Annotated in this window: 49 protein-coding genes (1 of these 49 running past the window's edge); 14 read left to right on the forward strand and 35 right to left on the reverse strand. The window is 61.1% G+C overall.

All coding sequences use genetic code 11. From position 1 onward, the window contains the following. Positions 1-130: 130 nt before the first annotated feature. Both holA and LN996_RS08655 read right to left on the reverse strand, forming a co-directional pair. On the reverse strand, positions 131-1,147 hold the full coding sequence (holA, locus tag LN996_RS08650) for a DNA polymerase III subunit delta (RefSeq protein ID WP_231339991.1): 1,017 nt from the start codon (positions 1,145-1,147) through the stop codon (positions 131-133). Beyond that, on the reverse strand, positions 1,066-1,950 hold the full coding sequence (locus tag LN996_RS08655; protein ID WP_231339992.1) for a ComEC/Rec2 family competence protein: 885 nt from the start codon (positions 1,948-1,950) through the stop codon (positions 1,066-1,068). The genes holA and LN996_RS08655 overlap by 82 nt, the downstream gene beginning before the upstream one ends. Before the next feature lie 138 nt (positions 1,951-2,088). Between LN996_RS08655 and LN996_RS08660 the strand changes: the two genes are divergently transcribed. Further along, the gene (locus LN996_RS08660; protein WP_256491495.1) at positions 2,089-3,063 is read left to right on the forward strand and encodes an NAD(P)-dependent oxidoreductase; all 975 of its coding nucleotides are present in this window, start codon (positions 2,089-2,091) and stop codon (positions 3,061-3,063) included. A gap of 183 nt (positions 3,064-3,246) precedes the next feature. Beyond that, on the forward strand, positions 3,247-3,873 hold the full coding sequence (locus tag LN996_RS08665; RefSeq protein WP_231339993.1) for a ScbR family autoregulator-binding transcription factor: 627 nt from the start codon (positions 3,247-3,249) through the stop codon (positions 3,871-3,873). A gap of 58 nt (positions 3,874-3,931) precedes the next feature. Here the strand turns inward: LN996_RS08665 and LN996_RS08670 are convergent, their stop codons facing one another. The 3 genes from LN996_RS08670 to LN996_RS08680 form a co-directional block, all read right to left on the reverse strand. Continuing rightward, entirely contained in the window at positions 3,932-4,891 is a 960-nt protein-coding gene (locus LN996_RS08670) for an AfsA-related hotdog domain-containing protein (RefSeq protein ID WP_308102708.1), read from the reverse strand. Positions 4,892-5,033: 142 nt separating this feature from the next. Next, complete coding sequence (locus tag LN996_RS08675; RefSeq protein ID WP_231339994.1) at positions 5,034-6,071, reverse strand: hypothetical protein; 1,038 nt, start codon at positions 6,069-6,071, stop codon at positions 5,034-5,036. A gap of 13 nt (positions 6,072-6,084) precedes the next feature. Further along, positions 6,085-7,386: a DUF1116 domain-containing protein gene (locus tag LN996_RS08680; RefSeq protein WP_231339995.1), complete on the reverse strand. Its 1,302-nt coding sequence runs from the start codon at positions 7,384-7,386 to the stop codon at positions 6,085-6,087. A gap of 233 nt (positions 7,387-7,619) precedes the next feature. Here LN996_RS08680 and sbnA point away from each other — a divergent pair, with 233 nt between their 5' ends. The 7 genes from sbnA (at position 7,620) to LN996_RS08715 (ending at position 16,526) form a co-directional block, all read left to right on the forward strand. Continuing rightward, positions 7,620-8,648 carry a 2,3-diaminopropionate biosynthesis protein SbnA gene (gene sbnA, locus LN996_RS08685; RefSeq protein WP_231339996.1) on the forward strand — a complete coding sequence of 343 codons (1,029 nt, stop codon included), beginning with the start codon at positions 7,620-7,622 and terminating at the stop codon, positions 8,646-8,648. A 90-nt stretch (positions 8,649-8,738) separates the two neighbouring features. Next, positions 8,739-9,959, forward strand: a complete 1,221-nt coding sequence (locus LN996_RS08690; protein ID WP_231339997.1) for a hypothetical protein — start codon at positions 8,739-8,741, stop codon at positions 9,957-9,959. Further along, complete coding sequence (gene asnB, locus LN996_RS08695; protein ID WP_231339998.1) at positions 9,959-11,740, forward strand: asparagine synthase (glutamine-hydrolyzing); 1,782 nt, start codon at positions 9,959-9,961, stop codon at positions 11,738-11,740. The genes LN996_RS08690 and asnB overlap by 1 nt, the downstream gene beginning before the upstream one ends. A 12-nt stretch (positions 11,741-11,752) precedes the next feature. Beyond that, positions 11,753-12,742, forward strand: a complete 990-nt coding sequence (locus LN996_RS08700) for an aspartyl/asparaginyl beta-hydroxylase domain-containing protein (protein WP_231339999.1) — start codon at positions 11,753-11,755, stop codon at positions 12,740-12,742. 176 nt (positions 12,743-12,918) lie between these two features. After that, positions 12,919-14,079 carry an acetyl-CoA carboxylase biotin carboxylase subunit family protein gene (locus LN996_RS08705; RefSeq protein ID WP_231340000.1) on the forward strand — a complete coding sequence of 387 codons (1,161 nt, stop codon included), beginning with the start codon at positions 12,919-12,921 and terminating at the stop codon, positions 14,077-14,079. A gap of 80 nt (positions 14,080-14,159) precedes the next feature. Further along, complete coding sequence (locus tag LN996_RS08710) at positions 14,160-15,227, forward strand: peptidogalycan biosysnthesis protein (protein ID WP_231340001.1); 1,068 nt, start codon at positions 14,160-14,162, stop codon at positions 15,225-15,227. 120 nt (positions 15,228-15,347) lie between these two features. Then, entirely contained in the window at positions 15,348-16,526 is a 1,179-nt protein-coding gene (locus tag LN996_RS08715; protein ID WP_231340002.1) for an MFS transporter, read from the forward strand. Positions 16,527-16,777: 251 nt separating this feature from the next. Here LN996_RS08715 and LN996_RS08720 read toward each other — a convergent pair whose 3' ends face one another. From LN996_RS08720 to LN996_RS08750, 7 genes are all read right to left on the reverse strand, one after another. Next, complete coding sequence (locus LN996_RS08720; protein WP_231340003.1) at positions 16,778-18,646, reverse strand: ComEC/Rec2 family competence protein; 1,869 nt, start codon at positions 18,644-18,646, stop codon at positions 16,778-16,780. Further along, positions 18,639-19,463 carry a helix-hairpin-helix domain-containing protein gene (locus LN996_RS08725; protein ID WP_231340004.1) on the reverse strand — a complete coding sequence of 275 codons (825 nt, stop codon included), beginning with the start codon at positions 19,461-19,463 and terminating at the stop codon, positions 18,639-18,641. The genes LN996_RS08720 and LN996_RS08725 overlap by 8 nt, the downstream gene beginning before the upstream one ends. Before the next feature lie 73 nt (positions 19,464-19,536). After that, positions 19,537-20,520 (reverse strand): DegV family protein, encoded by a 984-nt coding sequence (locus LN996_RS08730; protein ID WP_231340005.1) that lies wholly within the window; start codon positions 20,518-20,520, stop codon positions 19,537-19,539. Positions 20,521-20,579: 59 nt separating this feature from the next. After that, a complete protein-coding gene (gene leuS / locus LN996_RS08735) occupies positions 20,580-23,108 on the reverse strand; it encodes a leucine--tRNA ligase (RefSeq protein ID WP_231340006.1) in 2,529 nt (842 codons plus the stop codon). Between the two features lie 291 nt (positions 23,109-23,399). Further along, entirely contained in the window at positions 23,400-24,914 is a 1,515-nt protein-coding gene (glpK, locus tag LN996_RS08740) for a glycerol kinase GlpK (protein WP_231340007.1), read from the reverse strand. Between the two features lie 70 nt (positions 24,915-24,984). Continuing rightward, positions 24,985-25,737 carry an MIP/aquaporin family protein gene (locus tag LN996_RS08745; protein ID WP_231340008.1) on the reverse strand — a complete coding sequence of 251 codons (753 nt, stop codon included), beginning with the start codon at positions 25,735-25,737 and terminating at the stop codon, positions 24,985-24,987. A gap of 171 nt (positions 25,738-25,908) precedes the next feature. Then, the gene (locus LN996_RS08750) at positions 25,909-27,693 is read right to left on the reverse strand and encodes a glycerol-3-phosphate dehydrogenase/oxidase (RefSeq protein WP_231340009.1); all 1,785 of its coding nucleotides are present in this window, start codon (positions 27,691-27,693) and stop codon (positions 25,909-25,911) included. A gap of 122 nt (positions 27,694-27,815) precedes the next feature. On the opposite strand from LN996_RS08750, the gene LN996_RS08755 reads away from it, so the two are divergent. From LN996_RS08755 to LN996_RS08770, 4 genes are read left to right on the forward strand one after another with little or no spacing between them, the layout of a single operon-like run. Continuing rightward, positions 27,816-28,778 (forward strand): sugar-binding transcriptional regulator, encoded by a 963-nt coding sequence (locus LN996_RS08755; RefSeq protein ID WP_231340010.1) that lies wholly within the window; start codon positions 27,816-27,818, stop codon positions 28,776-28,778. A gap of 34 nt (positions 28,779-28,812) precedes the next feature. After that, positions 28,813-29,694, forward strand: coding sequence for an aldo/keto reductase (locus LN996_RS08760; protein ID WP_231340011.1), 882 nt, complete (start codon positions 28,813-28,815; stop codon positions 29,692-29,694). A 9-nt stretch (positions 29,695-29,703) separates the two neighbouring features. Next, positions 29,704-30,648 carry an alpha/beta fold hydrolase gene (locus LN996_RS08765; protein ID WP_231340012.1) on the forward strand — a complete coding sequence of 315 codons (945 nt, stop codon included), beginning with the start codon at positions 29,704-29,706 and terminating at the stop codon, positions 30,646-30,648. Then, positions 30,645-31,727 (forward strand): glycosyltransferase family 1 protein, encoded by a 1,083-nt coding sequence (locus tag LN996_RS08770; RefSeq protein WP_231340013.1) that lies wholly within the window; start codon positions 30,645-30,647, stop codon positions 31,725-31,727. Before LN996_RS08765 ends, LN996_RS08770 begins: the two co-directional genes overlap by 4 nt. Positions 31,728-31,735: 8 nt before the next feature. Here the strand turns inward: LN996_RS08770 and LN996_RS08775 are convergent, their stop codons facing one another. The 13 genes from LN996_RS08775 to pyrR form a co-directional block, all read right to left on the reverse strand. After that, on the reverse strand, positions 31,736-33,835 hold the full coding sequence (locus LN996_RS08775; protein WP_231340014.1) for a primosomal protein N': 2,100 nt from the start codon (positions 33,833-33,835) through the stop codon (positions 31,736-31,738). 252 nt (positions 33,836-34,087) lie between these two features. Beyond that, complete coding sequence (gene metK / locus LN996_RS08780) at positions 34,088-35,317, reverse strand: methionine adenosyltransferase (RefSeq protein ID WP_231340015.1); 1,230 nt, start codon at positions 35,315-35,317, stop codon at positions 34,088-34,090. 75 nt (positions 35,318-35,392) lie between these two features. Further along, a complete protein-coding gene (gene coaBC, locus LN996_RS08785) occupies positions 35,393-36,643 on the reverse strand; it encodes a bifunctional phosphopantothenoylcysteine decarboxylase/phosphopantothenate--cysteine ligase CoaBC (protein WP_231340016.1) in 1,251 nt (416 codons plus the stop codon). A 27-nt stretch (positions 36,644-36,670) separates the two neighbouring features. After that, the gene (gene rpoZ, locus LN996_RS08790; RefSeq protein ID WP_017197559.1) at positions 36,671-36,931 is read right to left on the reverse strand and encodes a DNA-directed RNA polymerase subunit omega; all 261 of its coding nucleotides are present in this window, start codon (positions 36,929-36,931) and stop codon (positions 36,671-36,673) included. A 39-nt stretch (positions 36,932-36,970) separates the two neighbouring features. Then, positions 36,971-37,543 (reverse strand): guanylate kinase, encoded by a 573-nt coding sequence (gmk, locus tag LN996_RS08795; protein WP_159699256.1) that lies wholly within the window; start codon positions 37,541-37,543, stop codon positions 36,971-36,973. A 21-nt stretch (positions 37,544-37,564) separates the two neighbouring features. After that, on the reverse strand, positions 37,565-37,891 hold the full coding sequence (mihF, locus tag LN996_RS08800; RefSeq protein WP_231340017.1) for an integration host factor, actinobacterial type: 327 nt from the start codon (positions 37,889-37,891) through the stop codon (positions 37,565-37,567). A gap of 97 nt (positions 37,892-37,988) precedes the next feature. Beyond that, positions 37,989-38,864 carry an orotidine-5'-phosphate decarboxylase gene (gene pyrF / locus LN996_RS08805; protein WP_231340018.1) on the reverse strand — a complete coding sequence of 292 codons (876 nt, stop codon included), beginning with the start codon at positions 38,862-38,864 and terminating at the stop codon, positions 37,989-37,991. Next, a complete protein-coding gene (gene carB, locus LN996_RS08810) occupies positions 38,857-42,165 on the reverse strand; it encodes a carbamoyl-phosphate synthase large subunit (RefSeq protein WP_231340019.1) in 3,309 nt (1,102 codons plus the stop codon). The genes pyrF and carB overlap by 8 nt, the downstream gene beginning before the upstream one ends. After that, positions 42,165-43,406, reverse strand: coding sequence for a glutamine-hydrolyzing carbamoyl-phosphate synthase small subunit (gene carA, locus LN996_RS08815; protein WP_231340020.1), 1,242 nt, complete (start codon positions 43,404-43,406; stop codon positions 42,165-42,167). The genes carB and carA overlap by 1 nt, the downstream gene beginning before the upstream one ends. After that, positions 43,387-43,908 (reverse strand): hypothetical protein, encoded by a 522-nt coding sequence (locus LN996_RS08820; protein WP_231340021.1) that lies wholly within the window; start codon positions 43,906-43,908, stop codon positions 43,387-43,389. The genes carA and LN996_RS08820 overlap by 20 nt, the downstream gene beginning before the upstream one ends. Next, entirely contained in the window at positions 43,908-45,233 is a 1,326-nt protein-coding gene (locus tag LN996_RS08825; RefSeq protein ID WP_231340022.1) for a dihydroorotase, read from the reverse strand. Before LN996_RS08825 ends, LN996_RS08820 begins: the two co-directional genes overlap by 1 nt. After that, positions 45,233-46,240: an aspartate carbamoyltransferase catalytic subunit gene (locus tag LN996_RS08830; protein ID WP_231340023.1), complete on the reverse strand. Its 1,008-nt coding sequence runs from the start codon at positions 46,238-46,240 to the stop codon at positions 45,233-45,235. The genes LN996_RS08825 and LN996_RS08830 overlap by 1 nt, the downstream gene beginning before the upstream one ends. After that, positions 46,237-46,821, reverse strand: a complete 585-nt coding sequence (gene pyrR, locus LN996_RS08835; RefSeq protein ID WP_231340024.1) for a bifunctional pyr operon transcriptional regulator/uracil phosphoribosyltransferase PyrR — start codon at positions 46,819-46,821, stop codon at positions 46,237-46,239. Before pyrR ends, LN996_RS08830 begins: the two co-directional genes overlap by 4 nt. 110 nt (positions 46,822-46,931) lie before the next feature. On the opposite strand from pyrR, the gene LN996_RS08840 reads away from it, so the two are divergent. Then, a complete protein-coding gene (locus tag LN996_RS08840; protein WP_231340025.1) occupies positions 46,932-48,224 on the forward strand; it encodes a PrsW family intramembrane metalloprotease in 1,293 nt (430 codons plus the stop codon). 70 nt (positions 48,225-48,294) lie between these two features. Here LN996_RS08840 and nusB read toward each other — a convergent pair whose 3' ends face one another. The 10 genes from nusB to alaS all read right to left on the reverse strand — a co-directional run. Continuing rightward, positions 48,295-48,705, reverse strand: coding sequence for a transcription antitermination factor NusB (gene nusB, locus LN996_RS08845; RefSeq protein ID WP_011774956.1), 411 nt, complete (start codon positions 48,703-48,705; stop codon positions 48,295-48,297). After that, the gene (efp, locus tag LN996_RS08850; RefSeq protein WP_159699223.1) at positions 48,705-49,268 is read right to left on the reverse strand and encodes an elongation factor P; all 564 of its coding nucleotides are present in this window, start codon (positions 49,266-49,268) and stop codon (positions 48,705-48,707) included. Before efp ends, nusB begins: the two co-directional genes overlap by 1 nt. A 156-nt stretch (positions 49,269-49,424) precedes the next feature. Continuing rightward, on the reverse strand, positions 49,425-49,946 hold the full coding sequence (locus LN996_RS08855; RefSeq protein ID WP_231340026.1) for a lipopolysaccharide assembly protein LapB: 522 nt from the start codon (positions 49,944-49,946) through the stop codon (positions 49,425-49,427). Further along, positions 49,943-51,034 carry a 3-dehydroquinate synthase gene (aroB, locus tag LN996_RS08860; RefSeq protein WP_231340027.1) on the reverse strand — a complete coding sequence of 364 codons (1,092 nt, stop codon included), beginning with the start codon at positions 51,032-51,034 and terminating at the stop codon, positions 49,943-49,945. The genes LN996_RS08855 and aroB overlap by 4 nt, the downstream gene beginning before the upstream one ends. Next, a complete protein-coding gene (locus LN996_RS08865; protein ID WP_308102709.1) occupies positions 51,031-51,597 on the reverse strand; it encodes a shikimate kinase in 567 nt (188 codons plus the stop codon). Before LN996_RS08865 ends, aroB begins: the two co-directional genes overlap by 4 nt. After that, positions 51,597-52,796: a chorismate synthase gene (aroC, locus tag LN996_RS08870; protein WP_231340029.1), complete on the reverse strand. Its 1,200-nt coding sequence runs from the start codon at positions 52,794-52,796 to the stop codon at positions 51,597-51,599. The genes LN996_RS08865 and aroC overlap by 1 nt, the downstream gene beginning before the upstream one ends. A 26-nt stretch (positions 52,797-52,822) precedes the next feature. Beyond that, positions 52,823-53,677 carry a shikimate dehydrogenase gene (locus LN996_RS08875; protein WP_231340030.1) on the reverse strand — a complete coding sequence of 285 codons (855 nt, stop codon included), beginning with the start codon at positions 53,675-53,677 and terminating at the stop codon, positions 52,823-52,825. Then, positions 53,674-55,362 (reverse strand): endolytic transglycosylase MltG, encoded by a 1,689-nt coding sequence (gene mltG / locus LN996_RS08880; RefSeq protein WP_231340031.1) that lies wholly within the window; start codon positions 55,360-55,362, stop codon positions 53,674-53,676. The genes LN996_RS08875 and mltG overlap by 4 nt, the downstream gene beginning before the upstream one ends. After that, the gene (gene ruvX, locus LN996_RS08885; RefSeq protein ID WP_231340032.1) at positions 55,359-55,949 is read right to left on the reverse strand and encodes a Holliday junction resolvase RuvX; all 591 of its coding nucleotides are present in this window, start codon (positions 55,947-55,949) and stop codon (positions 55,359-55,361) included. Before ruvX ends, mltG begins: the two co-directional genes overlap by 4 nt. A 2-nt stretch (positions 55,950-55,951) precedes the next feature. Beyond that, positions 55,952-57,671, reverse strand: the 3' portion of a protein-coding gene (gene alaS / locus LN996_RS08890; protein ID WP_231340033.1) for an alanine--tRNA ligase. Its footprint extends 959 nt past the window's final position; 1,720 of the gene's 2,679 nt are visible here — the last part of the coding sequence; its start codon lies beyond the right edge, outside the window; it ends in the stop codon at positions 55,952-55,954.

Raw genomic sequence — 57,671 nt, forward strand, 5'->3', positions numbered from 1 at the left:
CCCGCCCCACCCCCCCAGCACCCCCCCCATCTTTTAGTTTATGACGTTGCGCAGTTTCCATACCACCCCCGCCCCCCCGTGGGGCGCCCCCGCCTTTGGGTTTAACCGGCGATGCCGCCGCGCGCTGGCTTCAGCGTCGACTGGCTGACATGGCAATCACAGTCACCGCATGCTCCACGGCGTAAACGGGGTCACGCGACTCACCCTTCACCTGGGCATCCGCTTCCGCGATGACCTGGATGGAACGGATCAGGCCTTCGGGCGTCCAGCGGCGGACGTCACGCTGCGCCTGCTCTACAAGCCACGGCTGCATTCCCAGGTTCTTGGCGATGGTCGCCGGAGAACCGTTGGCTCCGGCAACTTTGGCCAGGGTGCGCAGCTTGGCCGCCAGCGCCGCAACCAGGGGAACAGGATCGACGCCGGTGGCCAGTGCGTGCCTCAGGGTGGACAGCGCCACTGGCCCATTGCCGGCCATTGCAGCATCGGCCACCTTGAATGCCGTAGCTTCCACTCGGCCACCGTAATAGCGTTCCACCGTCTCCGCCGTCACGGCGGTAGTGGCGTCGGCAATCAGTTGGTTGCACGCTGCTGCAAGTTCGGAAAGGTTCGCGCCCACGGCGTTCACTAGTGCCTGGACAGCTTCGCCCTCAATGCGGCGACCTCCGGCCCTGAATTCGGAGACGACAAACGCGGTCTTGTCTGAGTCCTTCTTCATCGGCTGGCAGTCGATCACTGGCCATCCCGCGGACTTCACGGCGTCGAGCAGCTTCTTGCCACGGACTCCCCCGGCATGACGCAGGACAAGGACAACGTCCTGGTCCGGATGCTGGAGGTAGGCCAATCCGTCGGCCAGGAAAGCATCATTCATTGCCTCGAGGCCCTCGACCTCGATGAGCTTGCCCTCGCCAAAAAGCGACGGCGTGACGGTCATGGCTAGGTAACCGGACTCGTAGGAGCTTGCGTTCAGTCGGCTGAGCTCGACATCCGGAGTAGTGGCCCGCACCTGGGTGCGGATGCCATCCATTGCGCGGATCCCAAGGTATTCTTCCGGGCCCATGATGAGGACTACGGCGGCGGGCGCCGCTTCCCGCCAGCTGACGGTGTTTGCCGCGGCACTCTTGGCCCGGGTGTTTTGGGCAGCAGCCACAGATGGTTCCTTCCGGATGTTACTTTGCAGGCTTCAAGTCTGCCATGCTTGCGCCTTGCACCGCGCTCCAGGAGCACCGTCACAACACCGTGCAGGCCCATGACGTGCCGCTTCACAGCCGCAGGATGCAGCGCCGCCCAGACGACCAGCACAGTCACGACCGATGAGAGCACCATAGCCATCATTCCGATCGGCCCCTCAGCCCAGGGCAAAGCAGCTCCAGGCAAACCGGCAAAGAACCGTGCCAGCCCCGCAACCATCCCCGCGCAGGTCCCCGCAACGGCGATCGGCACCACCGCCAGCCAGGGCAGGACCGTGGCCAGCGGCGCAGCGATCGTCCCAAAAATAGTCACCGGCGCCACCAAAGGACCCGCCGCCACGTTGGCGATCAGGGCATACGGCGTGAACTGAGGCTGAAGTGCCACAATCACCGGCCCGCACAACAACTGCGCCGACAAAGGCACCGCAATTCCGGCAGCCAACCACCGTGGTACCCACAACGGAATCCACGACGCAATACGGGTGGCAAGCAGCACAATCCCGAGCGTAGCCAGAACCGACAAGAGAAACCCCACGTTGGCTGCCATGGCCGGGTCCAGCAACAGCAGAATCGTCGTGGCGAGGCAGAGGAAAGTCAAGGACCGGCCCCGTAATCCGCCCGTAAGGGCAGCCAAGCCCACAGCTCCCATGACCGCAGCCCGCAAGACACTCGGGTCCGGCCCAACCATCACGACGAACGACAACAGACCGCACGCAGCGAACGCCCCGGCGGCCGGGCGTACCAGCCGGAAGCAACGCGCCAACAGCCAAGGGCCGGGGTGACGGACAGTGAGTGCCGCCCACCCCGGAACCTAAAAACGGGCACTCGACGTCTTCCCTCGCATTGTCAGCCGCCAGAGCGCCTCAATGAGTGGCAGACTACAATAGGACCCTAGACCAAAATGTGTCATGAGGCCTTATCAAACGAGGAATCTTTGACTAATAGATTTGCCAAACATCGCATCAAAGTATTAGTAATCGGCTCCACGGGATTTATCGGAAGCCGCGTGATGACGGAACTTGATTCGTGCGATAACGTGGAAGTTTCCATAATGACCAGAAGACGGTATAGCGTCCCCAATCACCCAAGAATAAAAGTCTTGCTTGGTGACGTAACCGACCTCACCTCCTTAAACCTCGCTATCAGAGACTTCGAGGTTGTAGTCAATGCTGCCTCGTACGTCGGAGATGATCCCCTTAGAGCACAACAAGTGAATCACCTCGGTGCTGAAAATGTCGCCCATGCATGGAAATCCTCCGGCGCACGAAAACTGATCCACATCAGCACGACCGCCGTGTATGGCACGGGACCTCACCGATCTCACCCGGCCAACCCTACGGTCTATAAACCCGACTCGGTCGTCAGCCAGACCCGGGCGGCAGGGGAAGCATCCATTCTCAACCTCGGCGGAATAGTCATCCGACCAAATCTCATTTATGGGCCGGGGGACCAATGGTTTATCCCAGGAATTATCCGGCTCTTCAGGACGCTTGGCACCCAAATTGACAATGGGGCCGCCAAAATTTCCGTGGTTGACGTTGCAGACTTGGGGCGTCTCGTTTCTGCTTTGGCGACTTCCCCCGCACCCCTAGATGGCGCCTTCCATGCAGCTAACCCGACCCCCACAACACTCGCACGTCTCGCATATACGATCAGGCGCGAGGTCAGCCCGTTACAGATAGAGGGGACTACAACTCTCGACGAGGCCGTTCGCATTCTCGAGCCGGCCGGCTTCCGCCCCCACCAAGTCAAAATGGTAGGCATGGACCATCACTATGAATCGCAGAATCTCTGGGATCTAGCCGAATTAGGCAAGACCTCACCGACGATTTCGCGCGAAGCGGTAGACTGGTATCGTTTAGTTGCGAAGATTTGAAACAACATTCCAGATCCGAGGCATAGTTTGCAGCGCCCCCACACATCCCCACCCCCCAGAATGGAGTCCGAGGGCGGAGCGCCCACCGGCGGCTTCACGGAACCGTCAGCTTGCCAGGCAACGCAGCTCCCAGCTAAGCCGGACATTGATATAATAGATGAATCACCCCAGATTGAAGGATTAGTGTTGAATCAGAGCCGTGCCGTTGAAACGCGAAGGAATATTCTCTACGCGGCAGCGCGTGTTTTCGAGCGCAAGGGATATTCGGCAGCCACAATTGCCGAAATACTGGCTGAGGCCGACGTAACGAAGGGTGCATTGTATTTCCACTTTGAGTCGAAGGAAGCCCTCGCAAACGTAATTGTGGAGGAACAGTCAAACTGGATCGACGAGAACACCGACCCCCGCATCTCGCCTATACAGAGAAGCATCGATCTCAGCTACCGGTTTATTGAAGCTCTCCAAAATGATCCCCTCGTACGGGCTAGTATTCGACTCACCCTGGAACGAAATACTTTCGGCACGGACAATCCATCACCGTACGTAAGCTGGGTCTCTCTCCTCGCAGACATGCTGGAAAACGCAGCTGCACAAGGCCTGCTACTACCGCATGTCAGCCCACAAGATGCCGCGCACCTGCTTGCATCAGCAGTCACCGGAACACAGTTGACATCGGAAGCGATCACACACAGATCGGACCTTAAATACCGAATAGAACAGATGTGGGTAATTCTGCTGCCGGCATTGGTCCCTTCCAGTCTGCTACCGGCGCTGAACTCAACAGCACCGGCCGAAACCTCTGCCGCCTAGAATCAACCACTCAGCAACTGACAAGGCGAAATCTGCCGGGAGGGGTTAATATAGCCCGTTACGGTAGAGAGGCTTGCCCGGAATGGGTGCTGGATATGGCTACAATGGCGAGAGTCCTTCCCAATTGCTTGAAAATGAATGAGCACTCATCGCCGCTTGGGCCATCAGGAACGTCCGTCGCGATCTGAACGGGCTCGTGCAGTTCCCCGTAATTGAAGAATCGCGCACTGATGACGTTGAACGAAGGATCTCCTCCTCTATTCAGTGCGAATGCCTGCCTGGCAGCGTCGATGACCAGCATTCCTGGAATATGGTCCGCAGGGTGATCAAACAGCCATTTATGTGATGTGTTGATAAGCAGATCACCACCGCCCTCATTCAGAAGGACGTCCTCTTCACAAGTCCGCCCCACATGGGAGGCCTCTGCTCTGAGCCCGGGCGAACGGAACTCCTTGGGCTCGGCGCCGTTGCGCACCCGATGGTACGAGTGTTGTTCCAAGACGATCAATTTCCCCCGCCCTGTCCCAATAATGGCTTTATCGAGCCGGAATGTAACCCTGATGCCCAGTCCAATGAGGCGAGTGCCGCTGAAGTCAGGAGTGAGTTCCAGCCAGAGATCCGGCGTTCCAGTCATGCGACAAGAGTCAAGGCTGATCCCGATGTGCTGTAACGAAAAGGCCGATTCCAGCGGCACGCCATACATGGAATGCGCAACGATGATGACGGCCTGGCGGAAAGTCTCTAACGCCAGCATAGGATCACTCATGCCTTGAGATGCAAGACAGTGATACTCCTGCTCCGCTGCCCATGAGGCCGTCAGCTCTGCAGTGTTCTCACACGTGCTTCGCCACCGGGCTATGAAGTTGGCGGCCGCACTGACTTTATGCACAAGGCGATCCTCAGCCGGACGCCATTCAGCGAAAGCTTGACCGGGCAAGTATGCCTCCGCAGCGAGCAGAGCCCCCCCTCCATTGATGTGACTTTGCGTCATCAAATCCCCCCCTAAGAAACCATCCATGCGGTTTTTTAGAGATTAGTCCAATTGGAGGTGAAACTCACAACGCGCAGGTTCCTCCGGCATGTTCCGTAACAAGTAACGAACTTTTGACATGTACGACTAAGGTTGGCGGCCGCTTGATCACGACAGACCAGTCATCGGGTTATGCATCTCCGAGGTCGAGCTCATTTCCGAGGTCTTCGGCGACCGCCCTCCTGTATATGGACTCCGCCGTGGCCACGTCCAGGGCCCCCAGCCCGAAAGGTGAGCAAACGATGGGCCTTTCGGTAGCCTGCACCTGAGCATCCCGGCGAAGCAGTGACGGAATTTCAAGAACGGAAAGTTCGTTGGGGCCGTATGCGTCGACGGCCAAGTTCAGGGATGTTCGCTCCCTACAAGCGTGCTCGAAATCATCTACAACGTTCACGGCATCGCGAAGTACTGCCGGTGTCAGGTCGCGCAATGATAGGTGCAGAATGATCTGCCCGGGCCGAAATCGATGATCCAGGTAAGGCTCACCGGCGGTTGTGGCCAGCAGAACAACATTCTGGACCAATGCGTCCTCCACGGATCCTACGATCGCATCGACTCCCTCAAGGAGTAAGCGGTCTACTGTCGCTTGAGCTCGCAGCGGATCTACGTCAGAGACAACAACGCGACCAAGGCCAAGAACATGTCGAATGTAGTCAGTCGTCGTCGATGCTATGAGTCCAGAACCGACAATGCCTACGTTCGGCCGCTGGGTTCCGCCAACAACTTGTAATGTGAGTGCTGCTGACGCCGCGGTACGGGCGGCATTCACGGGGGCAGCACTCAAGACGGCCTTGAGATATCCCGAATCCATCGAATTCAGTAGGATCGTTGCGCCAGCGCGCTGAAGCCCTCGACCTGTGTTTGCCGGAACGCTGGACACCCATTTCATTCCCGCAACATCGAACAATTCGTCCTTGACTCTGGACAACAGAGCGATAATTCGATCCCCGGGCCTATCGGGAAATTTCAGAAACGTCGACTGCGGCGTTGAGCTGCTTCCCACGCCATGGGCTAAATAGGCTCTTCTCACAGCATCGAGAACCAAGTCCTTATCCTGAAGGACATAAGAGACAACACGAGCGTCAAGAAAATGAATTTTTGTCACAGAAAGCAACCTTCGATAGTTTTTGGAAGATGAAAATCTATTGGGGACGTCGTTCTTCGGCAACGCGCCCGTCTCCTCACCTCGAATAATCAGGGACCGCGGCGGAGGAAGAACGCAGGTAGTCACGAGCTTCTATGAACGGCGCCAAGGGCGGAGTGAAGTACATAGTTCCAGCAATCCCACCCCTTCGAAGGGTCGCGCCAATGTGAACCGGCGGGACCAGACCCGAAGCCGCGATCGAATCCACGTCAAATCCGAATGGAACACCGCGTTGTCTTAACGCCGGGATCCTAAGGTTTGGATGCTCTGTCCACGCTATGTCGTACATGGATTCCGTAAGCCGACTCATGTCCTGCGGCGTTCCTACCGAACCCGGACTCATACACGGAGCAGCGGCAGCCGAAACTGCACCAAGACCTAGCGTCTCCATCAGCAGGCTGTCGCCTCCGCTGTACCCCAGGAGCTCGCGTTCGCTCCTGCCTACGAGCCGGATGGGGACATCCGAGATCGGCGGAAGCGCGGTACGGAACCAGCGGCCGGGAGCACCAGCGACTCTGATCGCAAATTCCTTCTCATTCATGGACATCGCCGTGAGAATTGAGCTTCCAGGTACATCGGCAGCAGCCTCGCTGACTACTTTTGCAGCGGCCATGGCAACATGCAGGAAATGGAAGTCGGCTGACACCAGATAGCCCAGAAGAGAATGAACAGCAGCATTGTCCCAGGAACCACGAACCTTGATGATGCGCTCCTGGATGGCCGCCCTAAAAATGTAGCCGGCGGCGTTCTGCCGCCCATGCATTTCATCGCCCATGGACAAGGCTTCGACCATCATTGGCATCAGCGCGATGGGTGCCATACGCACGTAATGCCCCAATGCGGGTCCGATGACATCGCGAACGAGTTTGAGGTTGCTGTCTACGCATGCGTTCCAGGAACCAAATGTTAGTGACTCCGCGTGACCGCCCTCGTTCAGACGGCACATTGCAATTCTTCCGGACGTTCGATCACGAACAACCAAAACCGGCATGGACGCGCTGCAAACACCTGTCAACGACCCGACAGTGCCGTGATCCTGGCTCGAGGCAAGTTTTATTCGACCCGATCTGATGCCGGCGTCCGCTTCATAAGGATTTGAGGCGAGGCCTTCGAAGATGGAAGCACCGATAATGGCTCCTCGTTGGCATCCGTCATAGTCCTCCCAATCCATGATTGGTCCGGAGACAAGGACCATATTCGCCGACATATCGGGCACTGTGTCGATCGCGCTCACGACGTCAACCAGCTCCGGTTCGACACTTGCCATGGCTGAGGTAGCAATCGTGTTGGGACTGAGCTTGGTTGAAAGGCGTGGCCCCATGGACGTTGTAGCAGTCAAGAGAGCTCCTAGTAGAGGCTTCAATCTGGGAGCTGAAGGTCTGGAAGCTGGCTTCCCAGCGAGAACCGCGCTTTCCAGCGTCAGCAGCTAGTCCAACTTTACATACAAACCGACCATGTGGTTTTCTTTTCTTGGCAGCACACTCCGCTCGCGTCGAACAGATGCGAGTTGGGTGCCATCAGGCCGAGAACAGCGACCCCCATCTATCGGGCCGCCAACCGGAGGACGAAATTTTGATCTACAACAGCGCTCACGAAATTGCCCTGGACGACTGCTTTCTTCGCATGGATACTCTTGTTCCCGGCTCGGAGTTGTTCCTGAAAGTTGAGGGCCTGAACGCCGCAGGCTCCATCAAGTTGAAACCAGCGTTGGCTATGGTTGAGGCCGCAGAGAGGCGTGGTGAGCTGCAACCCTACTCTCAGATTGTCGAGTCCTCTTCGGGAAACCTGGGCATCGCACTTGCCATGGTTGCAGCCAGCAAAGGTTATGGCTTCCTATGCGTGGTCGATCCCAACGCCTCCCGACAGAGCATCGGAACGATGCGCGCCTACGGCGCCACAGTCGTAGAGGTCGCCACCAGAGATGCAAACGGCGGTTATCTCGGAGCCCGTGTCGAAAAGGTCAACTCCCTTCTACAGGAGGATCCAAGTCGTATTTGGCTGAACCAATACTCAAATCCTGCAAATCCCGCAGCACACGCTTCCACCACTGCCACACAGATTCTGAGTGCTATTGGCCGCGTCGACTATCTCTACGTCGGCACGGGAACGGCTGGAACTCTTATGGGTTGCGTAAAGCACTTTCGTCAGTACTCGCCAAAAACCGTGATCGTTGCAGTGGATTCAATGGGCTCTGTGACTTTTGGCGAGCAGGCTGGCCCACGCCATATTCCAGGACTCGGCGCAAGTCGGCCCAGCTCGCTCTACCGCGAGGGGGCCCCGGACAGAACTTCGCTCGTTGCCGAACGTGACGCCGTGTCGATGTGCCAAACGATGGCCAAGCAGCATGGAGTTCTATTGGGCGGGTCGACAGGATCAGTTTTGGCAGCAGTCGAGATGGACAGCCACAGCATCCCAGCCGGCTCCAAGGTCGTAACCCTCTCTCCCGACTTGGGCGAGAAGTACATCAACACCATTTACAACGACGACTGGGTCGATATGAAATACGGCCTACTTGGCTCCTCGGAAGCCATCGCCGGAGAACCTAAGAGCTATGGCAAGGGCAAAGTCGACCCCACCATTCATCCACTGCAAGTCGTGTAGGGACTTCTGCATAGCATCCAAACGTGAAGCACCACTTCTCTAGCTCTTCCAAAGACCAAAAGTGTACGCAAAGGCGGAATCAAAGTTCTCATGACTTCACATAATCCCAGCACTGTTCTAGCACCGCCAGAAGCAGAGCTGATCAATCTTGTAGTTGAACGGATATCCAAGCAGTTTCCCTGGTATGCAGAACTCGCCAAGACTGACGCCCCTTCACTTTCCACCCTGCCGTTGATCAATCAAGCCATTCTTGAAAAGCATTATTACCTGGAGACACAGGTCCCGAACGGAACGGATACATACTTCACGTCAGGAACCTCCGGCGGAACTCGGAAGCGGATCCTGTACGGGGAAGACGATGACAACGCCTACGTCGCTCAGCGGCGCCAACTCTTCGATCGCTTCCTTACCGGGGTACCCCGCGGGTCAAACGCTGTCGCTGATCTGGGTACCGGTCATGCAGCGGCATCTGCCAGGAGAATCTTCGAGGAGATGGGCCTTCAGTCCTTTGACATAGACTTCCAGCGGCCGATCAGTGAACACATCAGCCTGCTGAATGAGTGGCAACCTGACGTACTCTTCACGATGCCGATGATCCTTGACCAATTGATGCAGCAGTCAGCCGCGCTGCAAATAAGCCCACGCAAAATCATCGTGGTGGGAGATCTCGCTACAGCGGCGTGGCGTCAAAGAGTGGCCTCGCATTTTGGGATTCAGTTCAATGACGTTCTCGATCTCTTCGGGTCAATCGAAATCGGTGCGATTGCGTATTCAGACGCAACGACTGGCCGCTACAAATTCCATTCGCACATTATCCCAGAGTTAGTGAACTACGAGGAGGTGACACGAGGCCATGCGCGAGGCAGCCGCAGCGGCTCTGGAATCCTTGTGTTGACTTCAATTAGCCGACGTTATTTCCCGGCGATTCGTTATGTGACGGGCGACTCAATCACCGACTTGCGCAAGGAGACTTCGGGCGAATGGACCTTTGAACGTATCGAAGGCAGGCAGGTCGGAGATTTCAAGCATGGCGAACGTATCAGCAGTCATGACCTTTGCGAGGCCATGGCCACCGTATTCCCCGCTCAGCCTTTTGAAGTACTCGACGGAAATGCAATGACTATCCGCGTTGTGGGTAGCGTTTCGGATAACCAAAGGAAGGAATTCCGTCGCTACGTGCATCATGCCTCCCCTGATATCGCCGTCATGACAGATGCAGGACTCGTAGGTGAAATACTCATCCAATCCGTTAACTCATCGGATGCATTGGTCAGTGGCGCCAAGCGTCGTTTTAACGTTCGCAGCTCCTGATGTGCGGCATTGCAGGAACAGTTACCTTTGACGGGTCAAGGGTAAGCGACCGTTTCACCGAAACGGCGTGCGAGGTGATGAAACACCGCGGACCGGACGAAGTTGGATACTTCAATGCCCCGGATGCAGCTCTCGGAATGTGCCGCCTATCAATCATCGGTTTGCATGGTGGTAGCCAACCTCTGTTCAGCCGCGATCGTTCAGTGGTGTGTGTCGTCAACGGTGAGATCTACAACCACATGCAGCTGAGAGCCGAGCTGGAGCGCTCGGGCTACGACGTCGATGGCACAAGTGACGTGGCCGTGATTCCCGCCCTGTACCAAAGGTACGGCGATTCTTTCGTCACGCATCTCCATGGGATGTTCGCTATAGCGCTCCTGGACATAAATCTACAACGAGTCATTCTGGCAACAGACAGAACCGGCAAAAAGCCTTTGCTGCATGCAACCTCAGCTTCCGGACAGCTCGTTTTCGCGTCCGAGATGCAAGCCTTGCTGACACATCCAGGCATAGGACGTTCCACATGTCCCACAGCGATTGATGCCTACCTGAGCTATAGAGTCGTCCCGGCGCCCGCGACGATATACCAGGATGTCAAAAAGGTACCGCCGGCCACCTTGATATCGCTGGAATCATCAGGCACGCGCACTTGGCAGTACTGGGATTTTCCATTTACAGCTGAGCTTCAGGACGAACCCGAAGAAGAACTTGTAGCCACGATCGATGCCCTGCTGCATCAAGCTGTTCAGGATCGTCTGGAGTCAGAAGTTCCATTGGGTGCCATGCTCTCCGGCGGCCTCGATTCCAGTTTGGTTGTTGCCTTGGCTGCGAAAAAGTCGTCAGAACCTCTGCACACCTTCTCCGTGGGCTTCGATCACCCAGACTTCGACGAGTCGGTATTTGCAAAGGAAGTCTCCGACTACTGCTCCACAATTCACCACAACGTGCAGTTGAACGCATCACACGCAGCCGCAAGCATCGACCGGATCCTTCGTCACATGGGTGAACCCTATGCCTTCCCGTCCGCCATCGCTTCCGATGCCATGTACGCCTTGGCTAGGAAGACGGTCGAAGTAGTCCTCACCGGAGACGGTTCTGACGAAGTATTCTGCGGATACAGGCGCTATAAGTCACTCCTTTCACTCCCCCACGGGAACTTGGCGGATGACTATGAAGGCATACTGGTCGACGGTCTCAGCCAGGCGAACAAAGCACTTCTGTATTCAGATTCAATCAAGAATGCGCTTGGCAACTTCCCTGAAAACCATCTGTCTCACCGGTTCGAGCTGACCGACAGAAAGAGTCCACGACTAGATCGAGCGATGCATGTCGATGCCCGGTTCTGGCTGCCAGATGCCCAACTGGTGAAGATTGATCGCATGTCCATGGCAAACTCCATAGAGCCGCGGAGTCCTTTTCTGGATCATCGACTGATTGATTATGTTGCTCGCATTCCAGCAGCACGCAAGATGGTTGATCTAAATGAAAAGGCTCTGCTCAAATCCATGGCGGTCAACTACCTCCCATCAAGTATCGTCAACCGACGAAAACAGGAGCTGGCTGTCCCTCTTGAGGGTTGGCTGACCACATCACTTCGACCTGCAATTCAGTCAACGCTGCTGTCCGAGGAATCTCTTTCACGGGACTATTTCGATGCAGATGCTTTGCGCATCTTCGTAACCGACTTCAGGCCCGAAAACGCATACGCCCTTTGGACACTTTTCATGCTTGAAAGATGGCATCTACTCCAAACCGGAACTCCCGACCCGATATCCGTCTGAAAGGACTGCTAAATGAAAACTCAACCCATTGGTGAATTCTCGACGCCTGCTGAAGCTGCCCGCTTGAAAGGTAAGTACGACCACGAGCGCATGCAATCAGAGCTTCGCACAGCTACCCGTGAATCCTGGAGCAAGCAACGTTCATATAACGAACACGGCGTTGGAGCCGAAACCGAAGCCGACTGGCGTTGCCTGGCGTTGAGAAGCCCAGGCGGGGACCCCAGCCGGACCGATCCCGGTGGACCCGGCCCGGAACTTTTTTCCGACACAAAATGGATGTCAGAGTTGCCCTACCTGCGGGAGGTTCTCAACAGCATTCCCGCGCCGATGCATGCCGTCCGTCTCATGGCACTTGGTCCCGGAACCGTGGGAATGACCCACGATGATCCGAAGTACAGCCCAAAGTACGGCGTCCTGAGACTGCATATACCAGTAGTCACCAACCCCGACGCACGGACCATTCTCGACGGAAAACCTCACCACTGGGAACCTGGCGAGTTCTGGTTCGGAGATTTCAGCCGGCTGCACCACGTAGAGAATCTTGGTCCCGAACACCGCACGCATCTGGTGATGGATACCCTTGCAGTGCCAGGCACGGCGTCACTCTTTCCAGAAGAATGGAGCGAATACTTTGCCAGCGGTGATGTCCTTTTCAACAGGCAGCCTTCTCCCTTGCGTGAAGACGAAATGCGCAAGTTCGAATGCGACCTCAAGATTCCCTTTGGTTTCACTCTCTGGGAAGAATATTGGCCCTTGGAAGGCCATGCCGACGATGAACAGGCCAGCATCCGACTGGATGCCTCCGGCCTCGCTCTATCACCAACGGATGGCCAACCGATCGTATTGGTGCATGTTGGGGATGGGGAATTCAGGTTCTCCGGCTGGAGTGAAGAACGCACGATTCAATTGTTCCCGGGAGGTCCCAACCCGACAGCCGTTCTACGGCTTCGGGCTGGCCGCGACGTAATCGAGCGCGTCATTCCGATTCGCCCCACGCCATGACCGCTCAGTCGTCACCTCCGAGGGATCCAGTCGTCCTGGTCGTCACAGACCTTGTCGTCTTCCGGCGCCACACTGCGCTGATCGGCGAGATTCGACGCCAAGGATGCGAACCGGCATTCATCTTTGGTCCAGAGACGGATCCTCAGGAATTGGCAGCATGGAGAAACTCCCCGGGTATGCCGCTTGCTGGACTCGATTTGATCTTCCATGTCACTGATACCGACCTCGTATCCCTCATCCATCCGGTTCGTGAAATTCAGCGCAAGTTTCAGATTGCCGGGCTCATTTGTTGTGGCGAGGTGTTTGTTGAAGCGGCCGGGGTCCTGAGCGAGTCGCTCTGTCTCCCCGGCCCCGGCAGCCATGCTGCACGTGTAGCGCGGAACAAGGCACTACAGCGCCTCAGTGTTCCTTCGCTGTCACCCACATGGCATCTTATCGGTACGGACAGGGACACAACCTCAGCTTCTGGCATCGCATTCCCGGCCATACTCAAGCCCACAGGCCGGATGTCCAGTTCAGGTGTCTATGAGGTGAGCTCCCAGGAACAGCTGAGGGATCTCATCGAGTCATATCGACCCGATGAAGAACTCTTGCTCGAATCCCGAGTGAGAGGGCAGGAGTACTCAATCGAATCAGTTGTCGTTGCCGGAGTGATTCGTTGGGTCGGCGTGACTGCAAAAGATACGAACGAGTCAAGCACCAGCTATTTCACCGAAGTTGGTCACACCTCCCCCGCGCATGAACTTGACAGTAGAGATATCGAGACTCTTCTGGCAGCCAATGAACTGCTGCTGGAGCAGATAAAGCTGTGCACAGGCATAAGCCACGCTGAATTTCGAATGACGCCGTCAGGACCCGTTCTCATGGAGGTCGCGGCCCGTCCTCCGGGAGATGCAATCTCAAAGCTATGGCTCTTGGCAACAGGCATATCCTTTGAGGCGACAATGGTGGCCCTGGCCCTGGGGCTGGAGCCAGAGACGCGGCATAGCGTGCGTCGAGCTCGACAAGTGTTCCTGGATCAGCCGACCGGTGTCCTGCAATCAGTAACGTGTGAGGCTGACGTCCCGGTTACGTGGATTCACGAAAGCCACATATGGCCGGAATTTGAACCCGCCGCACCTGATGCGCCGGCCAGATTATGCGCTGTCATCGTAGGCAAACGACCGGGCGATCGCGTTGGTCCCGTGCGGGACTCATCAGAACGTTGCGTATCAATTGTCGTTGATTGCGCATTGGACGAAGACATTGCGGCCATTACGGAAAATCTTGCCAGCTACGTGCAGACCACCTATACGGATACATCGGATGTCAGGAAGCTGACAGAGGTGCCGTCTTGATCAACAGTGAAGCCTATTTTAGCAGCCCAGTAGGTTCGGTCGGATCTCAGAGATGGGCCGAACTCGCCGGAACGAGCTTCATGAGTAGCGAGGAATGGCTGACATACTGCGCCTTGGAAGCGGAGTTCAGTGGTGCAATCCATACCACCGGCCCCAACGGGTTGGGGGCCGTAGCTGTCACTGCGGTCGACCACTGCAGCAACAGCCTCTATCGCTGGGATCGTATTCTGGCTGAACGGGGCTTGGCCTCCCCACCACCATGTGGTCTTCATATCGGACCGGCCAGAGGCTATCAAGGCGACTTCCTCTGCGAAGATACGGATGTCATTCCCGATCTAGTAGCACTCGGCCAAGAAGCTTGCCAGGAAGCTGTACCCCGGAAACTCAATCGGAAAGCACCTGTTCCTTTCGTGGGTATGTACCTCAAGGACCACGACGTAAACCACCTGACTTCACACGGCTTAGGCTCAGAACCACTGTTGATCGCCTTGGATGCCTATATCCCGGTTCGCGGTCAAAATCTTGACGAGTTCGCAGAGGGACTACCTCGAAAGCGGAGACACACAGTGCGAAAGGAACACGGGGAGTTCCTGGACGCCGGCTACGGAACCACCAGCACCCTTCTCAAGGACAGCACTAGGACGGTCGCTGAGTTAAATGTCGAGATGCAGCTCCGCCGAGGCATCGTAGACGACGTTGACGTAACCCAGGGCCTCTTCCAGCAACAGGCGGCCATTTTTGGGGATAAGGCACATGTTGAAATCCTTCACGACAAGGACGGGCAGAGCGTTGGGTTCATGCTCTGGTACGACAAAGGTGACACCCTTTACGTTCGAGCCGTGGGCTTCAAGGAAGACAAACTGGTGGGCGCGTCGGAGTACTTCAACCTGACCTACTACTGTGCCATCGAGATAGCACAAGATCGAGGACTCAACTGGGTCCACGCGGGTATCGAGGCTTCCAAGGTAAAGGCAATAAGAGGGGCAGAGCTGCGTGGCTTGTGGCTTGTGGACTTGTCAACGGACTCGATCCTACTGCCTTATTCCGACGACATCCGACTGAAGAATGGACAATTCATACAGCAAGCAGTATCGACATCACCCCAGGTGGGGGATGCTCTCGTGGGTGGCGCGTCTCTACTCCTCTAGTACTCCCACGGACCCACCTGACCCGATTGAACATACACCGCAGCCAAAGGCAGTCAATAGCCAATGAACCCCCTAAGCAAGCACAAATCTGTGAAGTACGTTTGGAACAGATTCCCATCCATGCTGCTCGACCAGACCGCAGGCTTCATCATTCCTGTATCCGTCTACGCTCAATCAGGCAATGTGGCTCTTTCCGGGATTGTATTCTTGGTGCAATGGGCTCCAAGAGTGCTATCAACCGGATTGTTAGGAACCCTGCTCGATAAATACACCAGTCTTAGAATATTCGCCACCTCGGATCTTGTCCGCGGACTACTTTGCCTTATTGTTGCTGTCTCAGACTCGATGGTGACACTCTTCCTAGGCGCTGCTCTGCTGATGTTCTTCGGTGGCATCGCGGTGCTTGGTATCGAGAAGGTGATTTCGCTGGATGACCTTGATTCCAGAGAGGTTAGCCAGTCCCATCAACAGGTTGCACTTCAGCTCACGCAAGTAGCAGGGCCACTACTCGGTGGGATGTTGATTCTCTTCCTACAGCAAAAGCTCACGTTCCTGATCCTCGCTGGGGGCTTTGTTATTTCTGCGCTGTCGGCGATCGCTTTCCGGACGACGAAGGCTCAAAAGGGCGACGCAAAGGCACGTCGTGCCGTCCATTCATCCCTGTTTCTTGGAGTCCTCCAAGTCTGGCGTAACAAGGGACTTATGAAGCTTCTCAGCATGGGCGTGATGGTTAATTTCATAGCCGGATTGGGATTGGCAATAGCGCCAGCGGTGGTGATTGGCGAGTTCGCCGGAAACGAATCCACGGTGGGGATGGTTAGTGGTGTTGGCGCTTTGATCGGAGCCGCCTCGGCGATCAGCCTCGCGACGTACGTAAGTCGGGGAGGCAAGATATCCCTTTGGATTGTCAAGGCCAGCTTCATTCTTATGTTTGTCTCGGGGCTCGGGATGGGTTTGGCTGGCAATGCCATCATCTTTGCTGCGGCCTTTGGTCTCTGGTCAGCAGGTTTAACTGTTTTTTCCGTTTGGCTCAGAACCGAACGATTGAAGATCGTTCCCGCTGCCGAAGTTGGGAGTACCATTGGGGCTTTTGTTGCTATCTTGTTGCTCTCGGTACCGTTGTCGGGCGCCGTTTTGGCCCTCTTGGGCGGACTAATGTCACCTCGGCTGATAATACTGCTATCGGTAGCCCTCGTGGGACTAGTGGTTGTCCTAATGTCTATTCGATACGGCATGCTCCGGCATGCCCGTGCTGCATCCGGGCAACCTCGCGAGGAGGATTCTATTGTGCAGCACTGACCAAGGTGACATAGTCCGGTTCTGTTGACGTCAGCCACGACGCCGGTGCTTCTCATTGATAGCGGGGCTTCGCCTTAGGCCTATCCCTTCAGTAAGCGGATCGATTGCTCAGCACAGCATCGCTGCCTCACAACTGGCTCAACCAGGCAGCTCTCCCGCGGCGATGCAGTCGGCGGCCAGCTTGTCAGTGAGGTAATCCCCTACGACAGTGGCGGTAGTTCGCCATACGTTCTGGTTATCGTGTGCCTGGACTATTGCTGTAGGAATTGGTCTGAGCTGCGCTGGTCGTTCCTCATACGTTTCGCAATCCTTGTGAGGATGGCGGCTGCTCTATGCGCGGCGGCTAGCCTCTGACTATGCTGGTCTGATCGGTGCCATGAGGTTGACCCGGAACGATGCCTTAACGTGCAGGTCGTCACCGACGACGGCACAGCGAAGCATTGCGCGTCAAGGGAGTCGGTTCCTCGTGAGAGTCTGCTGATGGACAGCATCTGTTCGGAGTGTTGCACTCGATGATGCCCGAGTACCAATTCGACGCGCTGACCGCGCTCCAGGAGCACCGTCACAACACCGTGCAGGCCCATGACGTGCCGCTTCACAGCCGCAGGATGCAGCGCCGCCCAGACGACCAGCACAGTCACGACCGATGAGAGCACCATAGCCATCATTCCGATCGGCCCCTCAGCCCAGGGCAAAGCAGCTCCAGGCAAACCGGCAAAGAACCGTGCCAGCCCCGCAACCATCCCCGCGCAGGTCCCCGCAACGGCGATCGGCACCACCGCCAGCCAGGGCAGGACCGTGGCCAGCGGCGCAGCGATCGTCCCAAAAATAGTCACCGGCGCCACCAAAGGACCCGCCGCCACGTTGGCGATCAGGGCATACGGCGTGAACTGAGGCTGAAGTGCCACAATCACCGGCCCGCACAACAACTGCGCCGACAAAGGCACCGCAATTCCGGCAGCCAACCACCGTGGTACCCACAACGGAATCCACGACGCAATACGGGTGGCAAGCAGCACAATCCCGAGCGTAGCCAGAACCGACAAGAGAAACCCCACGTTGGCTGCCATGGCCGGGTCCAGCAACAGCAGAATCGTCGTGGCGAGGCAGAGGAAAGTCAAGGACCGGCCCCGTAATCCGCCCGTAAGGGCAGCCAAGCCCACAGCTCCCATGACCGCAGCCCGCAAGACACTCGGGTCCGGCCCAACCATCACGACGAACGACAACAGACCGCACGCAGCGAACGCCCCGGCGGCCGGGCGTACCAGCCGGAAGCAACGCGCCAACAAAATGAAGCCACCCAGGATCAGGCTGCAATTGGCGCCCGAAACGGCGGTTAGATGTGTCATGCCCGTGGTCTTCATTGCGGTTTCCAGACTTTCCGGGAGCGCACTGGTGTCGCCTGTCACCATTCCCGGAAGCAACCCGGCCGAGTCCTCGGGGAGCCACTGTGCAGCGGCTACAAACCCTTTTCGCATGTCGGCCGCGGTTTGTCGGACATCGAACCCAGAGCCCGTAACGACGGGACCAGAGGACGCGTTCAGAAGGGCAGCTTCCGATTGCCCCTCCCTCACCTGTTTGAGCGCACCGGTTGTCCTGATCCTTTGCCCTGGCCGGACATTCTGCCATCCGTCGCCGCCTGTGATGACGATGTCGGCAGATCCTCGCACCACGCTTCCCTCGGACCTGAGATCAATCAGGCTCGCATTCACCATCCATCTGTCGTCATGTGAATGCCCCGGTGAACGCGCCGCTGTGGGGCTGCCAGTAATGAGTACATGGATCACAACCCCATCATCGGCGGCCACCGCCGGGGCTAGTGGCCCATTCTCACGGTTGCCGGCCGAGACCCCGCAGTGCACCGCCACAGCGGCTCCCAGAACGCAGGCAAGAGCGAGGGTCGCGAACAGAGTTCTGCCCCGTACTCCGGACGGCCTTTGGCGGCGCCCCAACACCAGGAACACTCCGCCCATCACGGTCAGTGCACCCGCCAAAGCTGCAGACCAGGATGCACCTATGAAGCCACCCGCCAGCGCTACGGACCACGTCACCATCACAACAGGAACGAGCCTCAGGTCAATGCGCTTTCCCGATTCCGGACCACCCAGGGATTCAGCCACCCTGCACCGTCACAAGGTCCTTGAGCGACTCCATGAGCTTGGGCCCTATCCCGTCAATGGCATCAAGTTCGTCCACCGATGCGAAAGCTCCGTGCTCTTTCCTCCAGTCGAGAATTCGCTGGGCAGTTACGGGCCCCACCCGAGGCAAAGTCCCCAACTCTTCCAGGGAGGCTGTGTTGAGATTGACCTTCGTTGAACCTCCACTCGAGTTGCCGGTAGCAGCGCCACTGCCGGCAAGCGCGGACGGGGCCGGCTGCGGCGCCTCTCCTACGACCGGAACGACGATTTTGACCCCGTCGTTGAGCACCTCCGCAAGATTCAAACCGCCGAGTTCAGCGTTGGTGGCTGCACCCCCGGCGGCATCTATGGCCTGAAAGACGCGGCTACCCAGCGGAAGGGAAATAACGCCGGGCTTCTTAACGGCCCCTGCAACATGAACCAGGAGGCTCCCTTGAGCCTCCGATCCCGCTGGCTCCGGCGATTCTGACGGATCCGGCGCTTCCGGACCAACCGACGTCGACGAATCCAACGGTTCTGATGTTGGCTGGCCCAGGGAAGACTGCCACAAGTGCCACACAATGAGACCCGCCGCTACGACAGCCAGGAGTACCGCCACCCGCCAGGGAGTCCGCCACCGAAGCCGGACACTTCGAACGTGGGCGCCGGGTTCTTCATGGCCAGCTGAGCCGGGCGGATCTTCCGCTGGCAACTCCAGGAGCGGCGAGGTCTGGGTGTCCCCTGCCATTCGCGAGGCAAAGCGTTGCCGGACTGCCTGCGCTGCGGCATCTGGGGAGGTATCCCGGCTCAGGCGTGGCATACAACGAGCCTATGGCTGCCGCCGCTGCCACGAAGGGGACGCGGTGCCTTATGTGGATAAGACGACCCAAGGGTCAGTCTGTTGGCGTGCTGCTCTCCCCCACGATGACAGCAAGAACGCCCAAGCCAGCATGTGCCGCCAGGACGGCCGGGAGCGCGCTGATTTGGGGCGCGGGACAGTCGGGGCACATTTCGTTCAGGCGGGCAGCCAAGGCTTCGGCCTCCAACTGGTTGCCAAAGTGGTGAACTGCCAACCTTTGCTGTCCGGCCGGGCGGGACGCTACGTCCGCGGCCACGATCTCCTCCAAGCGGGCCACGGCACGCACGGCGGATCGGACCTTCTCCAGCGGAACGATCCTGCCGCCGTCGACCGCCAGGATGGGCTTGATGGCGAGGACTGTCCCCAACAACGACGCTGCCGCACCGATGCGCCCACCCCGCCGGAGCTGCTCGAGGCTGGGCACGTAGAAGTAGACCCTGGTACGCTCCATACGCCTCTCGGCGAAGCCGCGAACTTCTGCTGCCTCCTGCCCGTCGGCGGCGGCCACCACAGCGCTTTGGACACCCATGCCCTGTGCCATACCGACCGTGCGCGAGTCGATGACCTCAACCGGGATGCTGACGCGGGCAGCGGCAAGCCTCGCGGCATCAGCCGTTCCGGAGAGCTCGGAAGAAATGTGAATGGAGACCACGGACTCGAAGCCGTGGCGCTGGGCAGCGAGATACGCCTGTTCAAACTGCCCGGGCGATGGCCGCGACGTTTTCACCGAAGCACCGGAAGCGAGAGCCAGCGACAACGTTTGGGTGATGTCGTCTTCGCCCTCGCCGTAGATTTCGTTCCCGACCATGACGGGCATGGGAACAACTGCAAGGCGTCCGTCGGCGGTAAAGGCCGACACCCAGTCAGGCGGCAGTGCAGCTGCTGAATCGGTGACGACTGCTGTCTTGACGACGGCGGCCAGCGGCTCGACAACGGATGTAACCGGGGCAGTGGGTTGCCTGAGGCGCGCCACTCTTTCCTTGAGCCATATCCATGCGGGTGGTTCTCGCTCAGGCACGCAACCTCCAAAGATGATGGCTGGCCGCCGGCACAGTGCCGGCGGCCGCACAATCCCTGCTAGGCAGGGACGATGTTCACCAGTTTAGGTGCCCGTACGATCACGGTGCGGATGCCGCGTCCGTCCAGCGCACGCTGGACGTTTTCCGAGGCAAGCGCGAGTTCGCGCAACTCGTCTTCCGTGATGTCGGGCGAGACATCCAAGCGATCGCGAACCTTGCCCTGGACCTGCACCACGGCAGTGACGGTGTCCTGCACCAGCAGCGCTTCGTCGTGCTTCGGCCAGCCGGCGTTGGCCACGGAAGCGGGGTGACCCAAGGTGTTCCAGAGGTCTTCCGCGGTGTAGGGAGCGAACAGGCTCAGGATGACCGCAACGGCCTCCACCGCTTCCCGTACAGCCGGATCTGCGGCACCTGCACCCGAATCGATGGTCTTACGGGTGGCGTTGACCAGTTCCATCAGTCGGGCGACCACGACGTTGAACTTGTTGTTGTCAAGGAGGTCAGCGGCGTCGGCGACGGTCTTGTGGGTCACGGTGCGCAGGGCGCGGTCACCGGTAGCCGGGTCTGCACCCGGCTCGCTGCTGACGTCCTGGCCGAGCCGCCAAGCACGGGCCAGGAACTTGGCCGAACCCGACGGCGAAACATCCGCCCAGTCGACGTCGTCCTCCGGCGGGGAGGCGAAGACCATGGTGAGACGGACGGCGTCGACGCCAAACTTGTCCAGCTGCTCGCCGAGGTCCACACCGTTGCCCAGTGATTTGCTCATGGCCTTGCCGCCGTTGAGCACCTGGCCTTGGTTGAGCAGCGCGGAGAACGGCTCATTGGCTTCGATCAGGCCAATGTCCTTGATGACCTTGGTGAAGAAGCGTGCGTAGAGCAGGTGCAGGATGGCGTGTTCAACGCCGCCAACGTACTGACCCACCGGCATCCAGTTGTTGATCTTTTCGGGATCGAACGGGCCTTCGGTGTACTCGGGCGAGACGAAGCGCAGGAAGTACCAGGAGGAATCCACGAAGGTGTCCATGGTGTCCGTGTCGCGCTGGGCTGCGCGGCCACAGTTGGGGCACTCAACGTTGACCCATTCGACGGCGGCGGCCAGCGGAGAGGTCCCCTTCGGAGACAAAGCCTCACCGCGCAGGTTGTCGGGCAGCCTGACGGGCAACTGGTCATCGGGGACGGGCACTTCGCCGCATTCACCGCAGTGGATGATCGGGATGGGTGTGCCCCAGAAGCGCTGGCGGCTCAAGAGCCAGTCGCGCAGCCGGAAGTTCACGAACTTCTCGCCGGTTCCGAGCTTCTCAAGAATTTCAATGGCGGCCGGAATTCCTTCGGACTTGGACAGCCCGTCCAGCTCGCCGGAGTTCTTGAGAGTGCCTTCGCCGGCAGTGGCTACGCCCGTCTCTGCAGGGTCCTCGGCACCGGTTTCCAACACCGCCCGGACGGGCAGGCCGAATGCCTTGGCGAAGTCGAGGTCGCGCTGGTCATGCGCGGGCACGGCCATGATGGCTCCCGTGCCGTAGTCGGCCAGCACGTAGTCAGCAGCCCACACGGGGAGCTTTTCGCCGTTGAGCGGGTTGATGGCGTAACGGCCGGTGAAGACGCCGGTCTTCTCGCGTTCGGTGGACTGCCGCTCGATTTCGGACAGGGCCTTGACCTTCTCACGGTAGGCCATGAGTTCGTCATGCTGTCCCGGCGTGACCAGGTCCAGCGCCAAATGTGCATCTGCTGCGACAACGAAGAACGTTGCGCCGTAGAGGGTGTCCGGACGGGTGGTGAATACGGTGACTTCACGCTCGGCGCGGTCCTCGGTGGCTTCGATGACGAAACGCACGTGGGCACCTTCGGAGCGGCCGATCCAGTTGCGTTGCATGGCGAGGACGCGCTCGGGCCAGTGACCCTGCAACTGGTCCATGTCCTCAAGCAGACGGTCGGCGTAGTCGGTGATCTTGAAGTACCACTGGTTCAGTGACTTCTTGGTGACAGGCGTGCCGCAGCGCTCACAAGCACCATTGACGACCTGCTCGTTGGCCAGCACCGTGAGGTCCTTGGGGCACCAGTTGACGGGCGAATCCTTACGGTATGCCAGGCCACGCTCGTAGAAGCGCTTGAACAACCACTGGGTCCACCGGTAGTACTCGGGGTCAGAGGTGTGGAGGCGGCGCGACCAGTCGGCAGAGATGGCATATCGCTTGAAGGACGCCGCCTGGGTGTCGATGTTCGCGTAAGTCCACTCGCTGGGGTGTGCGTTGCGCTTGATGGCAGCGTTCTCGGCTGGCAGGCCGAAGGAGTCCCAACCGATGGGGTGCAGTACATCGAAGCCCTTTTGGCGCAGGTAGCGTGCCACGACATCGCCCATGGCGAAGGCCTCGGCGTGGCCCATGTGAAGGTCGCCCGAAGGGTAGGGGAACATGTCCAGCACATAGCGGCGTTCCCGCGAGCCGTCGTCGGCGGGCGTGAAGACTTTGAGGTCTTCCCAGACCTGCGGCCACTTGGCTTCCATCGCAGCGAAGCTGTAGACGCCTTCTTCGGGCGCTTCGGCTGCGGCTGTTTGTGCTGTTCCGGTCTCTGTCTCCGGCTGAACGCTCACTGCTGCCCTCTTCTGTTCTTCGATGGCGGTTTTGCCTCCTGCTGCGGTCCCGGATACCCCCGGACACACAAAAGCCCCTCAACTATGGAGGGGCGGCCGCACGGCTATTGAAGCCGAGCGGCTAGCTAAGCAGAAGGATCGCACGCATACCAATACCTTACCCCACCAAACCCATGGGCTTGGTGTAAGACGTCCGTATGCGGCAAGAGGTTCCGGGGACTCCCCGCCATGGCGTGGTGGGCACCGCGAAGCGGGCGGGCGGGAGTCCCCGGAACCTGTGTCAAGAGAAGACTACTTAACGTCCTCGTCGACCCAATCCATGGACTTTGTCACTGCCTTCTTCCAGAGACGCAGTTGGCGCTCCTGCTCTTCAGCGGGCATCTGCGGTTCCCAGCGCTTGTCTTCGTTCCAGTTGGCGCTCAGTTCACCGAGGTCCTTCCAGAATCCGACCGCCAGGCCAGCGGCGTAAGCAGCCCCGAGTGCCGTGGTTTCGACGACCTTCGGGCGGACAACAGGTACGCCCAGGATGTCTGCCTGGAATTGCATGAGTGCCTCGTTGGCCACCATGCCGCCGTCGACCTTCAACTCGGTGAGGGGAACACCCGAGTCGGCGTTGACGGCGTCGAGTACCTCGCGGGTCTGGAAGGCCGTGGCCTCCAGCGCTGCACGGGCGATGTGTCCCTTGTTGGCGAAACGCGTGAGGCCAACAATCGCGCCGCGTGCATCTGCCCGCCAGTATGGTGCGAACAGTCCGGAGAAGGCGGGGACGATGTACACGCCACCGTTGTCCTCCACTGCTGCGGCCAGTTCCTCTACCTCCGGGGCGGAACTGATCATGCCCAGGTTGTCGCGGAGCCACTGGATCAACGAGCCCGTGACGGCGATGGAACCTTCAAGGGCGTAGTGCGGTTTGGCATCGCCCAGCTTGTATCCGAGGGTGGTGAGGAGTCCGTTCTTCGAGTGAACAATGTCCTCGCCCGTATTGAAGATCAGGAAGCAGCCGGTGCCGTAGGTATTCTTGGCCTCGCCGGCTTGGAACGCCGCCTGGCCGAAGGTTGCGGCCTGCTGGTCGCCCAGAATGCCTGCTACCGGGGTTTCGCGAAGCAACTGGGACGTGTGGACCTGGCCGTAGACCTCGGAGGAGGACTTGATGGCCGGCATCATCGAGGCCGGGACTCCAAAGACATCCAGGATTCCCTGGTCCCACTGCAGCGTCTCGAGGTCCATGAAGAGGGTGCGGGAAGCGTTGGTGACATCCGTGACGTGCACGCCGCCGTCCACGCCGCCGGTCAGGTTCCACAGAACCCAGGCATCGGTGTTGCCGAACAAGAGGTCGCCGGCTTCCGCACGCTCGCGGGCTCCTTCGACGTTGTCCAGGATCCATTTGATCTTGGTGCCGGAGAAGTAGGTGGCCAGCGGCAGGCCGACCTTCTGTTTGAAGCGTTCGAGCCCACCGTCCTTGGCCAGTTCATCGACGATCGGCTGGGTGCGGGTGTCCTGCCAGACGATGGCGTTGTAGACAGCCTCGCCGGTGTTCTTGTCCCAGACAACAGCAGTTTCGCGCTGGTTTGTAATGCCGACGGCGGCGATGTCGTGCCGGGTCAGGTTCGCCTTGGACAGGGCTGAGGCGATGACCTCGCGCGTGTTGTTCCAGATTTCGGCGGGATTGTGCTCTACCCATCCAGCCTGAGGGAAGATTTGCTCGTGTTCCATCTGGCCGGTGGAGACGATGTTGCCCGAGTGGTCGAACACGATGGCGCGGGAGCTGGTGGTGCCCTGATCGATGGCGATGACGTATTGGTTCATGGTGACGTCCTTGTCTGAAGTTATTGTCTACGTTCGGGTGTTTATGGTGTGCGGGTGGGTAGGTGCAGAACTAGCCGGCGATTGCAGGCATGATGTCCGGAACCCAGATGGCCACGAGGCCTGCGAGGGCGCCGCCAACCAGCGGTCCCACGACCGGGATCCAGGAGTAGGCCCAGTCGCTGGAGCCCTTGCCCTTGATGGGGAGGACGGCGTGTGCGATGCGCGGGCCGAGGTCACGTGCAGGGTTGATGGCGTAGCCGGTGGGGCCACCGAGGGATACACCGATACCGACAACCAGCAAGGCAACTGCCAGCGGGCCGAGGCCGGAAGGGGTGCCGCCGAAGGTCAGGATGACGAAGACCAGGACGAACGTGCCGATGATTTCGGTGATGAGGTTCCACGGGGTGGAACGGATGGCGGGGCCGGTGGAGAAGGTGCCCAGCTTATTCGCTGCCAGGGGCTCCTCATCGAAGTGCTGCTTGTAAGCGAGCCAGCAGACAACGGCACCCAGGAAGGCGCCGAGCAGTTCGCCGCCGAAGTACGTGAGCGTCGAGGCGAAGGTCACCGCAACGTCCTTCGCGTACTCATCGCTACCTTTGACCAGCAAACCCAGGGTGACAGCCGGGTTCAGGTGCGCACCGGACTTTGCGGCCACGAAAACGCCCGCGAAGACCGCAATACCCCAGCCCCACGTCACCATCAAGAATCCACCGTTGTTGCCCTTGGTGCCTTTGAGCGCAACGTTTGCCACGACGCCACAACCCAGCAGGGTCAGCATCATGGTTCCGAATACTTCGGAAAGGAAAACAATTCCAAGAGACATCTTTGACTCCTCATTTTTCTGTTGTCAGCCCCCTCGCGGGTGAAGAGGCTGTTGGGACGGTTCCGTTGTCTCCGGAACCGTCCCGGTGTGGTGGTCCCCTGGCGGGCCCACCTACCCCATTCCGTCCCTACCGCACGCTGGGACGGTCAAGCTGTTTTCCGCTGCTTGGTGTCAGGCTACGAGACTGTGCACGTCAACCTTGTGGAATCGCTGCAGTACTTCCTGGGCGTGGCGGATTTCCGCTTCGCGGGCAGCAGCGTCCCACCCCAGCGGCTCTGCCAACGCCGCGGCGATTTCGTTGAGCAACTCGCCGGTAACCAGGCCACGGAAGGCCAGCGATGTCCTGCGGATGAGGACATCCACCAAGTGACCGATCTGCTCGTGCTCGGCCATGAACGCCAGCTCACGGAGACTCAGTTCGCGAGTGGAACGCAGCGGCGCGTCATGTCCGGCATTGAGGTACTCGATGACAGCGTCTGCGCGTGTTCCGTACCGGGTCAGCAGGACGGCTACGCGGTCAGCGTCGAGGCCCGGCCCCATGTGCTTCTTGATCCATTCCTGTTCTCCCTGCTCGGTGGACGGGAAGCCAGCGCCACCGCCGATGGCGAGTTTCGCCGTCGAGACTTTGCGTTCCATGCCGAGTTCGCGGAGGACGTCGTTGGTCATGTGTTCGGCCAGCGCGCGGAACGTGGTCCACTTGCCGCCCACCAGGCTGAGTACGACGGCGGCCTTACCGCCTGGCGTTGTGACGGCGTCGCTGCCGGTGCGGACGCTGCGTTCGATGCGGTAGTCACGTGAGACGAAACCGGGCTGGGTTTCGTCGTGGCGCGGCAACGGGCGGACACCGGCAAAGCTATAGACGATCTGCTCGCGCCCAACCTTGATGGTGGGGAACACATGTCCCACGAGGTCGAAGAAGTAGTCGATCTCTTCGTCCGTGCACACTGCGTCTTCGGACATGTCGGCGTCCACGTCCGTGGTTCCGACCAACACGCGGTCGCCCATGGGGTAGATCAGGACGATGCGGCCGTCGGTGTGTTCAAAGAAGATTTCCCTACCGTTGCAGGCAGCGAGGAGTTCCGGGTGGTCCAGGACGATGTGGGATCCCTTGGTACCGCCCATGAACTTGCTGACGGCGCCCATGGCCTGGTTGGTGAGGTCCACCCAGGCGCCGGTGGTGTTGACGACGACATCTGCCTGGAACTCAAATTCCTTGCCGGTCAGTTCATCGCGTAGCAGTACTCCGTCGGGGCCCATGGACACGAGGGAGACGTAGTTGCTGGCGCGGGCGCTTCCTCCCGGAAGTCCGCCGCCACGTCCGGCCTTCTCGCCATCCTGCAAGACGTCCAGGGTCAGGCGTTCCGGGTTGTGAACAGAGGCATCGAAGTATGTTGCTGCGTACTTGATACCGGAGTTCAGTTTGGGAAGCTCGGCAAGGGCCTTGGTCCGGCCACGGAACTGGTGGCGCGGAACGCTGCCGCCGTCACGGGAGAAGAAGTCGTACAGGCTCAAGCCAACCTTGATAAGGAAAGCGCCCCGCTCCTTGGGCTTGCCCTGCTTGTGTGTAAGGAAGCGCATGGGCGCGGAGAGGATGCCGGAGAACGTGCTGTAGATCGGGATGGTGGTCTGAAGAGGCTTGACGTAGTGCGGTGCGATGCGCAGGAGCCGGTTGCGCTCAACCACTGATTCCTGGACCAGACGGAATTCGCCGTTTTCAAGGTAGCGGATGCCTCCGTGGATCATGTGGGACGAGGCGCCGCTGGCGCCTTGGCAGTAGTCACCTCGCTCAACAAGCGCGACGTCGACGCCCTGCAGGGCGAGGTCGCGGAATGTCCCAACACCATTGATGCCACCGCCGATGATGAGTACCTTGGCCGAGGGCCGCTCCTGCAGGGCAACGACGGAGTCGCGCTGCTGTGCGTGCTGTGAGGTACCGGAAATCCTGTTGTGTCCCAAAACTGCTCCCTTGGGCTTGGTTCGTGCGCCGCGCCACTCGCTGCTGCACCGTTCACCACTAATCTTGCGAAGGTGGAAAATGGAGTCAAGCTATTTGCACAAACGTGCAGTAAGGAAATGAGATGGCACGATCACGTCACTCGGATGCGCTCCGGGCTGCACAGATGTATTACCTGCAGGACCTGACCATGGATGCGATAGCCCGCGAGTTGCGGACCTCCCGATCCACGGTGTCCCGGCTGCTGTCCTCAGCCCGGGAAACAGGCTTGGTCCAGGTCCAGATTCGGAGCCCGTTCGACACCGGACCGGAACTGGAAAGCCAGATCCGGAGCCAGTACGGCGTCGATGTCCACGTGGTTCCGGTCCTCGATACCCTCAACGAAGCAGAGACCTTGGACCGGGTGGCCATGCAGGCAGCGCGAACAATCGGACCTTTGGTGGACTCGAATGCAATCATCGGGGTGGCGTGGGGGGCGACGCTTAGCGCCGTCAGCCGCCACCTCACCCGCAAGGTGACCCACGACAGCATCGTGGTCCAACTCAACGGTGCAGGAAACATGCAAACCACCGGCATTACCTACGCCAGCGACATCATGCGTCGCTTCGGCAGTGCGTATGGCGCGCGGGTGGAGCAGTTCCCCGTTCCGGCGTTTTTCGACCACGCATCCACCAAGACGGCGATGTGGAATGAGCGCAGCGTTCAACGCATCCTGGATTTGCAGGACCGCATGAGCATCGCAATATTCGGCGTCGGATCGGTCGATTCGGACTACCCGAGCCACGTGTATGCCGGAGGTTACCTCGATGAACACGACCTCACCGTGCTGGCTGCCGACGACGTGGTGGGCGACGTCGCCACCGTCTTCTTCCGCAGTGATGGGTCCTCGGACGGCATCACCCTCAACCAGCGGTCGACCGGCCCCAGCCACGAACAACTCCGTCAGGTCAGGCGCCGGATTTGCGTCGTGTCCGGGGCCTCAAAGATCAATGGCCTCCAGGGGGCACTGGCGGCAGGGTTGGCCACGGACCTCATCCTGGACGAAGCTTCCGCCCGACGACTGGTCAGTTTCAACGGCCATGCCTGAGGCATTCGTGCAGGGAATGGGTAGAGTCGTTGCTATGAGATCCCCAGCCCGGCTGACATTGAACAACGGCGTACAGATGGAACGCCTGGGATTTGGCCTCTATAAGGTTCCACCCAAAGACGCCGACACCCTGGTAGCTACCGCGTTGGGCGAAGGGTACAGGCGCTTCGATACAGCAGCCATGTACGGCAACGAGGTAGGCGTGGGCCGGGGCATCGGCGGCGCAATCGGAGATGCGGCGGCAGCCAACAACGGCACCGGCGGTTCCGGGGAATCTGTGCACACGCTCTCACGCGAAGACCTGTTCGTCACCACTAAAGTCTGGAACGACGACCACGGCTACGATGCCACCCTCAGGGCTTTCGACACCTCCATCTCCAACCTTGGCCTCGACTACGTGGACCTCTACCTCATTCACTGGCCTTGCGCGGGCCGGGGGCTCTTCGCGGAGACATACAAGGCAATGGAGACCCTGTACCGGGAAGGCAAAGTGCGGGCGATCGGTGTGTCCAACTTCCAGCCCGGGCACCTTGAAGAACTCATGCAGAAGGCCGAGGTTGTACCAGCAGTGAACCAGGTCGAGTTGCACCCCTGGCTTCAGCAGACCCGGTTGCGGACTTTGCATGACCAGTTGGGAATCGCCACGGAGGCCTGGAGCCCACTCGGCCGCGGACAGGTCCTGGCTGACCCCGCCATCGTGGCTTTGGCGGAGCAGTACAACAGGACGCCGGCGCAGGTCGTTCTCCGCTGGCATCTTCAACTGGGGAACCTGGTCATTCCCAAAGCGAGCTCTGCGGGACGGATCAAGGAAAACTCTGCCATCTTCGACTTCGAATTGGACGCCACCGACATGGACGGCATCGCAGGACTCGAACGCCACCACCGGACCGGGTCGCACCCGGACAACGTGAATTAGGACCACCGCATGGAAAGAGTGGACACCGCGCATTCGCCTGACAACGCGCAGGCCCCCAGCGTATTCTTCAGCAAGTCATTGACGGGACGCACGCACGCTTCGGACGTGGATGTCGATGGCAGCAATGTTGCCTACTGGACCTACGAGCCAGTGACCGTGACCCCGGCTACCCGCACCATCCTGGTCATTCATGGGTTCCGTGGAGACCACCACGGGCTGCTGCGCGTCGCGGACCAGCTTCCGGAAATGCGCATCATCATGCCGGACCTGCCGGCTTTCGGAAGCTCGGAGCCGTTCGTCGATGCCGAGCACAGTGTTGAACGCTACGGCCGGTTCATTACCGGCTTCATGGCCGCCCTCGGGATGGGACCCAGGACTGTGTTAGTGGGCCACTCCTTTGGTTCGATCGTGGCCAGCCACTTCGCCGCCTCGCACCCAGGCGCTGTCTATCCCCTGATCCTGATCAATCCCATTGCCGCACCGGCACTGGAAGGTCCCAAGGGAATCATGACCAAACTTGCCGTCCTGTACTACCAGGTGTCAGCCAAGCTCCCCCGCCGCCTGGGACTGGCAGTCCTCCGCAACCGGGCGATCGTCCGGGTCATGAGCATCACGATGGCCAAAACCAAGGACAAGGAACTGCGCCGTTTCATCCACGGACAGCACGATGCCTACTTCAGCGCGTTCGCGGACCGGAAAAGCCTGCTGGAATCCTTCAAAGCCTCGGTCTCCGGACACGTGGCCGAGGTTGCCGAGCAGCTAACCCTTCCAGTGCTCCTTGTCGCCGGCGAAAAAGACGAGATCGCCACCCTTCCCAACCAGCACAAACTCATGGAGCGCCTGCCGGACGCCACGCTGGAAGTCATTCCCGGCGTCGGACATTTGATCCACTATGAGACGCCGGTACCGGCGGCAGCAGCCATCCGCACCTTCCTGGAGGAACATCCCGCGTGAAAATTGTCATCGACGCCCGCTTTACCAGGACGGACCACCACGATGGCATCAGCCGCTACGGTTCCAGCCTCATAGCCGCCACATCCAAGATTGCGGATGTCACCATGCTGATCAGCGACAAACGCCAACTCGCACTGTTGCCCGATGTCCCCTATGTGATGGTCAACAGCCCCTTGTCCCCATTGGAGTTGTTCGTGGCCCGGCGTGTTAACCCCCTCGGTGCAGATGTTGTGGTGTGTCCCATGCAGACCATGGGAACCCTGGGGCGGCGTTACGGCCTGATTCTTACCCTGCACGACCTCATCTACTACGAGCACCCGACTCCCCCGGGCTTCCTCCCTGCGCCCGTGCGCCTGCTGTGGAGGCTTTACCACAAGGCCTTCTGGCCGCAGCGTCTCTTGCTGAACCGGGCGGACGTGGTGGCTACCATCAGCCGCACCACTGAAGCTTTGATGGCCAAATACAAACTGACCAAACGGCCCGTGCGGATTGTCGGCAATGCTCCCCAACCAGGTCAGACGCCGCGCGATCCCGCCGCAGGCGCCGAAAAAACCTTGCTGTACATGGGTTCGTTCATGCCGTACAAGAACGTCGAAACCATGATCCGGGGCATGGCAGGCCTGCCGGACTACACCCTTCATCTCCTCAGCAGGATCACCCCGCAGCGCAAGGCGGAATTGGAGGCTTTGGTTCCGCACGGAGCCAAAGTACAGTTCCACAATGGTGTCACGGACGCCGAGTACGACGAACTCCTTGTCCGGGCAACTGCGCTGATCAGCCTTTCCCGCGCAGAGGGATACGGCCTGCCCCTGGTGGAAGCGATGGCCTTGGGTACTCCGGTAATAGCCAGCGATATCCCGATCTTCCGGGAGGTGGGCGGCGACGCCGTGAGCTACGTAGACCCGGAATCGCCGACGGAGTTCGCGGCAGCGGTGACCGCGCTGGGCACCGACGGCCTCTGGCAGCAGCGCTCCCGCACGTCTGTGGAACGCGCGTCAGACTTCAACTGGGACGAATCCGCGCGGCAACTTCTTGCCGCCGCCGAGGAAGTCGTGGCGGTCCGCAAGCGCAGGGCTTAGTCCCTCGCCTAGAGGACGTCCACCCCGTCCAAGCGAAGCTGTACCGGACCAGACGTGCGCTTCGCGGCGTTGGCTGCCCGGACGGCCCGCAGCGCCCGCGTGGTTTCCGCGGCATCAGCATACGGAATGAAGTAGAGCGTCCGGACGTCCGCATCAGCCTCGCCGGTGGTCCCCTGGGATGCGCCGGAGAACAGCTGCACCGGAGCTGGCCCCGCAGTGCGGAGCTTGGTGCCCGCGGCACGCACAGCGCTGGCCTCGAACGCATCTGCAAAGTGTCCGACGTCGGCCCTTGAACCAGTCACTGAGGCCACCCTGACCGCAGGGGGCAACTGCAGTTCTTTCCGAAGGGCCAGCTCCCGCGACGCATAGCCGGGGGCGTCCCACCGCAGGAGTGCTCCCGTGGCGGCGGTATCGTCCGCAGTGATGACCACGAGTCCGCCTTGGTTGGCCGGCTTCACGAGGGAGGCGGCATTGAACCAACGACGGACGGTGTCCTCCCCTGCCCTGAGGTTCTCGCGTCGGAGGAGCGAATTTCCGTCCAACAGCAAAGCGGCCGCATAGCCTTGGGGAGCCACCGGCTCAGCTCCAACCGTGGCCACTACCAGGGCGGAAGCATCAGGCACGGTTGCCTTGATGTGCTCACCTGAAGAGGTCACCACGGCCTTCCCCGGGAAGGCCCGCCCCAGCTCTTCGGCCGTCCGCAGAACACCCGTTGCGCCCTTGCGCAGCCTGGTTGCACTGCAATGCGTGCAGCGCCATTGGGGAGCAGGTGTGGAGCACCAACGGCATGCGGGTATGGCGGAGCTGCTGGAGGCTGCCAGGGGCCCTTGGCAGGCGTTGCAGCGGGCAAGCTCACGGCACGTCTCGCAAACCAAGGACGGTGCGTAGCCGGCACGGGCCACCTGCACCAAAACCGGTCCACGTTCCAGACCCTCCTTGGCAGCGCGCCAGGCAGCACCGGGCAGGCGCGCGATACGTGCCAACGGATCACGTTCCTGCTCGAAGCTGTCCGCCGTATTGAGGACCCTTGGCACCGTGGAACGGACTGTAGTGCGCGGCGCCTCAACAGGCACTGCCCACTGCATTTCGACAAGGCGTTGGAGTTCAGTACTGCGGCTGTGGGAGGCCATGAGGCATGCCGCCCCCTCCTGCTCGGCGCGCAGCAGCAGGATCTCCCGAGCGTGGGCGTAAGGGGCGCGCTGCTCGATGTGGAGGTCGTCGCCGTCATCCCAGCACACCACGAGACCAAGATCCTTGACGGGCGCGTAAGCAGCCGAACGAGTGCCGATGGCAACCCCGGCCGCACCACTCAGAAGCCGCAGGAAGTTCCTGTAGCGGGGCGTCTGGCCGTCGTCCGCGGTGAGTCGTGCAACGTCCGAAGACGGCAGGACTTTGGTCAGCGCGGCCTCCAACTGCTCAAGATCCCGATAATCCGGCACTACCACCACGGCGCCCCGCCCTGAGGAACGGACTGTTGCAACTGCTGAGGCGATGAGAGCCGGCCAACCCGCAGGTCCGAATCCCTGGAGGGCCGTGAGGACAGCCTTGGGCGAACCGCCGCTGGCAAGGTGCTGCAAATACTGCGTTCCGTTGGAGTACGCCGCCCAGGTGTAGGGATCCGTGAACGGCTTCAGATCCGCAACGTCGCCGGCCAAACCCCCGGCAAGTAAATCCTTCTCCACCTTGGCAACACGGGGAGGAACCGCCGTCCGGAGAACATCGCTGAGCGTACCGGCGTACCGGGCAGCAACCGTACCGGCCAACTCAGCAACGGCCGGCGTCAAGACAGCCACCGGAGAAACCACTTTATGGAGCGCCGTCAGCGGGTGGGCCGCATCCGAGTCCGCACGCCGCTCAATGATGTAGCCGTTGAGTTCCTGGCCATTGAATTTGACCTTCACCCGGACGCCTGGGACGGCGGAGTCGGAGAGTTCGGCAGGCACGCTGTAGTCGAACGGCCTGTCCAAATGGGGCACCGACGACTCAAGCACCACGCGCGCCACGGGATTCTCCGCAGCAAGGGGTGGGCCGTTGATCGGCGCACGGTCAGGAAACCCTTGCAACAACGAGGGCTGGAGCAGCGACGGCTGGGCCTCGCGTCCTGCCATGCCTTTCACCTCATCCTCATCCTCATCGAGCGGTAACCCACCGCACACCTTCAACGCGAGATGCCCCCCCCGGGGGTTTACCCCGGGGGGGGGGGCGAATGGGGCCCCCCCCCCCCCACCCCCCCCCAAAAACCCCCCCGCCTCGCGCCCCCCCGGGCAAAACCCCCGGGGGGCGCATCTCTCTGGCTCCAGCCAACCACGAACCACCGACAAAACAACATCAGCGATGGGATCGACCGGAAGGACCAGCAATCAGGCGTTGAAGTATTCCTTCAGGTCAGCCACCCTGTCCAGGCGCTCCCAGGTGAAGTCGGGCTCGTCGCGGCCGAAGTGACCGTGGGCCGCCGTCTTGGCGTAGATGGGCCGCTTGAGGTCCAGTGCGTCAATGATGGCGCGGGGACGGAGGTCGAACAATTCATCGATGGCCTCGCTGATACGGGCCGGGTCCACGGTCTCCGTGCCGAAGGTCTCGACATACGTTCCGACAGGACGGGCCTGGCCAATGGCGTAGGCAATCTGGATCTCGGCGCGCTTGGCCAGTCCGGCGGCCACCACGTTCTTGGCAACCCACCGCATGGCGTAGGCGGCCGAACGGTCAACCTTGGACGGATCCTTGCCGGAGAACGCGCCGCCACCGTGCCGGGAGAACCCACCGTACGTGTCCACGATGATCTTGCGACCCGTGAGGCCGGCGTCGCCTACCGGGCCACCAATGACGAAGGCTCCGGCCGGGTTCAGGATGTTGGCTGTTCGGGACAAATCGAGGTTGGACGCCGCCAGAACGGGATCAATGACGTAGCTCGCGAGGTCCGCCCGAAGCTGCTCAAGGCCCGCTTCTTCCGCATGCTGGCTGGAGATGACCACCGTTTCAACCGAAACCGGGCGATCGCCGTCGTACCCTACCGTGACCTGTGTCTTGCCGTCCGGGCGGAGGTATGCCAGCTCGCCGTTTTTACGCACTTCGGTGAGTCGTTCCGACAAGCGGTGGGCGAGCCAGATGGGGGTGGGCATGTACGACGCGGTCTCATCACTGGCGTAGCCGAACATGATGCCCTGGTCGCCGGCGCCCTGGAGGTCGTAATCGTCTTCCTGGCGGCCTTCACGGGCCTCCAACGAGTTGAAAACGCCGCCTGCAATGTCATTGGACTGCTGCCCGATGGACACGGAGACACCACAACGTGCGCCGTCGAAGCCGTTGGCCGAGGAGTCGTAGCCAATGCCAAGGATGGTCTCGCGGACAATCTGCGGAATCTCCACGTAGGCGTCCGTAGTAACCTCACCAGCCACATGCACCAGGCCGGTAGTGGCCATGGTCTCAACGGCCACGCGGGATTCAGGATCAGCGGCAAGCAGCGCGTCCAGGATGGCGTCGCTGATTTGGTCGCAGATCTTGTCCGGGTGCCCTTCGGTGACCGACTCGGAAGTGAAGAGCCGGAGCTTGGACGGGGTGCCATGGGGTTCATGGTGCAGCGGTAAAGTCACTCGACCACCTTACTGGGTTGCGGGACGGCGGCATTTGCCGTGTGTCCCTATGCTAAGAATTCGGGGTGGGCCCGGTTACAAGGCCGGGAAGACGCGTTCGAGCTCGGCCCCAACTCGGTCAACCACGGCAGCCGCGACGTCGGACTTGGAGCCGGCGGCCGATTGTGGCTTGGCACCGTGACCGGACAGAATGACCACGGAATTCTCGTCCTGGCCGAAAACACGGCCAATGCCCACCTGATTGACCACCAGGAGGTCGCAGCCCTTGCGCTTGAGCTTTGCCGTGGCGTGTTCAAGGACATCTCCTTGGGCGTCGCCCGTTTCAGCCGCAAACCCGACGATCAGTTGCTGGCCGCCCTCACCGTTCCGCCGCTCAACCAGCTCGTGGAGGATGTCCGGGTTCCGGATCAGGCGCACCACAGGTGCGTCCTCGCCGTCGACCTTTTTGATCTTGGTGTCCGAGACCTCCGCAGGACGGAAATCGGCAACGGCGGCCGCCATGATGACGACGTCGGAATCCGCTGCCGCTTTCAGCGCCGCCTCCCTCAGTTCCAAGGCTGACTCAACGCGGACAAGCTCGACGCCGGCAGGCGGCTCAACGTCCATATGCGCTGCGAGGAAGCGCACGGAGGCACCGGCAGCCAAGGCCGCAGCGGCCAACGCAACGCCCTGTTTGCCGGAAGATCGATTTCCCAGGAAGCGGACAGGATCCAGCGACTCCCTGGTTCCGCCGGCGGAGATCGTCACGATGCGGCCGGCAAGGGGCTTGGCCGCGGCAGGCGAAGCCGTGGCACCATTCGCAGCCTCAGCCAATGCCATGGCAGCGGCAAAGATCGCCTCGGGTTCGGGCAGGCGGCCAGGACCTGAGTCGGAACCCGTGAGCCGCCCGGACGCCGGTTCAAGGACGGTCACGCCGCGGCTGCGCAGTGTCTCCACGTTGGCCTGCGTAGCGGCATGCTGCCACATTTCCGTATGCATCGCCGGAGCGAAGAGCACCGGCCCGTGGGCCATGAGGAGTGTGTTGGTGAGGAGGTCGCCCGCTTGTCCGGTGGCTGCTTTGGCCAGAAGGTCGGCCGTGGCCGGGGCAACCACGATCAAGTCAGCCTCATGACCCAATCGGACATGGTTGACTTTCTCGACATCGTCAAAGACGCTGTTGCTCACCGGGTTGCCGGAGAGGGCCTCCCACGTGGCCACCCCGACGAACCGGGTAGCAGCTTCGGTGGGAATGACCGTCACCTTGTGACCGGCTTCAGTAAAAAGCCGGAGGAGCGATGCAACCTTGTAGGCTGCGATCCCTCCCCCGACTCCGAGGACTATGCGCACGTGACCTCCGTCAACAGGCAGTCTGCTTTATTCTGCGGGCTCGATCGGCGTGGAAACCAGAAGGCCTTCGTTGATCTCGCGGAGGGCGATCGAGAGCGACTTCTCGTTCAGTTTGGTGTCAACCAGCGGGCCGACGTACTCGAACAGGCCCTCGTGCAGCTGGGCGTAGTAGGCGTTGATCTGGCGCGCACGCTTGGCGCCGAAGATGACCAGGCCGTACTTGGAATCAGCAGCCTCAAGCAGCGAATCGATCGGCGGGTTGATGATGCCTTCAAGGTTCGTGGACACGAATTCTCCAAATTTTAGCGGGCCAACAAATGCAAGCGCTTAGCGCCCGTGCGGGGTAAGCCCCATGAGTGAAACAAGCTCGTCTGCTGCCCGGCGAACGTCGTCATTGATGACGGTGTGGTCAAACTCCGGTTCAGCAGCAAGTTCCAGTTTAGCGGTTTCCAGCCTTCGCTGCTGTTCCTCGGGAGTTTCGGTGCCGCGGCCCACCAGTCGACGGACCATTTCGTCCCAGCTGGGCGGGGCCAGGAAGACAAAATTCGCGTCCGGGACTGCCGCTTTGACTTGCCGGGCGCCCTGGAGGTCGATCTCCAACAGCACAGACTTCCCGTCGGCGATGGCCGCATCAACGGTGCTGCGGAGCGTGCCGTAGCGGTTCTGGCCGTGGACGACGGCCCACTCCAGCAGTTCCCCGTCAGCCACCAGTGAGTCGAATTCTTCGGCAGACTTGAAGAAGTAGTGAACGCCGTCAGTTTCCCCGGGACGCGCGGCCCGGGTGGTTGCCGAGACTGAGAGCCAAACCTCCGGATAGTTGTCCCTGATGTAGGTGGATACGGTTCCCTTGCCAACGGCAGTGGGGCCTGCAAGGACAGTCAGTCCGGGTTTCTTGCTCACGGATTCCTTCGGGGAGATGCGTTACACGCTTTGCTGGGTATCCATAAAATCTACCAGCGCCCGGGCCTGGTGAATTCCCAGGCCCCTGATGCGGCGGGATCCTGCGATGCCAATCTCCGCCATGATCCCGGCCGCCCTGACGGGCCCAATACCCGGCAGGGCCTCCAGGAGTTCCACCACCCGCATGCGTGCAATCGCCTCGTCGGTAGAACCTGAGGAGATCAACTCGGCAATGCTCACCTCGCCACGCTTGAGCCGTTCCTTGGCGGCGGCACGCACTGCCCGCGCCTTGGCAGCCTTCTCCAACGCATCGGAACGCTCCTGTGGTGTCAGCTCTTTAAGGCCCACTGCCAAACCCCTGTCAGATCGAGATTGTGATCCAGATCACGCGGACTGATCCTGAACCTACCGGCAGGGGCCCGGTTGCGCAATGAGGCTTGGCAACTTACTCCGGGCGAAGTCCCCGCAGAGTCTCCTCGGTTGCGGCACGCAGCGCTGCGACGGCTGGACCAGCAGCCAGGATCCCACGGCTGGAGGTGGCCAGGACGCTCGGATACGCATCGCCGAAGGTCGCACGCAGATCGGCCGGTGTAGCGCCCTGGGCACCGAGTCCCGGAGCCAGGATGGCCCCGCGAACTGGACCAAGATCGATATCCAGATCCTCCAGTGCAGAACCAATAGTGGCACCCACCACCAAGCCAACCGAACCCAGGGCGCCGCCATAGCGCTGGTTCTCCGTGGTTGCTGCAGCCACGATCCGGCGGGCAACGGAATCAGTTCCGCCAACATGCTGGACCGACTTGCCTTCAGGATTGGACGTCAGTGCGAGCACAAACACTCCCCTGCCGTACTGGGCTGCGAGGTCCAGCGCCGGACGCAGCGACTCAAAGCCAAGGTATGGGCTCAAAGTCACCGAGTCCGCGGCCAAGGATGACCCGTCACGCAGCCAGGCATCGGCATAGGCAGCCATGGTGGAACCGATGTCTCCACGCTTGGCGTCGGCGATGCTCAGCACGCCGGCCTCCGCTGAGGCGGCCAGCGTGCGCTCCAGGACGGCCATACCAGCGGACCCATGACGTTCGTACAGCGCCACTTGCGGCTTGACCGCGGCAGCGAGGGAACCCACGGCCTCCACGACCGTCAGTGAGAAGCGCTCCAGCCCGGCGGCGTCGTCGTTCAATCCCCATTCAGCCAGGAGCTGCGGATGAGGATCGATTCCGACGCAGAGCGGACCGCGCGCGGCCATGGCGGCAGCCAGCCGGGAGCCAAAGGACTCCCGGACCGGCTGCTGCCCTTGCTGTGCTTCAGCAGACTCAGGCATTGGCCGCTTCCACTGCTGCTGCCAGGTTGGCTGCGTGCTCCTGCAAGCTGGTCACGGACCACTCGTAGGTGCGCAGTGCCTCGATGGCCTGCACCGCGGCATTGAATTCGGCGACGGTGGTGATGCAGGGAATGCCGATGGAGGTGGCTGCGGCACGGAGTTCGTAGCCGTCGCTGCGGGCTTCGCCACCGGAGGGTGTGTTGAAGACCATATCGATCTCGCCCGCGATAACGAGGTCCGCGATGGTGCCTTCGCCTTCGGCGCTGCTGCCCTCGGCTACCTTGCGCACCGGAGTCGCCTGGATGCCGTTGCGGCGCAGGACGTCCGCCGTGCCACCGGTGGAGACGATCTCGAAGCCCAGGTCAGAAAGGCGCTTGACGCCCATGATGACCGAGCGCTTGTCGCGGTTGGCCACGGAGACGAAGATCTTGCCCCCTGTGGGCAAGGCGTTGTTCGCAGCGGCCTGGCTCTTGGCGAAGGCGGTGTCGAAGTGCTTGTCGATACCCATGACTTCGCCGGTGGAGCGCATTTCCGGGCCGAGCAGGGAGTCCACGACCTTGCCCTCCGGAGTGCGGAAACGGCTGAACGGCAGAACGGCTTCCTTCACGGCAACCGGCGCGTCCAAAGGCAGCGTGGAACCGTCACCGGTTTCCGGCAGCATCTTGTAGGCGCCGCGGAGCTGGTTGATGGTCACGCCGGTGCCGATCAGGGCAGCGGCCTTGGCCATCTGCACGCCCGTGGCCTTGGAGACGAACGGAACGGTGCGGGAAGCGCGCGGGTTGGCTTCAAGGACGTACAGGACGTCTGAGGCCAACGCGAACTGGATGTTGATGAGGCCGCGGACGCCCACGCCTTCAGCGATGGCACGGGTTGCCGTGCGCACGCGCTCAATGACGTTGGTGCCGAGCGTGATCGGCGGAAGCACGCAGGCCGAGTCGCCGGAGTGGATACCGGCTTCCTCGATGTGTTCCATGATCCCGCCGAGGTACATGTCGGTGCCATCGAAGAGGGCGTCGACGTCGATTTCGACGGCGTCTTCGAGGAAGCGGTCGATCAGCACCGGGTGGTCCGGCGTGATCTCCGTGGCGTTGGCAATGTAGCGGGAGAGATTGGGTTCGTCGTAGACGATCTCCATGCCGCGGCCGCCAAGGACGTACGACGGACGCACCAGGACCGGATAGCCGATCTCGTCAGCGATCTTCTTGGCGTCCTCGAAGGAAACGGCGGTGCCGTTCTTCGGGGAGGTCAGGCCGGCTTCGTCCAGAACGCGCGCAAAGGCGCCACGGTGCTCAGCAAGGTCGATCGCCTCGGGGGAGGTGCCCAGGATCGGGACGCCGGCGTCGGCCAGCTGCTGTGCCAGCTTCAGCGGAGTCTGTCCACCGAGCTGCACGAAGACACCCATGACACCGCCAGTGCGCTCTTCGGCGGCGATGACTTCGAGGACATCCTCAAGGGTCAGCGGCTCGAAGTACAGGCGTGTGGAGACGTCGTAGTCGGTGGAGACAGTTTCAGGGTTGCAGTTGACCATGACGGTCTCGTAGCCGGCTTTGCGCAGTGCCATGGAGGCGTGCACGCAGGAGTAGTCGAACTCGATGCCCTGGCCGATGCGGTTGGGGCCGGAGCCAAGGATGATAACGGAGGGCTTGGCGTGCAGGCCGACTTCGTCTTCTTCGTCGTAGGCGGAGTAGTGGTACGGCGTGTAGGCGGCGAACTCCGCGGCGCAGGTGTCCACCGTCTTGTAGACCGGACGGATGCCCAAGGCGTGGCGGACCCCACGGACAACGGCCTCAGGGTTATGCGTCAGGGCACCGATCTGCTCGTCCGAGAAGCCGTGGCGCTTGGCGTTGCGCAGCATGTCTTCGGTCAGCACACCGGCCTTGCGGATCTCCTGCGCGGTCTCGTTGAGGAGCTGCAGCTGGTCCAGGAACCAAGGATCGATCTTGGTGGCCTCGAAGAGGTCCTCCACGCTGGCGCCGCCGAGCATCGCACGCTGCACCTGGTGCAGGCGGTCCGTGGTGGGGCGCTTGGCTTTCTCGATGAGCTCGGCCACTTCGTACTCCGGCACCGAGCTGAAGTCCAGCTGGGACCCCTTCTGTTCCAAGGAGCGCAGGGCCTTCTGCAGGGCCTCGGTGAAGTTGCGGCCCATGGCCATGGCTTCGCCGACGGACTTCATGGTGGTGGTCAGCGTGTTGTCCGCTGCCGGGAACTTCTCGAAGGCAAAGCGGGGAACCTTGACCACAACATAGTCGAGTGTCGGTTCAAACGAAGCCGGCGTCTTCTGCGTGATGTCGTTGGGGATCTCGTCCAGGGTGTAGCCCAGGGAAAGCTTGGTGGCGATCTTCGCAATGGCGAAGCCGGTTGCCTTGGATGCCAAGGCAGAAGAGCGGGACACTCGCGGGTTCATCTCGATGACCACCACACGACCAGTGGCGGGGTCGATGGCGAACTGGATGTTGCAGCCACCGGTGTCCACGCCGACTTCGCGGATGACGGCAATGGAGACGTCGCGCAGCTTCTGGTACTCGCGGTCGGTGAGGGTCAGGGCCGGAGCAACCGTGATGGAATCGCCGGTGTGGACGCCTACGGGATCGAAGTTCTCGATGGAGCAAACAACAACGACGTTGTCGTTCTTGTCCCGCATCATCTCGAGCTCGTATTCCTTCCAGCCGAGGATGCTCTCTTCAAGCAGGACCTCGGTGGTGGGGCTGTACTGCAGCCCCTGGCCTACGATGCGGCGGAGGTCGTCCTCGTTGTACGCCAAGCCGGAGCCCAAGCCACCCATGGTGAAGGAAGGACGGACCACCATCGGGTAGCCGAGGTCCTCCGCGGCTTTGAACGCTTCTTCCATGGTGTGGATGATGTGGCTGCGCGCGGACTCTGCGCCACAACGCTCTACGACGCCCTTGAACTTCTCGCGGTCTTCACCAAGCTCAATGGCAGCAATGTTCGCACCGATCAGCTCTACGTTGTACTTCTCCAGCACGCCGTTCTTGTCCAGCGCAATGGCGGTGTTCAAAGCAGTCTGGCCACCGAGGGTCGGCAGGATGGCATCCGGGCGCTCCTTGGCGATGATCTTCTCCACCACCTCGGGGGTGATGGGCTCAACATAGGTGGCGTCGGCAAACTCGGGGTCCGTCATGATGGTGGCCGGGTTGGAGTTCACGAGGATGACGCGGAGGCCTTCCTCCTTGAGGACGCGCAGTGCCTGGGTACCGGAGTAATCGAATTCGGCAGCCTGCCCAATGACGATCGGGCCGGAACCGATGACAAGGACGCTCTTGAGATCTGTACGCTTGGGCATTACTTCTTGTCCTCAGTCTTGGAGTCGGTGGTGTTGGCGGCGCCGGACTTCGTCTCAGCCATGAGATCGATGAAGCGGTCGAACAGGTACGCGGCATCGTGCGGCCCGGCCGCGGCCTCGGGGTGGTACTGGACCGAGAATGCCGGGATGTCGAGGCAGGCGAGTCCTTCAACGACGTCGTCGTTCAACGACACATGGCTGACTTCAACCCGTCCGTAGCGCTCTTCGGGAGCCACCGTGGCACCGTTCATCGGGGCGTCGACGGCAAAGCCGTGGTTCTGCGAGGTGATTTCCACCTTGCCTGTGCGGCGGTCCATAACGGGCTGGTTGATGCCGCGGTGACCATAGCGGAGCTTGTAGGTGCCGAAGCCGAGGGCGCGGCCCAAGATCTGGTTGCCGAAGCAGATACCGAAGTACGGCAGCTTCTCGTCCAGCACCGAGCGCAACAGGGAAACCTGGTGATCAGCCGTGGCCGGGTCGCCAGGTCCGTTGGACATGAAGAATCCATCCGGGTTGACCGCGTTGACGTCTTCCAGCGTGGAGGTCGCCGGCAGGACGTGGACGCGCACACCGCGCTCGGCGAAGCGAACCGGTGTCATGGCCTTGATGCCGAGGTCAACGGCGGCGATGGAGAACCGCGGCTCGCCTTCCCAGCCGTGGTCCTTGGGCTCAACGACATACGCCTTATCGATGGAGACTTCCTCCGCCAGCGCTGCACCTTCCATGGGAGCGCTGGCCAGGACGGCATCGACCAGTTCCTTGTCGGATACCTGAGCGGCCTCACCCGAGAAGATGCCGGCCCGCATGGTCTTGTGCTCGCGGAGATGGCGGGTAATGGCGCGGGTGTCGACACCCTGGATGCCAACAATGCCCTGCTCCACCAATTCGTCATCGAGGCTCCGTTCGGAGCGCCAGTTGGAGGGTCGGCGGGCGGCGTCGCGCACGATGTATCCGGCAACCCAGATACGGCGGGACTCAGCGTCTTCGCTGTTGACTCCAGTGTTGCCGATGTGCGGGGCCGTCTGGACTACCAGTTGGCGCGCATAGGAGGGGTCGGTGATGGTCTCCTGGTAACCGGTCATACCGGTGGCGAACACGGCTTCGCCGAGTGCGGTTCCCTGTGCGCCGTAGCTGCGGCCGCGGAACATGCGGCCGTCTTCGAGCACCAGCACTGCTGCTGAGGAGGTGGGTGTGGTGGCTGCTTTACTATCCGTCACTTTATTACTTTCCACTATCGGCATCTGCCTGAGGGGCTGCGGAGGTCAATTCCTGGAGGGCTTCAAGGAGGAGCTGCTTGTCGGCTGCGTGCCTGGAACGGAACCCGGTGTCGAGTTCCTGGCTGCCGAGCTTCCAACTGATGACCAGGAGTCCGTCCTTCTCGACGAACTTTCCAGCCATGCCGTTGGACTCGCGACTGTCCACTACTGCGGCGCGCGGGATGAACACGGGGGCGGCACCGGATCGGTCGAACAGCACGCCTTCGGCGTGGATGCTCAGTTCCGCGTTGGTCCGGATGCCAAGGCCCTGGACCGCGATCCGGTCCAGCCAGTCCCCTGCCGTGGTGGTGGCAACATATTGCCCTTCCGCGACGACGGTGGCCGGCGTCAGCTGCTCCGGCACCCCGGGAAGGCGTTCGACGTCGGCCTGTCGCCTGAGCCTGTTACGCCACCCCAGCCAGATCATCGCCAGTACGACGACAATCAGTGGCACCGTGATGATCACGGTCAGTGTCTGGTTGTCCATTAATTGCTGCTGACTGCCGGGTACCGGTACGGCGTGTTGAGCTTGCCGTCAAGGACAGTGGGGTGGCCCTTGAAGAAGGTAGCCACAACGGATCCGGGCAGCTCCTTGCCCTTGAATGGTGAATTGCGGCCCATGGTTGCCATTTTATGGGGGTCAACGGTCCAACGCGCAGCCGGGTCCACAAGAATGACGTTGGCCGGCTCGCCAACCTCGAGCGGACGGCCCTGATCAGCGACGCGGCCAATGATCGCCGGAGTGAAGGACGTAACCCTCGCGAAGTCCGCCCATGTCATGAGGCCGGTCTCGATCATGGTCTCCTGGACCACCGAAAGCGCGGTTTCCAGGCCGGTCATGCCCATCGCCGCCTGCGCCCACTCGCATTCCTTGTGCTCGCTGGGGTGCGGGGCGTGGTCCGTTCCGACGACGTCGATGGTGCCGTCGGCGAGGCCCTCGCGCAGCGCTTGTACGTCAGCATCGGTACGCAGCGGCGGGTTGACCTTGTACACGGGGTCGTAACTGCGGACCAGCTCGTCAGTCAGGAGCAGGTGGTGGGGGGTGACCTCGGCTGTGACGTTGATTCCCCGTGCCTTGGCCCAGCGCACAATTTCCACGGATCCGGCAGTGGAGACGTGGCAGACATGCAGGCGTGAACCCACATGCTGGGCAAGCAGGACGTCGCGGGCAATGATGCTTTCCTCGGCAACAGCAGGCCATCCAGTCAATCCCAGCACTGCCGAGACGGTGCCTTCGTTCATCTGTGCCCCGGCGGTAAGGCGCGGTTCCTGCGCGTGCTGGGCCACCACGCCGTCGAACGCTTTCACGTACTCCAGCGCACGGCGCATGATCACGGGGTCGTGGACGCAGATCCCGTCGTCGGAGAACATGCGGACCCGGGCCCGGGAGTCGGCCATGGCGCCGAGCTCGGCGAGCTGCTCACCGGCCAGGCCCACGGTGACTGCACCCACGGGGCGGACGTCCACCCAGCCGGACGCGCGGCCCAGGCTGTGGACCTGTTCCACAACGCCCGCAGTGTCGGCCACCGGGTTGCTGTTGGCCATCGCATGGACGGCGGTGAAACCACCCAAGGCGGCAGCACGGGTACCGGTTTCCACCGTCTCGGCGTCTTCGCGGCCGGGTTCGCGCAGGTGGGTGTGCACGTCCACCATGCCGGGCAGGGCGACGAGGCCCGCGGCATCGATGACGGTGGCACCCTCAGCCGCAAGGTCCTTGCCGCGGGCTTCGATCATGCCGTCGCGGATCAGCAGGTCCTCGGCTTCGCCGCCGAGGATGGCGGCCCCACGAATCAGGTAGCTGTTCTCGGCCATCAGTTGGTCTCCTTGCTGGACTGGCTTACGTTCGAGGCTGCTCCGCGGGAATCCCCGGAGAGCAGCAGGTACAGGGCGGCCATGCGGACCGATACGCCGTTGCGCACTTGGGCAAGCACAGTGGATCGCGGCGAATCCGCGGCGGCCGAAGAAATTTCCAGGCCCCGGTTCATGGGACCCGGGTGCATGATGATGGTGTCCTTCATTCCCAGGTCATCCAACGCACGGAGCCTCGCGTCATCGAAGCCCCAGCGGCGGGAGTACTCGCGGGTGGAGGGGAAGAACGAAGCGTTCATCCGCTCACCCTGGACGCGCAACATCATCATGGCGTCAATGCCGGCCTCAAGAGTTTGGTCCAGGTCGTAGCTGACCTTGCAGGGCCAGTGCTCGACGCCGATCGGCAGCAGCGTGGGAGGCGCCACCAGCGTGACCTCGGCGCCAAGTGTCTTCAACAACCAAACGTTGGACCGGGCGACGCGGGAGTGCAGGACATCCCCGGCAATCGCTACCCGCATGCCCTTGAGGTCCGCACCGGTGGACTCTGTGCCGTTGACCTGCGACCAGTGCCGGCGCATGGTGAAGGCATCCAGGAGCGCTTGCGTTGGGTGTTCGTGGGTGCCGTCACCGGCATTGATGACTGCTGCGTCAATCCAGTCCGTGGCAGCGAGCCGGTGTGGCGCACCAGAAGCCCAGTGGCGGATGACGACGGCGTCGGCGCCCATCGCGGCGAGCGTCTGGGCGGTGTCTTTGAGGGACTCCCCCTTGGACACAGAGGATCCCTTCGCGGCGAAGTTGATGACGTCTGCGGACAGGCGCTTGGCTGCTGCCTCGAAAGAGATCCTGGTACGGGTGGAGTCCTCGAAGAAAAGGTTAACCACTGTCCGGCCGCGCAGGGCCGGCAGTTTCTTCACTTCACGCTCGCCGACAGCGGACATTTCCTCCGCTGTATCCAGGACACGGATGGCATCATAAGCGCTGAGGTTTTCGGTGGAAAGGAGGTGTTTCACTTGCCTGCCTCAATAACTACCTCGTTGACGGGCACACCGTCCACGGAGTCGATTTCCTCAAGATGGACGCGGACCTTTTCCGCGGAGGACGTAGGCAGGTTCTTTCCCACATGGTCGGCGCGAATGGGGAGCTCTCGGTGGCCCCTGTCCACCAGGACCGCCAATCGGACAATCCTCGGGCGCCCGAGGTCCACCAAGGCGTCCAGGGCCGCGCGGATGGTGCGTCCCGAATACAGGACGTCGTCGATCAGGACAACAACCTTGTCATCGATGCCGGACAACGGAAGCCGGGTGTGCCGCGGGGGCCGGGTTGGCTGGTGGGAAAGATCGTCACGGAACATGGTGACGTCCAGTTGGCCAACAATCGTTTCAGCGTTGACTGTGGGATCGGCCGCTGCGATCTTGTTGGCAAGCCGCACGGCCAATGGATAGCCGCGGCTGGGAATGCCCAAAAGAACCAGGTCCTGGGAGCCTTTGTTGGCTTCAAGGATCTCGTGGGCGATACGAGTGAGCGCACGATCAATGTCCGCCTGATTGAGAACAACCCGCGACGGCACGTGCGCTGAAGTGACTTCAGTCATCGCTCGTCTCCCCTTTCCCCGCCTCACGGGACGGAATTAAAAAAGGAATATTTGCTTTTCAAAGCTACCACAACGGCCCTTTCCGGCCTCACCCTCAGCGGACGCCGGGCATGAGTTTAAGCTCACATTCCATGCCGTGGAATAGGCTCGTGTCCATGACCATGAACCCGAACGGGCAGCCTGGCGGACAACCCTATCCGCGGCCCTATCTGGAACCTGCGGCCAACCCCACATGGATTGGCCGCGTCCAACCAGGGAACTTCCAGCCTGCGCCGGGAAATCCGGCATCGCTCCCCCAGCAAACCTGGGCCATGCCACCAGCGCCACGCGGCCGTTCGTTGGGCACACTGCCCTTGGTCATCACGGGCGCAGTACTGGCCCTTGCCAGTCTCCTGCTGGTGGTGCCGTTCCTTCTTGGCAACACTGGCGTCACCGGCTTTGTGGTTGGTTTTATTGCTTCCTTGATTCCCTTGTCGGTGGTTCTGCTGACAGTCCGCCTCATTGACCGGTGGGAGCCTGAACCGAAAAGGCTCCTGTGGTTCGCTTTCACGTGGGGTGCCGCTGTTTCCATCGCCGGGACGTTGCTCATCCAACCGCTCTTCGCCCTGGCCGCGCCAACCAGCAGCGAAGAAGCGTTCACCTACTTCATGGCAACCGTCCAAGCGCCCATCGTGGAGGAATTCACCAAGTCTCTGGGGTTGCTGGTCTTGATCCTGGCCGCACGGAAGTACTTCGACGGTCCGGTTGACGGTGTGGTGTTCGCGTTCACGATTGCCGCCGGTTTCGCCTTCACAGAGAACATCCTCTACTTCGGACGCGAAATTGCCTCGTCAACGGATCCCGGCACTGACTTGGTACGTATCTTCATCCTCCGCGGCGTCATGTCACCCTTTGCTCATGCGGTCTTCACGGGAACAACCGGATTGATCATGGGCTTCGCAGCCCGGAAATGGCACCCGGGTTATGCCGTTCTGGCGTTCTTCATCGGCTTGCTGCCCGCAATGTTCCTGCACAACCGCTGGAACAGCATGGGCCAGGACTTCCTGGTGGAGTACTTCGTAGTCCAGGTTCCGATTTTCCTGGTTGCCGCTGTGGGCATCATCCTTCTCCGTGTCGCCGAAGGAAAACTCACACGGCAACGGCTCATGGAGTATGCCCGGGCAGGGTGGTTCACCCCGGCCGAAGTGGAAATGCTGGCCACCGCGAAGGGTCGCAAACATGCCGTTCGCTGGGCATCCTCCCGCGGACGTGGGCCTCAGATGAAAGCCTTCATCAAAGGAGCCACCGCGTTGGCGTTCACCCGCCAACGGATACTTAGCGGCCGTGACGTCCATCTTCACCAGCACGATGAGCTTGAACATCTGCGCAGCATCCCTGGCCTCAGGGCCGCAGTTCTCCAGTAACGCAAAAAAGGACCCGCTTCCACAGTTTCCTGTGAAGCGGGTCCTTGTGCGTTCAAACCAGGCGATGTACCTACGCGAGAAGTGACGGCTTGAGCTTCTGCAGTCGGCCAAGGAGGCCATTGATGAAGGCCGGGGACTCGTCCGTGGACATCGTCTTGGCGAGGGCAACGGCTTCGCTGACCGCCACGCCATCCGGAACCTCATCGTTGTAGAGGAGCTCCCAAGCTCCGATCCGAAGAATGATGCGGTCCACTGACGGCATGCGCTCCAACGTCCATCCCTGGGCGTACGTCTGCAGGAACTCATCGATGGTTGCCTGCATGGAAACAACGCCCTCAACGATTTCCACCGTGTAGGGGTTGATGACCAAGTCGGTTTTCTCCCGGCGCGCGGTCATGGCGTCGAAAGCCGAAACGGAGCGCTGCTCCGCCTCGAAGAGTACTTCAAGAGCCCTGCTACGGGCTTTACCGCGTGCGCTCACTAGTCGTTGACCCGACCCAGGTAGCTGCCATCGCGGGTGTCGACCTTGACCTTGGTGCCCTGCTCAACGAACAGCGGAACCTGGATCTCGTAGCCGGTTTCAACAGTGGCCGGCTTGGTGCCTGCCGAGGAGCGGTCGCCCTGAAGGCCCGGCTCCGTGTAGGTAATTTCGAGGACGACGCTCGGGGGCAGTTCGATGTACAGCGGATTGCCCTCGTGGATGGCAATGTTGACCATCTGGTTTTCGAGCATGAAGTTGGTGGCGTCGCCGACAGTTGCACCGGTGACGGTGATCTGGTCGAAGTCCTGGGTGTCCATGAAGACGAAGTCTTCGCCATCCTGGTACAGGTACTGGTAGTCACGGCGGTCAACCGTTGCGGTTTCGATCTTCAGGCCGGCGTTGAAGGTCTTGTCGACCACCTTGCCGGACATGACGTTGCGCATCTTGGTACGGACGAACGCGCCGCCCTTGCCCGGCTTGACGTGCTGGAACTCGATGATGTTCCAGAGCTGGCCCTCGAGCTTCAGTACGGTCCCGTTCTTGATGTCGTTTGTGGTTGCCACTCGTATCCTCAGGTTTCTCTCACTGGTTCAAGCTGCCAGTTCGTCTATGCCAGGCAGGCATGCCAAACGGCCCGCCAGCGCGTATTTATCAAAAATCCAAGAACCATTCTACCGGCAAATGGGCCGTAGGCCTGCGAACGGGGATTTGACCAGCTTTCAGCAGGCAACTTCGAGTACGTTGCGGGCCCGCTGCAGGGCCACGGCTGATGAATAGATCAGCGCCGCATCGGCAGCCATGGATACCCTTAGGTCCAGCGCCCTGGAGAACTCCTCGGACGCTGCAAGGACGTTGCCACTCACGAAATAAGCACGGCCCAGATACTGATGGACGATCGCTTCCTTGGAACTGCCCTGGACTTCGTGAAGCAACTGACGGAACAACTGCACAGCCCGGTCAAGGCGGTTGGTGGCCCGGTGGACCTCGGCCTCGAAGATCCTTAGGCGGAATGACTCAGGATCCTTGTAGCGGGCCTCAGCCAGCAACTCGGCGGCTTCCTTCGGCTGGTTTTCAAGCAGCAAGGCCATGATGCGGTCAGCGGGGTCTTCTGAAGCCGCAAGCGCAGACTCCATGACTTCCTCGTTGACGATCACGGGCAGCAGCGTATCCGGGTTCATTCGGACGCCCGGGAAGCCGGCGGTCGGCCAATCGCTGACGCCCTCACGGACTGCAGCGCTCATGATGCGATCTCCTGGTAGGCCGCAAACAGGAGTGAGGTGTCGGGAACCTCCAGGATGCCCGGCTTGGCCACGCCGTCGAGGACAACGAAGCGGAGAAGGTCGCCACGGGATTTCTTGTCCCGGCGCATGCCGTCCAGCAGGCCCTGCCAACGGTCCCGACGGTAGGTAGTAGGCAGCCCCAGGCTTTCCAGGATGGTGCGGTGACGATCTGCGTCGGTATCGGACAACCGGCCCACGCTGCGCGACAATTCCGCAGCGAACATCATGCCCACCGATACAGCGGCACCATGGCGCCATGAGTAGCGTTCCACCAACTCAATGGCGTGTCCCAAGGTGTGACCATAGTTCAGGATTTCCCGGAGGCCGGATTCCTTGAGGTCCTGGGAGACCACCTCCGCCTTCACCGAGATGGCACGTTCAATAAGTTCGCGGACGACATCCGAGCCGGCGTCCAGCACGGCGTCGGTGTTCTTTTCGACCAAGTCAAGGATCGCGGGATCGGCGATGAAGCCACACTTGATGACTTCCGCCATGCCCGAAATGAGCTCGTTCTTAGGCAATGTCTGGAGGGTGTCCAGATCCGCCAGGACGGCTGCGGGAGGGTGGAAGGAGCCGACCAGGTTCTTGCCCTCTGCAGTGTTGATGCCGGTCTTTCCGCCAACCGAAGCATCCACCATACCGAGCAGGCTGGTGGGCATGTGGATGACCTTGACGCCGCGAAGCCACGTAGCGGCCACGAAGCCGGCGAGGTCGGTGACAGCGCCACCACCGACAGCCACGATGGCATCGGAGCGCGTGAAATCATTCTGGCCGAGTACTTGCCAGCAGAAGGCAGCAACCTGAATGTGCTTGCCTTCCTCCGCATCCGGGATTTCGGCCGTGAGCGCGGTAAACCCGGCTGCTTCGAGCTCGTCGCGAACAGTATCCCCCGTCAGGCGAAGGGCGCGTGGGTGGATGACAAGAACCCGCCGGACCCGCTCACCAAGTTTCCCCGGCAGGGTCGCCAGGAGGCCGCGTCCCACCACGACATCGTAGTTTTCATTGACGGACTGGCCAGTCACCTTGATGACAGTTGCTTCGTTGCTCACTTTTCAACTTCCTCTTTCAAGGCTGCATGCTGGCGCAGCCGCTCCTCCACATGGAGGCCGATTTCCGCCACGGATCCGGAACGGACGTCCATGACGATGTCCGCGAGACGCTCGTAGACAGGACGCCTCGTGGCAAACAAGGCCTCCCACCGTGTCATCGCATCACCCTGCAGCAAAGGCCTGCCCGTGTTCCGCGCGATCCGGTCAGCAACTGTTTCCGCATCACACTCCAGGTAGACCACTGTGCACTCCCCCAGTAATTGCTGGGTGCCGGAGTCAAGGACTGCACCCCCGCCCAGGGAAATGATGGCTGGTTGAACTTTGGCATTCTCAATGGACTTCGCCACCGCTCGCGCTTCTATCTCGCGGAAGGCGTGTTCACCGCGTCCAGCGAAAATATCGGCGATGCTGCCGTGGGCGGCAACCACCACCGCGTCAGTGTCCACAAACGGGAGGCCGAGCTGCTGGGCCAGCTGCTGGCCGATGGCCGACTTGCCGACAGCCATGGGCCCTATCAGGACAACGGGACGGCCGGGACAGCCATCCAGAACAGGGCGGACCACTACCGGCCGACCGAGTCCAGGGTGGCCGGGATGCTGTCGAGGTAGCTCTGCAGGTTTCGCTGTGTCTCGGCAACGGAGTCGCCACCGAATTTCTCGGCGACAGCCTCAGCCAGGACCAAGGCCACCATAGCCTCTGCGACGACTCCGGCCGCGGGCACCGCACAAACGTCCGAACGCTGGTGGTGGGCCTTGGCCGGCTCTCCCGTGCTGACATCAATGGTGCGCAGAGCGCGCGGAACGGTTGCGATCGGCTTCATGGCAGCGCGAACCCTCAGGACCTCACCGATGCTCATGCCGCCTTCAATACCGCCAGCCCGGTTTGTCTGGCGGACGATCCTGCCGTTCTCGTCCTTAAGGATTTCATCGTGTGCGGCGGAACCACGGCGGGCAGCGGTAAGGAAACCGTCGCCGACCTCCACGCCCTTGATGGCCTGTATGCCCATCAGTGCTGCGGCAAGGCGCGAATCAAGGCGGCGGTCCCAGTGCACGTAGCTGCCCAGTCCCGGCGGCAGGCCGTAGGCGAGAACCTCAACCACTCCACCGAGGGTTTCGCCCTCTTTGTGGGCAGCATCCACCTCGGCTACCATCGCGTCCGAGGTTTCGCGGTCGAAGCAGCGCAGGGGATCTGCGTCAAGCGCCAGAACGTCCTGCGGCAACGGCAACGGACGGCCTTCGGGCACGGCTACGCTGGCAATCGAAACAGTGTGGCTGACCAGCCCGATGCCCAGCTGCTTCAGGAATTGGGCGGCAACGGTACCCAGAGCCACGCGGGTGGCCGTTTCGCGGGCGCTGGCGCGCTCAAGGACCGGACGGGCTTCGTCGAAGCCGTACTTCTGCATCCCCGTGAAGTCGGCGTGGCCCGGGCGCGGCCGGGTCAGTGGTGCATTGCGGGCTTGGTCGGCAAGGATTTCGGGGTCCACGGGATCCGCAGACATGATCTGCTCCCACTTGGGCCATTCGGTGTTGCCAACCTGGATGGCTACAGGACCACCCTGGGTCAGGCCATGACGGACGCCGCCCATGATGGTGACCTCGTCCTGCTCAAACTTCATGCGGGCACCACGTCCATACCCCAGGCGGCGACGCGCCAGGGCGTCACGAATCTGCGCGCTGGTGAGTTCAACACCGGCGGGCACGCCTTCAACAATTCCGATCAGAGCCGGACCATGGGATTCACCGGCAGTCAACCAACGCAACATATAACCAATCCTGCCATGTAAGGCCTCTAGAACACTCGCCGGGGAAGCCCGACTGAGTCGCACATCACATCTATGACGGCGGCATCCACGTCACAGCCGCTGAAGCGACTGATCTGTTCTGCCGCCTGATACATCAGCATCTCCAAACCCGGAACCACGGCTCCCCCATGGCCGTGCCATACCTGCGCAAGCTTGCTGGGCCAGGGATCGTAAGCGACGTCCAGCAGAACACCGGCGCCCGTTCCCGGCAACGCTGCGAGCTCCTGCGCCAAAGAGTCTGCGGCTCGCGGTGGGAAGGTCGAAATCACCAGATCCGCGCCCGCAACGGCAGTGGCCGCTTCAGTCAAAGGCCGGATACTGACGGAGATTCCGACGGCGGCGGCCGCGGCTTCCGCGTCGCCGGCACGTCCTGGGTCGCGGACAAAAACGTCGACGTGGCTGCCACCCAGTTCCTTGACGGCGGCAACTGCGGCAGCCGAAGTGCCACCACCACCAAGGATTGCGGCTTGGGGAGTCGAAGAAACCCCCGCATACCGGACCGCTTCAACGATTCCGGCAACATCGGTGTTGTAGCCCACTCGACGTACCAACCCGCCGTCGTATTCGAAAACCACCGTGTTGATGACGCCCAAGTGGGCGCCGGCACCGCGGACCTCGTCCACCTCTCCGACCATTGCTGACTTCAACGGCATGGTGACCGACAGGCCGCACCATGAGTCGTCACCACGGAGCGAGTCCATGAAGGACGGGAGGGCATCGACGGTGACGTCAATCGCCGAGTAGCCGATGTCCGCGCCGAGCTTGGCGTAGGCAGCCGTATGCAATGCCGGGGATTTCGAATGCGAGATCGGATGCCCCAGGACGGCGGCCCGACGACTCACACACACCGTCCAGCGTTGGCCTGGCACCAGGCGTTGTACTGCTCAACGTAGGTGTTGTGCTCAGCCAAGGTCTTGGAGAACTTGGTCTCCTTGGTGTCCAGGTTGATGGTCACCCAGTAGAGGTAGTCATTCTGCGTGGGCTTGGCCGCAGCATCGATGGCGGTCTTGCCCGGCGAGCCGATCGGTCCAGCCGGAAGGCCGACGTTGGCGTACGTGTTGTACGTATTGGACTTATCGGCCTTCTCTTCCTCAGTGAGGTGGAAGGACTTCTTGCCCAGGCCGTAGGTCACCGTGGCATCGGACTGGATCAGGCCGCTGGTTTCCACGTTGTTTGGCTTCAGCCGGTTATAGATGGCGCCGGCCACATTTCCGTAGTCGGCCTGCCCGCCCTCAGCCTGCACGATGCTGGCGATGGTCACGGCGTCATACTGCTTCGCTGGATCCGTGATTCCTTGGGACTTAAGTTCATCCAACGTAGTGGTGACCAGCTTCTGGATGATGTCCTTGGCCGGTGTGCCTAGCTCAAAGCGATACTCACCAGGGGCGAGGAAGCCTTCCAGGTTCTTGGCCTTGGAGGGGACACCGAACTGTGCCGGCGCCTGGTTGAACCCGCTGAGTTCCTGCATTGAAATACCCGAGCCCTTGGAAATGGCTTCGAGGGACTCATTGATGCGGAGGCCGGCACTCAAGGCAAAATACATCACCTTCGAAGCGTCCTTGTTGACCAGGACGTCCACTGCATCTGAATTCTTCATCTCAGTACGGAAAGTGAACTCGCCCGGGGACAGCTCACCGCCGTCGTTAAGGAATTCCTTGACGAAAGCATCGGCGTCTGCCACCACTTTGTTCTCGACAAGTTCAACGCCCACTGCTTTCGGTCCGGAGCCCTCCGGAACCGTAATGGTGACCGATCCCGTTCCCGGACCCGGGTAGTCAGTGACCTTGTCCATGCCCAGCAAAGGCTTGAGGAACTGGGCGCCAATGGCAATTGCGGCTACGAAGACACCGAGCGTGATCAGGAGTGCGACGACTCGACGACGACGCCGGGCCTTCTTCGCGGCTGCTTTGGATGATGCAGTTTGCTCGACGGGCGCAATGAGGTCATGGTGATGCTCGTCGTGAAGGTGATCATCGGCATGGTGGTCGCCATGGTAATCGTCATGGGCTTCGAAGCCGTGGTGGGCATCGTGCTCAGCGAAGCCATGCAGGTGACCAGCGTCAACGGGGACCGGCTCGAGGTGTTCTGGATCTACGTGTTCTGGATCTACATGTTCAGTTTCTACATGTTCAGGGTCATGATGCCCGGCGATATCCTGTGAAGCTTCGCTTTCCTGGTGGACAACGTCCTGCGCCGGTTCAACATCCTGCACCGGTTCAACGTCATGTTCCGGTTCAGTGGGGTTCGACTCGACAGGCGCTGGAGCAGCAGGCTTGGCCACGGGTACTGGTGGAGCCACGGGCACCGGTGGAGCAACCGGTGCGGGAGGCACTGCGGGAACAGGACGGGGCAGCTCAGGCTCAACGTCCGATGGCGCGGAGGTCTCCCCCGGCGTCGCTTCGGGAACGGGTACGACGTTGTGGTTCTGCGTGGCGAGGAATCGTTCCCGCGCCCGCAGCTCTTTGCGGGTCAGCGGCATACCGCCGCCGGCGGTACCGCTGGAGGGGTCGTTGTTGACCGGGCTCACAGTTGCAGTCCCCTCGTAGAAGAATCGGGTTCATTGCCGGAGGCAGCCCGCAGCGTTGGGGCACTGCTGGGTTTTTCGGATTGCGCCGGTGCCTGCACTCGGCGGCCAACATCCGATCCTCTGGCTTTTTGCATGTCGATTGCGTGCTGAAGTATTCCAGCAGCGGCAACCTGATCAACCACTTTACGGTGGTTCTTGCTGCTCATGCCAGCTTGGTGGAGGTTGCGGTGTGCCGTCACAGTTGAAAGCCGCTCGTCCACGAGGTTCACGGGGATGTCCAAACCGGCCCGCACAAGCTCGTTTGCGAGGAGTTCGGCGTAGCCGCTGGCCATCTCAGCCGACGCTCGTTCCTCACCCTTCATGGTGCGTGGAAGGCCCACAAAGATCTGCACGGCGGGCAATTCCGCGGCAAGCCTGGCCACGACACGGACGTCGGAGTTCTTCTTGGCGTCCCGCGCGAGGGTTTTGAATGGTGTGGCTAATATTCCGTCGGGATCGCACTGGGACAGGCCCACCCGGACGGTACCGACGTCTACCCCCAGCTTGATGCCTTGGGGGTAGACGTCCTCGTGAGTACTTGCAGCCACCGTCAGCGCTTGGCTATCGCATCCACCACCGCTGTGAGGGCCTCAGAGACCTTCCCAGCGTCGGCGCCGCCGCCCTGGGCGACGTCATCCTTGCCGCCACCGCCGCCGCCAAGGATGCCTGCGGCCAGTCGGACCAGCGCTCCGGCCTTCACGCCGGCTTCGCGGGCCGCCTCATTGGTGGCGATGAGGATCACGGGACGGTCATTGCTGATGCCGGCCACGGCCACGGTGGCAGCTTCGGAGCCCAACCGGCTGCGAAGGTCCAAAGCGAGGTTCCGGAGATCGTCCGCTCCGCCAACCTGACCGGCGTCGTGGGCTACGACCCGTACGCCTGCGGCATCCTTGGCGGTGCCCACCAAAGTGGCCGCCGCAGCGGTCAACTGCTCCTTGCGAAGTCGGTCGAGTTCCTTCTCCGTGGCCTTCAACTTGCTCAGGGTGCTGGAGATGCGGTCCGCAAGCTGACCGGAAGGGACTTTCAAGAGCTCCGTGAGCTCTGTGACCAGTGCCCGCTCAGCGGCGAGGTGACGGAAGGCATCCAGGCCAACGAAGGCCTCAACGCGCCGGTTTCCCGAGCCAACAGACTGCTCGCCCAGCAGCGAGAGGCTACCGATCAGGGAGGTGTTGGACACGTGCGTGCCACCACACAACTCACGGGACCAGGCGCCGTCGATCTCCACGACACGAACTTCGCTGCCGTAGTTTTCACCGAACAGCGCCATGGCACCCAGTGCCTTGGCTTCCGCGAGCCCCATCACCTTGGTGTCCACCCGGAAGTTATTCCGAATGGCAATGTTGGAGACCTCTTCGATTTCGGAGCGCGTGGCAGTGCTGAGGCCCTCCCCCCAGGCGAAGTCGAAGCGAAGGTATCCGGCCTTGTTGTAGGAACCGCGCTGGGTGGCTTCCGGGCCGAGGATCTGGTGCAGGGCGGCGTGCACGATGTGCGTTCCTGTGTGAGCCTGCTCGGCCGCATGCCGGCGTTCACGGTCGACGGCGGCGCGCACCAGCGCGTCAGAGGCAATCTCACCTTCGCGGACAATCGCCTTATGGACGCTGAGGCCCTTGATGGGACGCTGGACGTCCAAAACTTCCACCACGAAACCGTCGCCGGTGATGAGGCCGGTGTCAGCGGACTGGCCACCGGCTTCGGCGTAGAACGGGGTTTCGTTGAGGACCAGCTCAATCTCGTCGCCCGTGGAGGCATGCGCTACCGGCCGGCCACCGCTGACGATTCCACGGACCTTGGACTCGCCCTCAAGTTCTTCATAGCCCGTAAAGACGGTCTCGCCCTTGCCGAGGAGCTCCTGGTAGGCGCTGAGGTCGGCATGGCCACCCTTCTTGCCCTTGGCGTCGGCCTGCGCACGCTGGCGCTGCTCGAGCATGAGCGCGCGGAAGCCTGCCTCATCGACCTTGAGCCCGGCTTCTTCCGCCATTTCGAGGGTCAGGTCAATGGGGAAACCATAAGTGTCGTGAAGCGCGAAGGCGTCGGCACCGGACAACGGAACCCCGGCGGCCTTCGATTCGGCAACGGCATCCTCCAGGCGGGCCGTACCGGAAGCAATGGTGCGCAGGAACGCCTTTTCTTCGGCATAGGCGATGCGGCTGATGCGGGCGAAATCGGTCTCCACCACCGGGTACACGCCCTTCATTGCGTCACGTGAGGCGGGGAGAAGGTCCGGCAGGCAGGCTTTTTCGACGCCGAGCAGGCGCATGGCACGTACGGCA

This window comes from Arthrobacter sp. AK01 (genome assembly GCF_021109375.1).
Classification (GTDB): domain Bacteria; phylum Actinomycetota; class Actinomycetes; order Actinomycetales; family Micrococcaceae; genus Arthrobacter.

What these genes read in the sequence shown, in the direction of transcription:
- LN996_RS08660 (WP_256491495.1), top strand. Translation starts at nt 2,089, where the DNA reads ATGTGTCATGAGGCCTTATCAAACGAGGAATCTTTGACTAATAGATTT.
- carA (WP_231340020.1), bottom strand. Translation starts at nt 43,406, where the DNA reads ATGCCGATAGTGGAAAGTAATAAAGTGACGGATAGTAAAGCAGCCACC.
- pyrR (WP_231340024.1), bottom strand. Translation starts at nt 46,821, where the DNA reads ATGACTGAAGTCACTTCAGCGCACGTGCCGTCGCGGGTTGTTCTCAAT.
- LN996_RS08760 (WP_231340011.1), top strand. Translation starts at nt 28,813, where the DNA reads ATGAGATCCCCAGCCCGGCTGACATTGAACAACGGCGTACAGATGGAA.
- LN996_RS08670 (WP_308102708.1), bottom strand. Translation starts at nt 4,891, where the DNA reads ATGGATGGTTTCTTAGGGGGGGATTTGATGACGCAAAGTCACATCAAT.
- aroC (WP_231340029.1), bottom strand. Translation starts at nt 52,796, where the DNA reads ATGTTGCGTTGGTTGACTGCCGGTGAATCCCATGGTCCGGCTCTGATC.
- glpK (WP_231340007.1), bottom strand. Translation starts at nt 24,914, where the DNA reads ATGAACCAATACGTCATCGCCATCGATCAGGGCACCACCAGCTCCCGC.
- LN996_RS08765 (WP_231340012.1), top strand. Translation starts at nt 29,704, where the DNA reads ATGGAAAGAGTGGACACCGCGCATTCGCCTGACAACGCGCAGGCCCCC.
- LN996_RS08715 (WP_231340002.1), top strand. Translation starts at nt 15,348, where the DNA reads ATGCTGCTCGACCAGACCGCAGGCTTCATCATTCCTGTATCCGTCTAC.
- LN996_RS08705 (WP_231340000.1), top strand. Translation starts at nt 12,919, where the DNA reads ATGCCGCTTGCTGGACTCGATTTGATCTTCCATGTCACTGATACCGAC.
- asnB (WP_231339998.1), top strand. Translation starts at nt 9,959, where the DNA reads ATGTGCGGCATTGCAGGAACAGTTACCTTTGACGGGTCAAGGGTAAGC.
- LN996_RS08820 (WP_231340021.1), bottom strand. Translation starts at nt 43,908, where the DNA reads ATGGACAACCAGACACTGACCGTGATCATCACGGTGCCACTGATTGTC.
- LN996_RS08855 (WP_231340026.1), bottom strand. Translation starts at nt 49,946, where the DNA reads ATGAGCGCTGCAGTCCGTGAGGGCGTCAGCGATTGGCCGACCGCCGGC.
- LN996_RS08775 (WP_231340014.1), bottom strand. Translation starts at nt 33,835, where the DNA reads ATGGCAGGACGCGAGGCCCAGCCGTCGCTGCTCCAGCCCTCGTTGTTG.
- LN996_RS08725 (WP_231340004.1), bottom strand. Translation starts at nt 19,463, where the DNA reads ATGCCACGCCTGAGCCGGGATACCTCCCCAGATGCCGCAGCGCAGGCA.
- LN996_RS08690 (WP_231339997.1), top strand. Translation starts at nt 8,739, where the DNA reads ATGACTTCACATAATCCCAGCACTGTTCTAGCACCGCCAGAAGCAGAG.
- LN996_RS08755 (WP_231340010.1), top strand. Translation starts at nt 27,816, where the DNA reads ATGGCACGATCACGTCACTCGGATGCGCTCCGGGCTGCACAGATGTAT.
- LN996_RS08710 (WP_231340001.1), top strand. Translation starts at nt 14,160, where the DNA reads ATGAGTAGCGAGGAATGGCTGACATACTGCGCCTTGGAAGCGGAGTTC.
- LN996_RS08700 (WP_231339999.1), top strand. Translation starts at nt 11,753, where the DNA reads ATGAAAACTCAACCCATTGGTGAATTCTCGACGCCTGCTGAAGCTGCC.
- LN996_RS08840 (WP_231340025.1), top strand. Translation starts at nt 46,932, where the DNA reads ATGAGTTTAAGCTCACATTCCATGCCGTGGAATAGGCTCGTGTCCATG.
- carB (WP_231340019.1), bottom strand. Translation starts at nt 42,165, where the DNA reads ATGCCCAAGCGTACAGATCTCAAGAGCGTCCTTGTCATCGGTTCCGGC.
- LN996_RS08825 (WP_231340022.1), bottom strand. Translation starts at nt 45,233, where the DNA reads ATGGCCGAGAACAGCTACCTGATTCGTGGGGCCGCCATCCTCGGCGGC.
- pyrF (WP_231340018.1), bottom strand. Translation starts at nt 38,864, where the DNA reads ATGCCTGAGTCTGCTGAAGCACAGCAAGGGCAGCAGCCGGTCCGGGAG.
- LN996_RS08745 (WP_231340008.1), bottom strand. Translation starts at nt 25,737, where the DNA reads ATGTCTCTTGGAATTGTTTTCCTTTCCGAAGTATTCGGAACCATGATG.